Annotated in this window: 57 protein-coding genes, 3 tRNA genes and 1 pseudogene (1 of these 61 only partly in view); 24 read left to right on the top strand and 37 right to left on the bottom strand. The window is 61.8% G+C overall.

Annotated features, from left to right (window positions below):
* The 6 genes from aceE to BSP239C_RS17565 all read left to right on the top strand — a co-directional run.
* Nucleotides 1–1006 carry the 3' portion of a pyruvate dehydrogenase (acetyl-transferring), homodimeric type gene (gene aceE, locus BSP239C_RS17590; protein WP_101574641.1) on the top strand. The gene continues 1757 nt to the left of window position 1, outside the view, so only the last 1006 of its 2763 coding nucleotides appear in the window; the start codon falls outside the window, past its left edge; the stop codon is at nucleotides 1004–1006.
* A gap of 146 nt (nucleotides 1007–1152) precedes the next feature.
* Nucleotides 1153–2352: a CdaR family transcriptional regulator gene (locus BSP239C_RS17585; RefSeq protein WP_101574640.1), complete on the top strand. Its 1200-nt coding sequence runs from the start codon at nucleotides 1153–1155 to the stop codon at nucleotides 2350–2352.
* 55 nt (nucleotides 2353–2407) lie between these two features.
* A complete protein-coding gene (locus tag BSP239C_RS17580) occupies nucleotides 2408–3313 on the top strand; it encodes an ACP S-malonyltransferase (protein ID WP_101574639.1) in 906 nt (301 codons plus the stop codon).
* Between the two features lie 19 nt (nucleotides 3314–3332).
* The gene (locus BSP239C_RS17575; RefSeq protein ID WP_101574638.1) at nucleotides 3333–4334 is read left to right on the top strand and encodes a beta-ketoacyl-ACP synthase III; all 1002 of its coding nucleotides are present in this window, start codon (nucleotides 3333–3335) and stop codon (nucleotides 4332–4334) included.
* Between the two features lie 118 nt (nucleotides 4335–4452).
* Nucleotides 4453–4704, top strand: a complete 252-nt coding sequence (locus BSP239C_RS17570; RefSeq protein ID WP_009882400.1) for an acyl carrier protein — start codon at nucleotides 4453–4455, stop codon at nucleotides 4702–4704.
* 66 nt (nucleotides 4705–4770) lie between these two features.
* Nucleotides 4771–6015, top strand: a complete 1245-nt coding sequence (locus BSP239C_RS17565) for a beta-ketoacyl synthase (protein ID WP_101574637.1) — start codon at nucleotides 4771–4773, stop codon at nucleotides 6013–6015.
* Nucleotides 6016–6283: 268 nt separating this feature from the next.
* On the opposite strand, the gene BSP239C_RS17560 is transcribed toward BSP239C_RS17565, so the two are convergent.
* Entirely contained in the window at nucleotides 6284–6775 is a 492-nt protein-coding gene (locus tag BSP239C_RS17560; RefSeq protein WP_101574659.1) for a DUF3145 domain-containing protein, read from the bottom strand.
* A gap of 230 nt (nucleotides 6776–7005) precedes the next feature.
* On the opposite strand from BSP239C_RS17560, the gene BSP239C_RS17555 reads away from it, so the two are divergent.
* Nucleotides 7006–7518, top strand: a complete 513-nt coding sequence (locus BSP239C_RS17555; RefSeq protein ID WP_145997488.1) for a hypothetical protein — start codon at nucleotides 7006–7008, stop codon at nucleotides 7516–7518.
* Nucleotides 7519–7536: 18 nt separating this feature from the next.
* On the opposite strand, the gene BSP239C_RS17550 is transcribed toward BSP239C_RS17555, so the two are convergent.
* The 7 genes from BSP239C_RS17550 to BSP239C_RS17525 form a co-directional block, all read right to left on the bottom strand.
* Nucleotides 7537–7833 (bottom strand): GNAT family N-acetyltransferase, encoded by a 297-nt coding sequence (locus tag BSP239C_RS17550; RefSeq protein ID WP_219618922.1) that lies wholly within the window; start codon nucleotides 7831–7833, stop codon nucleotides 7537–7539.
* A 5-nt stretch (nucleotides 7834–7838) separates the two neighbouring features.
* The gene (locus tag BSP239C_RS20955) at nucleotides 7839–8042 is read right to left on the bottom strand and encodes a hypothetical protein (RefSeq protein WP_219618921.1); all 204 of its coding nucleotides are present in this window, start codon (nucleotides 8040–8042) and stop codon (nucleotides 7839–7841) included.
* Nucleotides 8043–8063: 21 nt separating this feature from the next.
* Nucleotides 8064–8137, bottom strand: a tRNA-Ile gene (locus BSP239C_RS17545).
* A 153-nt stretch (nucleotides 8138–8290) separates the two neighbouring features.
* Entirely contained in the window at nucleotides 8291–9550 is a 1260-nt protein-coding gene (locus BSP239C_RS17540; RefSeq protein ID WP_101574634.1) for an EAL domain-containing protein, read from the bottom strand.
* A gap of 84 nt (nucleotides 9551–9634) precedes the next feature.
* A complete protein-coding gene (locus BSP239C_RS17535; RefSeq protein WP_180959082.1) occupies nucleotides 9635–11095 on the bottom strand; it encodes an MFS transporter in 1461 nt (486 codons plus the stop codon).
* Nucleotides 11096–11233: 138 nt separating this feature from the next.
* Nucleotides 11234–12286: an LLM class flavin-dependent oxidoreductase gene (locus BSP239C_RS17530; protein WP_101574632.1), complete on the bottom strand. Its 1053-nt coding sequence runs from the start codon at nucleotides 12284–12286 to the stop codon at nucleotides 11234–11236.
* A gap of 101 nt (nucleotides 12287–12387) precedes the next feature.
* Nucleotides 12388–12460, bottom strand: a tRNA-Asn gene (locus BSP239C_RS17525).
* A 224-nt stretch (nucleotides 12461–12684) separates the two neighbouring features.
* Between BSP239C_RS17525 and BSP239C_RS17520 the strand changes: the two genes are divergently transcribed.
* Together BSP239C_RS17520 and BSP239C_RS17515 are read left to right on the top strand one after the other, a co-directional pair.
* Nucleotides 12685–13596, top strand: a complete 912-nt coding sequence (locus BSP239C_RS17520; protein WP_257930271.1) for a DMT family transporter — start codon at nucleotides 12685–12687, stop codon at nucleotides 13594–13596.
* A gap of 3 nt (nucleotides 13597–13599) precedes the next feature.
* Nucleotides 13600–14886 (top strand): glycosyltransferase, encoded by a 1287-nt coding sequence (locus tag BSP239C_RS17515; protein WP_226831292.1) that lies wholly within the window; start codon nucleotides 13600–13602, stop codon nucleotides 14884–14886.
* A gap of 37 nt (nucleotides 14887–14923) precedes the next feature.
* Here the strand turns inward: BSP239C_RS17515 and gluQRS are convergent, their stop codons facing one another.
* From gluQRS to BSP239C_RS17450, 13 genes are all read right to left on the bottom strand, one after another.
* The gene (gene gluQRS / locus BSP239C_RS17510; protein ID WP_101574657.1) at nucleotides 14924–15859 is read right to left on the bottom strand and encodes a tRNA glutamyl-Q(34) synthetase GluQRS; all 936 of its coding nucleotides are present in this window, start codon (nucleotides 15857–15859) and stop codon (nucleotides 14924–14926) included.
* Nucleotides 15860–15900: 41 nt separating this feature from the next.
* Nucleotides 15901–16218: a GNAT family N-acetyltransferase gene (locus tag BSP239C_RS17505; RefSeq protein WP_101574630.1), complete on the bottom strand. Its 318-nt coding sequence runs from the start codon at nucleotides 16216–16218 to the stop codon at nucleotides 15901–15903.
* A gap of 94 nt (nucleotides 16219–16312) precedes the next feature.
* Nucleotides 16313–17155, bottom strand: coding sequence for an amino acid ABC transporter permease (locus BSP239C_RS17500; protein WP_101574629.1), 843 nt, complete (start codon nucleotides 17153–17155; stop codon nucleotides 16313–16315).
* Nucleotides 17152–17814: an amino acid ABC transporter permease gene (locus BSP239C_RS17495; protein WP_101574628.1), complete on the bottom strand. Its 663-nt coding sequence runs from the start codon at nucleotides 17812–17814 to the stop codon at nucleotides 17152–17154. The genes BSP239C_RS17500 and BSP239C_RS17495 overlap by 4 nt, the downstream gene beginning before the upstream one ends.
* A 67-nt stretch (nucleotides 17815–17881) precedes the next feature.
* Complete coding sequence (locus BSP239C_RS17490; protein ID WP_101574627.1) at nucleotides 17882–18781, bottom strand: glutamate ABC transporter substrate-binding protein; 900 nt, start codon at nucleotides 18779–18781, stop codon at nucleotides 17882–17884.
* A gap of 97 nt (nucleotides 18782–18878) precedes the next feature.
* Nucleotides 18879–19628 carry an amino acid ABC transporter ATP-binding protein gene (locus BSP239C_RS17485; protein ID WP_374701047.1) on the bottom strand — a complete coding sequence of 250 codons (750 nt, stop codon included), beginning with the start codon at nucleotides 19626–19628 and terminating at the stop codon, nucleotides 18879–18881.
* A 111-nt stretch (nucleotides 19629–19739) separates the two neighbouring features.
* Entirely contained in the window at nucleotides 19740–21434 is a 1695-nt protein-coding gene (locus BSP239C_RS17480; RefSeq protein ID WP_101574625.1) for an AMP-binding protein, read from the bottom strand.
* A gap of 24 nt (nucleotides 21435–21458) precedes the next feature.
* Nucleotides 21459–23156 carry an ABC transporter permease gene (locus tag BSP239C_RS17475; RefSeq protein ID WP_257930270.1) on the bottom strand — a complete coding sequence of 566 codons (1698 nt, stop codon included), beginning with the start codon at nucleotides 23154–23156 and terminating at the stop codon, nucleotides 21459–21461.
* Nucleotides 23153–23911: a molybdate ABC transporter substrate-binding protein gene (gene modA, locus BSP239C_RS17470; RefSeq protein ID WP_180959081.1), complete on the bottom strand. Its 759-nt coding sequence runs from the start codon at nucleotides 23909–23911 to the stop codon at nucleotides 23153–23155. Before modA ends, BSP239C_RS17475 begins: the two co-directional genes overlap by 4 nt.
* Before the next feature lie 89 nt (nucleotides 23912–24000).
* A complete protein-coding gene (locus tag BSP239C_RS17465; protein ID WP_101574624.1) occupies nucleotides 24001–24402 on the bottom strand; it encodes a molybdopterin-binding protein in 402 nt (133 codons plus the stop codon).
* Nucleotides 24399–24821, bottom strand: coding sequence for a molybdenum cofactor biosynthesis protein MoaE (locus BSP239C_RS17460; protein WP_101574623.1), 423 nt, complete (start codon nucleotides 24819–24821; stop codon nucleotides 24399–24401). The genes BSP239C_RS17465 and BSP239C_RS17460 overlap by 4 nt, the downstream gene beginning before the upstream one ends.
* Nucleotides 24818–25288 carry a cyclic pyranopterin monophosphate synthase MoaC gene (gene moaC, locus BSP239C_RS17455; protein ID WP_101574622.1) on the bottom strand — a complete coding sequence of 157 codons (471 nt, stop codon included), beginning with the start codon at nucleotides 25286–25288 and terminating at the stop codon, nucleotides 24818–24820. Before moaC ends, BSP239C_RS17460 begins: the two co-directional genes overlap by 4 nt.
* On the bottom strand, nucleotides 25285–26571 hold the full coding sequence (locus tag BSP239C_RS17450; RefSeq protein ID WP_226831271.1) for a molybdopterin molybdotransferase MoeA: 1287 nt from the start codon (nucleotides 26569–26571) through the stop codon (nucleotides 25285–25287). Before BSP239C_RS17450 ends, moaC begins: the two co-directional genes overlap by 4 nt.
* 42 nt (nucleotides 26572–26613) lie before the next feature.
* Here BSP239C_RS17450 and moaA point away from each other — a divergent pair, with 42 nt between their 5' ends.
* Nucleotides 26614–27702, top strand: a complete 1089-nt coding sequence (gene moaA / locus BSP239C_RS17445) for a GTP 3',8-cyclase MoaA (RefSeq protein ID WP_101574653.1) — start codon at nucleotides 26614–26616, stop codon at nucleotides 27700–27702.
* Nucleotides 27703–27948: a MoaD/ThiS family protein gene (locus BSP239C_RS17440; protein ID WP_101574621.1), complete on the top strand. Its 246-nt coding sequence runs from the start codon at nucleotides 27703–27705 to the stop codon at nucleotides 27946–27948.
* A gap of 41 nt (nucleotides 27949–27989) precedes the next feature.
* Here BSP239C_RS17440 and BSP239C_RS17435 read toward each other — a convergent pair whose 3' ends face one another.
* Nucleotides 27990–29114: a ThiF family adenylyltransferase gene (locus tag BSP239C_RS17435; RefSeq protein WP_101574620.1), complete on the bottom strand. Its 1125-nt coding sequence runs from the start codon at nucleotides 29112–29114 to the stop codon at nucleotides 27990–27992.
* Nucleotides 29115–29197: 83 nt separating this feature from the next.
* Complete coding sequence (locus BSP239C_RS17430) at nucleotides 29198–30409, bottom strand: molybdopterin molybdotransferase MoeA (protein ID WP_101574619.1); 1212 nt, start codon at nucleotides 30407–30409, stop codon at nucleotides 29198–29200.
* Between the two features lie 87 nt (nucleotides 30410–30496).
* On the opposite strand from BSP239C_RS17430, the gene BSP239C_RS17425 reads away from it, so the two are divergent.
* On the top strand, nucleotides 30497–31345 hold the full coding sequence (locus BSP239C_RS17425; RefSeq protein ID WP_257930269.1) for a CPBP family intramembrane glutamic endopeptidase: 849 nt from the start codon (nucleotides 30497–30499) through the stop codon (nucleotides 31343–31345).
* A gap of 76 nt (nucleotides 31346–31421) precedes the next feature.
* Here BSP239C_RS17425 and BSP239C_RS17420 read toward each other — a convergent pair whose 3' ends face one another.
* Nucleotides 31422–32891, bottom strand: a complete 1470-nt coding sequence (locus BSP239C_RS17420; protein ID WP_101574617.1) for a peptide MFS transporter — start codon at nucleotides 32889–32891, stop codon at nucleotides 31422–31424.
* Nucleotides 32892–33027: 136 nt separating this feature from the next.
* Entirely contained in the window at nucleotides 33028–34290 is a 1263-nt protein-coding gene (locus BSP239C_RS17415) for an MFS transporter (RefSeq protein ID WP_101574616.1), read from the bottom strand.
* Nucleotides 34291–34549: 259 nt separating this feature from the next.
* On the opposite strand from BSP239C_RS17415, the gene BSP239C_RS17410 reads away from it, so the two are divergent.
* Nucleotides 34550–34963, top strand: a complete 414-nt coding sequence (locus BSP239C_RS17410) for a phage holin family protein (protein WP_101574615.1) — start codon at nucleotides 34550–34552, stop codon at nucleotides 34961–34963.
* A 109-nt stretch (nucleotides 34964–35072) separates the two neighbouring features.
* Nucleotides 35073–35303, top strand: a complete 231-nt coding sequence (locus BSP239C_RS17405; protein ID WP_101574614.1) for a hypothetical protein — start codon at nucleotides 35073–35075, stop codon at nucleotides 35301–35303.
* Nucleotides 35304–35408: 105 nt separating this feature from the next.
* On the opposite strand, the gene BSP239C_RS17400 is transcribed toward BSP239C_RS17405, so the two are convergent.
* Nucleotides 35409–36281, bottom strand: coding sequence for an alpha/beta fold hydrolase (locus BSP239C_RS17400; protein WP_101574613.1), 873 nt, complete (start codon nucleotides 36279–36281; stop codon nucleotides 35409–35411).
* Entirely contained in the window at nucleotides 36278–37177 is a 900-nt protein-coding gene (locus BSP239C_RS17395; protein WP_101574612.1) for a universal stress protein, read from the bottom strand. Before BSP239C_RS17395 ends, BSP239C_RS17400 begins: the two co-directional genes overlap by 4 nt.
* A gap of 866 nt (nucleotides 37178–38043) precedes the next feature.
* Between BSP239C_RS17395 and BSP239C_RS17390 the strand changes: the two genes are divergently transcribed.
* Nucleotides 38044–38271 carry a hypothetical protein gene (locus BSP239C_RS17390; protein WP_101574611.1) on the top strand — a complete coding sequence of 76 codons (228 nt, stop codon included), beginning with the start codon at nucleotides 38044–38046 and terminating at the stop codon, nucleotides 38269–38271.
* A 184-nt stretch (nucleotides 38272–38455) separates the two neighbouring features.
* Nucleotides 38456–38528: transfer RNA gene (locus tag BSP239C_RS17385), tRNA-Ala, on the top strand.
* Between the two features lie 118 nt (nucleotides 38529–38646).
* Here BSP239C_RS17385 and BSP239C_RS17380 read toward each other — a convergent pair.
* From BSP239C_RS17380 to BSP239C_RS17360, 5 genes are read right to left on the bottom strand one after another with little or no spacing between them, the layout of a single operon-like run.
* A complete protein-coding gene (locus BSP239C_RS17380; protein WP_101574652.1) occupies nucleotides 38647–39168 on the bottom strand; it encodes a methylated-DNA--[protein]-cysteine S-methyltransferase in 522 nt (173 codons plus the stop codon).
* Nucleotides 39169–39170: 2 nt separating this feature from the next.
* Complete coding sequence (locus BSP239C_RS17375) at nucleotides 39171–40748, bottom strand: DNA-3-methyladenine glycosylase 2 family protein (RefSeq protein ID WP_101574610.1); 1578 nt, start codon at nucleotides 40746–40748, stop codon at nucleotides 39171–39173.
* 32 nt (nucleotides 40749–40780) lie between these two features.
* Nucleotides 40781–41749, bottom strand: coding sequence for an arsenic resistance protein (locus BSP239C_RS17370; protein ID WP_145997487.1), 969 nt, complete (start codon nucleotides 41747–41749; stop codon nucleotides 40781–40783).
* A gap of 10 nt (nucleotides 41750–41759) precedes the next feature.
* The gene (locus BSP239C_RS17365; RefSeq protein ID WP_101574608.1) at nucleotides 41760–42551 is read right to left on the bottom strand and encodes a YggS family pyridoxal phosphate-dependent enzyme; all 792 of its coding nucleotides are present in this window, start codon (nucleotides 42549–42551) and stop codon (nucleotides 41760–41762) included.
* 23 nt (nucleotides 42552–42574) lie between these two features.
* A complete protein-coding gene (locus BSP239C_RS17360; protein WP_257930268.1) occupies nucleotides 42575–44026 on the bottom strand; it encodes a PLP-dependent aminotransferase family protein in 1452 nt (483 codons plus the stop codon).
* A gap of 136 nt (nucleotides 44027–44162) precedes the next feature.
* On the opposite strand from BSP239C_RS17360, the gene BSP239C_RS17355 reads away from it, so the two are divergent.
* Nucleotides 44163–44840 (top strand): YitT family protein, encoded by a 678-nt coding sequence (locus BSP239C_RS17355; protein ID WP_101574607.1) that lies wholly within the window; start codon nucleotides 44163–44165, stop codon nucleotides 44838–44840.
* Between the two features lie 70 nt (nucleotides 44841–44910).
* Here BSP239C_RS17355 and BSP239C_RS17350 read toward each other — a convergent pair whose 3' ends face one another.
* On the bottom strand, nucleotides 44911–46284 hold the full coding sequence (locus tag BSP239C_RS17350) for an aminotransferase class V-fold PLP-dependent enzyme (RefSeq protein WP_101574606.1): 1374 nt from the start codon (nucleotides 46282–46284) through the stop codon (nucleotides 44911–44913).
* Between the two features lie 191 nt (nucleotides 46285–46475).
* On the opposite strand from BSP239C_RS17350, the gene BSP239C_RS17345 reads away from it, so the two are divergent.
* The 4 genes from BSP239C_RS17345 to BSP239C_RS17330 all read left to right on the top strand — a co-directional run bounded on the left by BSP239C_RS17345 (nucleotide 46476) and on the right by BSP239C_RS17330 (nucleotide 50371).
* Nucleotides 46476–47381, top strand: coding sequence for a TetR family transcriptional regulator C-terminal domain-containing protein (locus BSP239C_RS17345; protein WP_101574605.1), 906 nt, complete (start codon nucleotides 46476–46478; stop codon nucleotides 47379–47381).
* Nucleotides 47378–48289, top strand: a complete 912-nt coding sequence (locus BSP239C_RS17340) for a 3-keto-5-aminohexanoate cleavage protein (protein WP_101574604.1) — start codon at nucleotides 47378–47380, stop codon at nucleotides 48287–48289. The genes BSP239C_RS17345 and BSP239C_RS17340 overlap by 4 nt, the downstream gene beginning before the upstream one ends.
* Complete coding sequence (locus BSP239C_RS17335) at nucleotides 48286–49743, top strand: 3-hydroxyacyl-CoA dehydrogenase NAD-binding domain-containing protein (RefSeq protein ID WP_101574603.1); 1458 nt, start codon at nucleotides 48286–48288, stop codon at nucleotides 49741–49743. Before BSP239C_RS17340 ends, BSP239C_RS17335 begins: the two co-directional genes overlap by 4 nt.
* Before the next feature lie 76 nt (nucleotides 49744–49819).
* Nucleotides 49820–50371 carry a YdeI/OmpD-associated family protein gene (locus BSP239C_RS17330; RefSeq protein ID WP_101574602.1) on the top strand — a complete coding sequence of 184 codons (552 nt, stop codon included), beginning with the start codon at nucleotides 49820–49822 and terminating at the stop codon, nucleotides 50369–50371.
* A 92-nt stretch (nucleotides 50372–50463) separates the two neighbouring features.
* On the opposite strand, the gene BSP239C_RS17325 is transcribed toward BSP239C_RS17330, so the two are convergent.
* The 3 genes from BSP239C_RS17325 to BSP239C_RS17315 all read right to left on the bottom strand — a co-directional run bounded on the left by BSP239C_RS17325 (nucleotide 50464) and on the right by BSP239C_RS17315 (nucleotide 53532).
* Nucleotides 50464–51732, bottom strand: a complete 1269-nt coding sequence (locus BSP239C_RS17325) for an MFS transporter (protein WP_257930267.1) — start codon at nucleotides 51730–51732, stop codon at nucleotides 50464–50466.
* Entirely contained in the window at nucleotides 51729–53093 is a 1365-nt protein-coding gene (locus BSP239C_RS17320; RefSeq protein ID WP_101574601.1) for a glycoside hydrolase family 1 protein, read from the bottom strand. Before BSP239C_RS17320 ends, BSP239C_RS17325 begins: the two co-directional genes overlap by 4 nt.
* A gap of 91 nt (nucleotides 53094–53184) precedes the next feature.
* Entirely contained in the window at nucleotides 53185–53532 is a 348-nt protein-coding gene (locus BSP239C_RS17315) for a hypothetical protein (protein ID WP_101574649.1), read from the bottom strand.
* Between the two features lie 172 nt (nucleotides 53533–53704).
* Here BSP239C_RS17315 and BSP239C_RS17310 point away from each other — a divergent pair, with 172 nt between their 5' ends.
* Together BSP239C_RS17310 and BSP239C_RS17305 are read left to right on the top strand one after the other, a co-directional pair.
* Nucleotides 53705–53944 carry a hypothetical protein gene (locus tag BSP239C_RS17310; RefSeq protein ID WP_101574600.1) on the top strand — a complete coding sequence of 80 codons (240 nt, stop codon included), beginning with the start codon at nucleotides 53705–53707 and terminating at the stop codon, nucleotides 53942–53944.
* Between the two features lie 6 nt (nucleotides 53945–53950).
* Nucleotides 53951–54160, top strand: coding sequence for a hypothetical protein (locus BSP239C_RS17305; protein ID WP_101574599.1), 210 nt, complete (start codon nucleotides 53951–53953; stop codon nucleotides 54158–54160).
* Nucleotides 54161–54222: 62 nt separating this feature from the next.
* Here BSP239C_RS17305 and BSP239C_RS17300 read toward each other — a convergent pair whose 3' ends face one another.
* Nucleotides 54223–55395, bottom strand: coding sequence for an NUDIX domain-containing protein (locus tag BSP239C_RS17300; RefSeq protein WP_101574598.1), 1173 nt, complete (start codon nucleotides 55393–55395; stop codon nucleotides 54223–54225).
* Between the two features lie 120 nt (nucleotides 55396–55515).
* Between BSP239C_RS17300 and BSP239C_RS17295 the strand changes: the two are divergent.
* Nucleotides 55516–55920 (top strand): annotated as a pseudogene (locus BSP239C_RS17295) (transposase); the annotation flags it as partial.

Below are 55920 nucleotides of genomic sequence, written 5' to 3'. Positions count from 1 at the left end.
GCTCCATGTGGGCATCAACGAGGCTGGCGCGACTGCCGCACTCACTGCGGCCGGCACCGCGTATGCCACGCACGGCGAACCGATGATTCCGTTCTACATCTTCTATTCGATGTTCGGATTCCAGCGCACCGGAGACTTCTTCTGGGCCGCTGGGGACCAGATGGCGCGTGGTTTCGTTCTCGGTGCCACGGCAGGTCGGACCACGCTGGTGGCCGAGGGTCTGCAGCACGGTGACGGTCATTCGCACCTGCTGGCCTCGACCTACCCGTCGATCGTGTCCTACGATCCCGCCTATTCCTACGAGATCGCCCGGATCGTGCGTGATGGCATCCATCGCATGTACGACCCTGAAGATGAGCGTGACCCCAACGTTCTGTACTACCTGACGTTGTATAACGAGCCGATGGTCCAGCCTCCTGAACCCGAGGATCTCGACGTCGATGGAGTGCTCAAGGGCATGTACCTGCTGTCGAGGGGTCCCGATAACGGTGGCCCGAAGGTCCAGCTCATGGGCTCAGGCGTCAGCGTCCCCTGGGTCCTCGAGGCCCAGGAGCTGCTGGCTGAGGACTGGGGCGTTTCGGCAGACGTATGGTCAGTGACGTCGTGGACAGAGCTGCGTCGCGATGGTCTCAACGCCGAAGACGACCGACTGCTCAAGCCCGACGTCGAGGCACGTGTGCCGTATGTGACACAGAAGATGGCTGAGACCGAGGGCCCTGTTGTGGCGACTTCGGACTACATGCGCGCGGTTCCGGATCAGATCCGTCAATACGTGCCCGGCCACTTCACGTCCCTGGGTACCGACGGCTACGCGATCTCGGACACCCGTCCAGCGGCGCGCCGTTACTACCACGTCGACGGGCCTTCGGTCGTGACACAGGCCCTGATCTCTTTGGCCGACACCGGCGCGATCTCGATCGACAAGGCCGCCGAGGCGGCGCAGAAGTACCAGCTCGACGACGTCTCCGCTGGCACCTCGGGTTCAACCGAGGGAGCCGGCGCCTGATCTCATCGAGCCAGGTGCAGGTGGTGCAATGACACCGCACTGAGTATGGCCGGAGTCGCCAAGACTCCGGCCATACTTGTCTCAACCGACAAACACTTGTGTGTCGCACACAAGCGTATTGTGACAAAGCGTTTAAAGTGGTGCCTATGACAACTGACGCCGAGACGCTCCGGCGCCGTGCAGAGACGGCCCGTCGTCTGCGCGCAGGAGTGGGAGTCCTCTCCACAGTGACCCTGCAGCGACTCGAAGCTCGGCTCCCCTGGTATCGCAGCATGTCCCCATCGGATCGCTCCTGGGTCGGACTGTTGGCCCAGTCGGGCATCACGTCGTTCATCGACTGGTATCGCAAGCCCGACACCGATCTGCGCGTCGTCAGCGAGATCTTCAAGTCCGCTCCGCGCGACCTCATCCGCGCAATCAGCCTCCAGCAGACCCTCCAGCTGCTCAAGATCGTTGTCGAAGTCGTTGAGGAGAGGGTGCCCGACATTGCCCGCCCGGTCGAACAGCCGGCGCTGAGGGAAGCCGTTCTCGTCTACTCCCGTGAGATCGCCTTCGCCGCCGCCGATGTCTATGCCCGCGCGGCCGAGGCCAGAGGCAGCTGGGATGCTCGCTTAGAGGCGATGGTCGTCGACGCCTTGGTCCGCGGTGACTCCGTGGATGAGTTGGCCAGCCGCACCGCTGCCTTCGGCTGGCAGTCCGAGGGCCCCGTCAGCGTCCTCGTGGGACGAGCCCCGCAGAGGTCGGCCAAGCGCGGCCTCGACGTCATTCGCCGCAAGGCTCGCAAATGGGCCGATGACGCACTCGTCGGCATTCACGACAACCGTCTGCTCATCGTCCTCGGCGGTGCCACGGACCTCGATACCGCCGTGGAAGATCTCTCCGAGTGCTTCGGACCTTCCGAGGTCATCGTCGGACCCAGCGTTCCGTCCCTGGCGGAGGCCGCCACCTCGGCGAAGGCTGCGATCATGGCGCTCAAGGCCGCGACGGCTCGTCCCGACTCACCCCGCCCGGTTCGGGCAGAAGAGCTCCTGCCCGAACGGGCCCTGGCCGGAGACAGCGTCGCGCTGGGCGAACTCATCAGCAGGTACTACGAACCACTGACCTCCGGCACGGGACAGCTGCTCAAAACCGTCAGCGCCTACGTCGAATTCGGATCATCCCTAGAGGCCACAGCCAAGGCGCTGTCCGTCCATCCGAATACCGTGAGATACCGGCTCCGAAAGATCACCTCGGCAATCGCACTGGACCCCACGGTCTCCCGCGACGCCTTCGTCATCCACATCGCATTGGTCTACGGGCGACTGTCAGATGCCGGGCTATTGTCGAACAGCGACAAAACACACTGATCCAAAAGATCCATCCACTAGATTGAACAGCGAAGTCGAGCGAAAAGAGAACTGAGTGCTAGCTATCACGTGCCCGGGCCAAGGTGCCCAGAAGTCGGGCTTTCTGAGTTCCTTCCTGGAACTTGAGACCTTCGCCGCACAGATCGATGAACTGTCCGCCGCATCCGGGATCAACCTGCGCCTGCACGGAACAGAATCCGGTGACGAGACCATCAAAGACACCGCACTGGCACAGCCGCTGCTGGTCGCCTCGGCGATCGCGTGCGCCTCGGAACTCGGCGCCACAGCCGAATATGTCGCCGGTCACTCGGTCGGCGAAATCGCCGCCGCACAGATCGCCGGGATCTTCACAGTGTCTGACGCCATGCGATTCGTCGCCGTCCGCGGTGCCGGGATGGCATCCGCCGCCGCCCACACACCAACGGGAATGTCAGCCGTTGTCGGCGGCGACCCCGAGGACGTTTTGGCTGCGATCGAAGCTGCCGGGGCCAGCCCGGCCAATGTCAACGGCGGTGGGCAGACCGTGGCAGCAGGGTCGAAGGAGAACCTCGACAAGCTGGCCGAGAACCCTCCGGCGAAGGCCCGCGTCATCGCCTTGCCTGTTGCCGGTGCCTTCCACACCGAGTTCATGGCTCCGGCGACCGCTGAACTGGCCTCCACCGCCTCGGCGCTGGAGATCGCGGATCCTTCCACTTCCATCCTCAGCAACTCTGACGGCACCGTCGTCGAGGACGGACAGGACTACGTCGGCCGTCTCGTCAAGCAGGTCACGAACCCGGTCCGCTGGGACCTGTGCCAGGAGACCCTACTGAACGCCGGAGTCACCGGGATGATCGAACTCGTCCCCGGCGGCACCCTCACCGGCATCGCTCGACGCGCCATGAAGGGCGTGGAGACCTTCGCCATCAAGTCCGCTGCAGACCTCGACGGCGCACGCGAGTTCGCCGCGGCCCACGCCTGATCACCAAAGGAAGACCATCATGCCAACATTGAAGACCGCAGAACCCGGAACCTTCTCCAAGATCACAGGCATCGGCGCCTACCGTGCCGAGAACCTCGTCAGCAACGATGACATCGCCGGCCCCATCAACTCCTCCGATGAGTGGATTCGCCAGCGCACCGGAATCATCACCCGCCGTCGCGCCAGCAAGGACGTCGGCGTCCTTGACATGTGCGAGGAGGCCGCGCTTGAGGCGATCGCGTCCTCCGGCCTCAAACCCGAGGACATCGGCGGCATCATCATCGCCACGGTCACCTTCGAATACTTCACTCCCTCGGCGGCCGCGGCACTGACCGACCGTCTGGGCACCGGTCACATCCCAGCCTGGGACATCAGCGCAGCCTGTGCCGGCTACTGCTACGGTATCGGACAGGCCGACGCACTGGTGCGTTCAGGAGCGATGGATAACATTCTGGTCATCGGTGCTGAGAAGCTCTCCGAGGTCATCGACCCCGAAGACCGTTCGATCTCCTTCATCCTCGGTGACGGAGCCGGCGCTGTCGTCGTCTCCGCCTCCGACGAACCGGGCATCTCGAAGACCGTCTGGGGTTCGAAGGGCGAGAACTGGTCGACGATCCGCATGACCGAGTCCCTTTACGACGTCCGCGACGACCGCGATACCCCGTTCCCCACCCTGCGACAGGATGGCCCGACCGTCTTCCGCTGGGCTGTCTGGGACGGCGCCGAGGTGGCCAAGGAGGCACTTGCCGAGTCTGGCATCGAAGCCTCCGACCTGGCTGCGTTCATCCCCCACCAGGCGAACATGCGCATCATCGACGAACTCGCCAAACAGCTCAAGCTTCCTGAGCACGTCGTGATCGCTCGCGATATCGCCGACAACGGCAACACTTCGTCGGCGTCCATCCCCTTGGCTACCGAACGTCTGCTGCGTGAACAGCCCGAACTCAGTGGTGGATTGGCTCTGCAGATCGGCTTCGGAGCCGGTTTGGTCTTCGGCGCACAAGTGATCCGCCTCCCTTAAACAGGTTCATTCACGGAAAACTCTCCGTGAATGTCCTAAGATATTCGGCGGGACACTCGTCGAAAAGTTCCTCAACCGGTCGAACAACCCTCGACTGATACTAGAAAGTAGGAAAGTAATGGCATTCACCGAAGCTGAAGTCCTCGCAGGACTGGCAGAGATCGTCAACGAAGAGACCGGTTTGGCTGTGGAAGCAGTCGAGGCCAACAAGTCCTTCACCGATGACCTCGACATCGACTCCATCTCGATGATGACCATCGTCGTCAACGCGGAGAAGAAGTTCGGCGTGAAGATTCCGGATGACGACGTCAAGGACCTCGTCACCGTCCAGGACGCTGTTGACTACATCAACAAGGCTCAAGAGGCCTGAGAAACTCAGCCGAACACGGCCCGTCCACCGACGGGCCGTGTCCACTCTATCGACGAGGTTTGTACCATGACACCTAAAGTTGTCGTCACCGGGATTGGTGCGGTAACCCCATTGGGCGCGACGGCCGATGCCACGTGGCAAGCCATACTGGCCGGTAAGTCCGGCGTCCACACAATGGACAATGACTGGTCTGAGAAGTACGGCCTCGCCGTGGACTTCGCAGCACAGGTCGACCCACAGGTCGTACCCGAGAATCTCAAACGAGTCCAGGCCAAGCGCCTCGACCCCTCCTCCCAGTTCGCTCTGATCTCAGCCCGTGAGGCCATGGCCGATGCCGGACTCGAGGAAACCGATCCTGATCGCACCGCAGTCTCCTGGGCCACCGGAATCGGCGGCGTGTGGACTCTGCTCGATGCATGGGACACTCTCCAGGAAGAGGGTCCGCGCCGGGTCATGCCCCTCACGGTACCGATGCTCATGCCCAACGGACCTGCAGCAGCCATTGGCATGGAGTTCAAGGCCCGCGCAGGTGTTCAGACCATGGTCTCGGCTTGTGCGTCGTCAACCGAGAGCCTGGGCCACGCCTATGACGTTGTGGCCTCCGGTCACGCCGATGTCGTCATCGCCGGCGGCTCAGAAGCTGCGATCCACCCCATCACGATTGCTTCGTTCAACTCGATGCAGGCTCTCTCGCGCCGCACCGACTCCCCAGAGACCGCTTCACGTCCCTACGACGTCGGTCGTGACGGGTTCGTCATGGGCGAGGGTGCTGGCACGCTCATCCTCGAGACTGAGGAACATGCCAAAGCCCGCGGTGCGACGATCTACGCCGAGGTGAGCAGCTGGGGCATCTCCAACGATGCCTACCACATCACCGGTGGAGAGCCCGGCGGACAGTACGCCCTGCGTGCGATGCAGAGCGCGCTGGACAATGCGGAGCTCAGCCCCGCAGATATCAAGCACGTCAATGCACATGCGACCTCGACGCCGGTCGGCGACATCCCGGAATCCCTGGCAATCAGCCAGCTGCTGGGATCTCATGTCGGAGATGCTCTGGTCAGTGCCACCAAGTCGATGACCGGCCACCTGCTGGGTGGAACCGGTGCTGTTGAGTCGATCCTCACCGTCAAGGCGTTGGAGACCCGCACGGCTCCCCCGACGATCAATATCGAAGAAGTCGACCCAGAGGTTGTGGGCATCAACATTGTCCGCGATACACCAGCCGAGCTTCCTGCTGGAGACATCGCAGCGATCTCGAACTCGTTCGGCTTCGGCGGCCACAATGCGGTCGTCGCCTTCAAGTCAGTGTGATGAACTAGTTTCTCTCGCAGTACTGGTACAGCTGCACCGTCCCAGCCTCACTCAGCACGAGGACCAGATCGGGCCCCCAGCATTGGATTGCTGGGGGCCCGATCTGTGTTGGGCCGCCTCTGCGCCGAGGCCTGCCTATGTTGCTATCGAGTTGATGCGTTTGGTCACGACTATGGGCACACCCGAGGTAGGAAGGTGTGCCCATAGTCGTGTGACCACGACCTCGGTGACGTCCTTGGACCGACGCCACAGGTAGTCCGTGTGAGCTTCAGCCGACCTTGGTCAGCCAGCGCACTGGAGCGCCCTCGCCTGCATGGCGGAAAGCGTCGAGTTCCTCGTCCCAGGCTTCGCCCAGGGCCAGAGCCATCTCAGTGGAGAGTTTGATCGGATCACCCGAGACGCGTTCCATGACGGAGCGGATGCGGTCTTCGGGTACCAGGATGTTTCCTGCAGAGTCTGTGACTGCATGATAGATGCCGAGATCTGGAGTGTGACTCCAACGGCCACCGTCGACTCCGACGGATGGCTCCTCGGTCACTTCATAGCGCAGTGAGTCCCATCCGCGAAGTGCGGATGCGATGCGAGCCCCGGACCCTGCTGGCGCACGCCAGCAGACTTCGGCACGCACAAGCCCTGGTGCTGCCGGCTGGGGTGTCCAGTCGAAGCGTGCCTGTGCACCGATTGCCCCGCCCGCTGCCCATTCAATATGCGGGCATAGCGCGCGAGGTGCTGAGTGGACGAATAGTACGCCCTGTGTCATATCCATTTGTGCCTCCTACCTCGGATACGTCTTCCCCTACGATCCGAAAGGAGGTGCTAGAGCCAATGATAGACGAGATTTACCTGCGCGCCAAGCATTGAAATACCTGGTGGCGTCGGGTGTAGCGAAGTTCCGCACGAGGATGCGAAGGGCGCGGGTCCGCCGACTGCCCGCTTCCCGCACACAAAGCGTCGGTGGGGACCAGTCACCTTGTGCTCTACGATGGCGCTATGACAGATAGGGACTGCAAAACGACCACAGTGCGAATGTTCCCGGACTATGGAGACACTGTCCTGTGGCTCGTCTTCCCCATCGACTATGAAGACAGCGGTCTGTCCGCGGAGCTGATTTCTCAGTTGGACGCGTGGGAACGGTCGTACCACCAAGCGTTGGATGCCGACTTCAACTGGAAGTCAGCGGAGCATGCTCGAGTGTTCACGCACACAGGCATCGAACTGGCCGGACAGGTGGCGAACGAACTCGGCGAGGAATACGTTGTCGAATTCGCCTCCTACGAACACGCCGCACCGATGTATACCGTTCAGAGCCGCAGACCAGCAGACAACGAGAGTGCCGCTGCCGCATTTTCCACCCTCGTTGCAGAGCTGGACGCTGAGGATGAGGGGGCGTCGCAGTTGGTGACTGAAGCCGGTCCCAATGGCGAGTGGATGGCATTCGCGCCGCTGTCCGGCGATGTCTTCACCCCGAACAATCTAGGCCCTCAAGCAGAAGAGCGTGACTGAGGCCCAGTTGCACGGTTCCTATTGGGGTGTTCGGATCATGCGGATCTCGATCACACCATCATCCGCGTCTGTGCTGGTGGAGCCGTCGGCGATGAAACCCATTTTGCGATAGAACGCCTGGGCTCGCGGGTTCGGGTCCGCGACCCATAGAGATACTGGCTCTTCCGGAACGAGGACTGCCTCCAGGAGTTTTGCGCCTGCGCCTCTGCCCTGAATCGACTCATAGGTATAGAGAACGAACAGCTCCGCCTTGCCTCGGCGATCTTCGTCGTTTGAGGGCCCGGCCATCGCGATCCCGACGATCTGTCCATCCAACTCAGCTACTGCGACTCTGAATTTATCCTGATTGCCGTCAACGAACAGGGAGTTCCGTTCCACAACTGTTCCCGGCGTTGGAGAAAATCAGGGGCATAGAGAATCTCGTCTGGCATGGTGCCCTGGTACGTTTCCTGCCATGATTCGACATGAACCTTGGCCATCGCCTTGACGTCTTCGATGGCTGGGGAGCGAACGACAATAGTCATAAACAGAGACTACAACAGAGGTGCCCCCGGTCGGACTTGAACCGACGACCAAGGAATTATGAGTTCCCTGCTCTGACCAGCTGAGCTACGGGGGCGAGCAGAAATAAGATTAACACCAACTGACTGCCTGGACCCATTCGGCCCATGCCACGCCCAAGGAAAAGCGAGCACTCACATCTCTCGTCATGGACAGTCCCCACCGCCCCTATCCCCCGGCAAGGACAGCCGTGAGTCAGGGGCAGACGGCATCAGCCTGCCGAGGCGACCGGTGAGATGCGTGTCACTGCGCTGCGTGCGGCGTCGACGCAGGTGTAGCGTTCGGTTGTGATGTAGACGTCGAAGACGGTCTGGCCATCACTGCCGGGATCGTTTCGCTTGGAAGCGGCAACGAGACCAGACCAGTCTGGACCGACCACGACGACGCCGTGCTCATTGCGCATGGGGTCTGAGGCATCGACGACCCCTGTGCGCACGCCCTGGATCGGAGGTGCTGTGAACCCGCCGGAGAACATCGCAGTCAGTCCCACTGTGTCGCGGATGCGTTCATAGCGATCGCGGGTGGCCTGGGAGAAGGTTTCGTCTTCACCGAAGACTCCGAGTGTGATGGTGGCGGCACCGGAGGCCAGGGCGCGTTCCTCGAGGGCAGCGATCTGGGCGATCAGCAGCTCACGATTCATCACCAACGGTTCACGTCGCAGGCCCTGAGCAATCGAATAGGGCGTGCCCAGAGCCGGCAGGTTCCGGGAATAATGATCGACAAGCCCGTCTTCAATCGGCTCGGAGAAGGGTTCGGGCTGCTTGGTTGCGGGACCGAAGAAGGGCCCTGTCATGAAGCGCGCACCCAGAGCCCGGACTCGGTCGAGATCGTCTTCGGTCGTGACCCCCTCGGCGAGGATGACGGCGCCGGTGCGTTCGAGGTGAGCGTGGAGCAGTCGGTTTAGTTCGGCCAGGTGAGATTCGCAGTCGATGCGCAGCACATCGGGGTGGAGACCGACGACTGAGGGGTTGACCAGGGGCACAAAGGAGGTACTGCGCAGATCAGCGCCGACCGAAGACATTCCCACGCCCCAACCCATGGACCTGGCCTGTCGCACGGCGCGAAGGACCGATGCTGGCGAGGATGATACTCGAGAGGCGTCGAGCTGGAGGATGACCGAACGGTCGGGTTCCTCAGTGCGATCTTCGAGGGTGGCGAAGGATTCACCTTCGGCGTGAAGGAAGAGGCGGTTCGATTTGGGCAGTCCAGCTGCCTCGGCGGTCCGCAGTGCTGTGGCCCGAAGCGAGGCATCGATATCGCCGATCATCGCCGAGGCGTGCATCTCCCGGCGAAGGTTTTCGGACTCGGCGTGGCCGAGTGCAGGATCATCGGTAGGAGCTTGGAGGATCTGGTAGCCGACCTTGTCGAATGTATATGCGTCGACGACGGGGGCGAAGTAGGTTTCGATCCCGCCGGAGCGCACCAGCTCTTCGAGTGCCTGGTCCAGATCGTGTATCGCCTCAACCACCATATGTCCTTCCATGGGCAAACGTGCGTTGACAGTCTTCCACATGAGGACAGCAGTAATTGTCTAAATTCCGTAACATTATTGCGCTCAGAGCTGATGGCGTCGGCCTCGCCTGACCTCGATCAGGCCGACGAGTCCAGCGATGACCACGATGACCGCGATCGCTGCGAACGAGCTGATCATCCCTATGTTCCAGTCGCTGACATCGGTCACAGCGAAGGCCAGCGCAGTCATGATGGCCAATCCCATCGATGTCCCGATGCGCTGTCCGGTCTGCAGAACTCCCCCAGCCGAGCCTGCATATTTCAGCGGGACTTCCTGCAGTGTCAGTGTTTGATTTGGGCTGATGACCATGCCCTGTGCGGCGCCGATGAAGCACAGGGTCAGCAGCATCCACCATTCACTGCCGATGCCCTGTGTGAGAAGGAAGACGACGCCGATGGTTGAGACCAGGCCGACCAGGCAGACGATGATCCCCCAGACGACGAGTCGGCGCCCGATCTGGAACACGAAACGTCCGGATACATCTGCCGAAACTGCGGAGAGCAGAGCGGCAGGAAGGCCGATCATGCCCGCCGCCAACGCGGTGTGGCCCAAGCCCTGCTGCATGTACATGGCGATGAGCACCCAGACGCTTGTCACGCCCATGAAGTACAGAGTGATGATGATCGAACCGTTGCTGAAGCTTTTGATGCTGAACAGGTTCAGATCGACCATGGGGGCGTGACCGCGGGCGAAGTATCTGCGCTCCCACCGGGTCCAGAGCCAGATCGTGAAGAGTCCCAGCAGCAGACTGAGCCAGATGAACCATCCGACCGAGGACTCGACGAATGGCAGCAGGACAAGAAGGACACCGACGCCGAGCAAGAGCACACCGACAGGGTCGAGGTCGCGGTCCCTCTTCCGGACGGGGACATTGCTCGCCGAGGTGGCTGTTGGGTTGCCATCGGAGCCATCGTTGGCGGCTATCGGGTGCCAGGCTGATCTCGGCAGCCAGCTTTTGGCGAGGATGAGTGAGATGAGCGCGAATGGCACATTGACCAGGAACGCAGCACGCCAGCCCAGTTCTGGACCGAAGAAGGCGATGAAGACACCGCCTAGCACGGGGCCGGTCGCAACGGAGAGGCCGACGGTGGTTCCCATCAGTCCGAAGGCTCGCCCGCGCTGGGGTCCTTGGAAGTACTGCTGCAGCAGACCGACGACTTGGGGGTTGAGCAGTCCAGATCCGAGTCCCATGAACACGCGGGCGATATTGAGAGTCAGTGCCCCGGGTGCGATACCGGCCACGAATGAGGCCAGGCCGAAGAGGCCCACTCCGATCATGAATAGCTGACCGCGTCCGAAGACGTCACCGGCGCGTCCTGCCGCCACGAGGACGACACCGAAGGAGAGCGCGTAGCCGGTCAGTACCCACTGCAGAGCCGAGGATGATGCCTGAAGATCGGTCTCAATGGCGGGGAGAACAACGTTGATGATCGAAACCGAGAGCAGAGACATGAAGAGCGGGACGAGACCAATAAGTACGATTCGTCGTTGAATCTGGTCCATGCGCTGGCCGTCTCTCACCTGATCACCTCTGCTGGGACCGGAATCCGGACAGAGGTCACTGCACGGAATCTGGTCGATTCGACTGCCCCGGACTGGGGTCTACCTCATCATACGTGTGTGCTCATGTCCCGGGCGGAATCACACATGGCCACCGCTGACCGGCCCAGCAGTATTAGGCTTCCAGCCCAAGGCCGGTGCGACGTGGCTGGCGAATGATTCCAAGATGTGGAGGTTGTAGTCCACGCCCAGCTGGCTCGGGATCGTCAGTAGGACTGTGTCCGCTGCTTCGAACGCAGGGTCGGCCTTCAGCGCTTCAATGAGGTGGTCAGGCTCGCCCGCATAGGTCTTTCCGAAGGTCGAACGGGCACCGTCGATGATTCCGATCTGATCGTCTTCTCCCCTGGAGCGGCGACCGAAGTAGAGGTCGTCGAGATTCGTGATGATCGGGAAGATGCTGCGGCTGACGGACACACGCGGGGCCCAGTCATGACCGGCGGCCTTCCACGCCGCCCGATAGCGATCGATCTGATCACGCTGCAGCTCACCGAAGGACGCACCGGTGGCCTCGGTCAGCAGAGTTGAGCTCATCATATTCACGCCCTGAGCGGCCGCCCATTCGGCGGTCGCCGCTGTACCGGCACCCCACCAGATCCTCTGATCAAGACCGGGTGAATGAGGTTCGACGCGCAGTCTCTTACCTGGTCCGAACTGTTGGGGATCCGCTGGCGCCAGTTCCTCACCCCTGATCGCCGACAGAAAGAGGGCGAACTTCGCACGGGCCATGTGTGCGGCCTTGGCACCATCGTTGTCGCTGTAGCCGAATGCCTCCCAGCCACGATCGGCTGGTTCCGGAGATCCCCGGCTGATACCCAAAGCCACACGCTGATCCGAGAGCAGATCAAGGGCCGCGGCTTCTTCAGCCAGATAGAGAGGGTTCTCATAGCGCATGTCGATGACACCAGTCCCGACCTCGATTCGAGATGTCTTGGCGGCAATCGCAGCCAGCAGGGGCATCGGCGAAGCCGCCTGCTCAGCGAAGTGGTGGACCCGGAAGTAGGCGCCGTTGACACCGATCTCGTCGGCTCCGACACCGATGTCGACTGCTTGCTGCAGCGCCTCTTTCGCTCCGTACTCCTCTGGAGCACTTCCCGACCCATAATGACCGAAACTCAAGAACCCGAATGCTTTCATACCTCGATAACTGGCATTCTCGTTCACCTATTCCCCGTGATTGAGGGATGGGTCGACCGGGCACGACAAAGGCCCCGTCCAAATGGACGGGGCCTAGGCTGCTCCTCCGGCTGGGCTCGAACCAGCGACCCTTCGATTAACAGTCGAATGCTCTGCCAACTGAGCTACGGAGGAATGCCGCAGTTACCTGCGTACGTAATGTCAGCTTAGCAAAGACCCGAGGCTCACGACAAAGCGAGCAACAGTGCTTTAGCTCACAACTCGGGTTTACCCCACCAGCGAACACCGTGCAATCCGTACAGTCAGGACAAACCCAGTCAACAACCACCTCGGCGAGGTGGCTGCACTGTAAAATCAAAGGGATTCCTCACCCCATCCATGCAGCGGAAGAAGTGCACGTGACCATAGTGGCAATCGCCCTCGCCGTCCTTGCGGCAGTGGCACTGGCCTATGGAGCTCTGTACCAACATGACGCGGTCGCAGGTCAGGACAACTCCCACAACGGACTGAGTTGGGCTCACTTCAAGGAGCTGCTGAGCAACAGGAAATGGCTGATCGGACTGATCGTCACCGGCCTGGGCACCGTGGGCAACGTCGTCGCTCTGGCCCTCGCCCCGGTTATGGTCGTCCAGCCAGTCGGCGCCTTCTCCCTCATCGTCTCCGTCCTACTGGGTGTGCGGCACCGGGGACTGAAGGTCAACCGACGACTCGTGCAGGCAGTCGTCTGGTGCACGGTGGCAGTGACGATCTTCGTCGCCCTCTCCGCCACCACGGCACGCACTGAGGTGCATCTGGGCACTGACGCGTTGCCGCTTGTGGTGATCACTGCGGTCATCCTCGCTCTGGGTCTGGCCATCATGCTGTTCTTCCGTGGCGCACCCCAGCTGGTGCTCATCACGGCCGCGGGCCTGCTCTTCGCTTGCGTGGCCACGAATACGCACCTGGTCAGCGTTCAGCTGCTCCGGGCAGGTCTTGACCAGGTCACATGGCTCAACGTCGTCGGTCTCATCGCTGCAACTGCGGTCGGATCCTGGTTCGTCCAGAACGCCTACGCTGCCGGCCCTCCAGAGATGGTCATCGCCGGCCTGACCGTCGTTGATCCGATCGGCGCGGTTATCCTCGGATCGGTCGTCCTCGGGGAGGCAGCATCTGCACCTGTCTGGCTCGTCGTCGTGATCGCAGCCACCGGATTGGTCGCCTGTCTGGGCGTCGTTGTATTGTCGCGGTATCACCCCGATGTCAAAGATCGAGAACACGAGCGTCGAGTTGCCCGTCGCACAGACCAGTTGCCCGACACCGAGGAGAGTTGAATCCTGTCCGCGCATAGCCACACCCCAGCCCGCCGCATTCTCATTCCGACGGAAACCTACGCACCCGAGGTCAATGGCGCCGCCAAGTTCGCAGAACGTCTGGCCGCTGGGCTCGCCGCCCGCGGCAATGATGTTCACGTCGCCTGCCCCTCTGCAACCGGGAAGGCGTCGGTGAGCACTGAGAACGGTGTCACGGTCCACCGGCTGACCTCTCATCGGTGGCCGCTGCACCCGACCTGGACCATCTGCATGCCGTGGGAGACGAAACCTGAGCTGTCTCGCCTCCTCGATTCTCTGCAGCCCGACGTAGTACATACTCAGGCTCACTTCGTCATCGGTCGCTACGCCTTCTCAGAAGCCAGCAAACGCCGGATCCCGGTCGTGGCCACGAACCACTTCATGCCCGATAACGTACGCCCTTATGTGCGCGCACCGAAACCCCTCCTCGACGGGGGCACCTCCATTGCCTGGTGGGATCTGCGCCGTAAGTTCCAGTCCGCAGACTTCATCACGGTTCCGACGCAGCTCGCTGCGGACCTACTCACACAGAACGGCTTCTCCTCCCCCATTCGGGCAGTCTCCTGCGGCATCGACCTGGAACGATTCGCGCACCTACGAGACGATCAGGCCACAGCGTCTGAGACGGAGTCCGCGGGATCCCCGACAACTCCTGCGGGATCGCCGACGGCGGCTGGGCCAAGCGCGACAGCGCCTGACACCGGGGAGACACCACCACGTGTTCTCTTCGTGGGCCGACTCTCCTCAGAGAAGCACGCCGCCGACATCGTCGAAGCGGTCGCGAAGACGGATCCCGCGCTCGGCCTCGAAGCTGACATCGTCGGCGGCGGGGATCAGGAGGAGCCGCTCAAGGACCTTGCTGCAGACCTCGGAATTGCAGACCGCATCCATGTCCTCGGCAAGATCAGCGACAAAGAACTCATGGACGCTTACCAACGCTGCACGTTCTTCTGCATGCCCTCGACCGCTGAGTTGCAGTCGATCGCGACGCTCGAGGCCCTGGCCTCACGGAAACCGGTCGTCCTCGCAGACGCGGTGGCCCTGCCACATCTGGTCAGGGACGGCGTCAACGGTTTCCTGTTCCCACCACGCGATATCGAGGAGTTGGCCTCCAGGTTCACGCGGATCTGCGAGCTTCCCGACGAACAGCTTGACGCCATGTCCAGGGCCTCACTCGATGTGGTGGCCAAACATGACATCGAGTACACGCTCGATACGTTCGAATCCATCTACGGCAAGGTCATCGCTGAGGGCCTCGATACCGCTGCCTGAAGTTACTCAGGAGCTGTTGCTCAGGCGGTGAAGTCTGTCAGCCGTCTGCGCCTGCAGGTGGAACGAACACGGTCTCCTCGGAGACCAGACGATCGAAGTCCACGCCTGCCACCATGTCATCGATGCATGACCACGATCCCTCTGAGCCTGCCAGCCCGAGGGAGTCCCCCATCCAGGCGTAGACGTCCTGACGTGTCCAACCCAGGTTGCGCAGCTGCTGATAGGTGACCGCACCATCGCGTTTGGCCAAGCGCTTGCCGGCCGTGTTCACCACCAATGGGACGTGCAGCCAGGAGGGCTGCGGCAGACCCAGCAGGTGGGCCAGATAAGCTTGACGAGGCGCCGAGGTGACCAGATCGTCACCGCGCACCACCTCGTCGACACCGCTGGCCCCGTCATCGACTATGACGATGAGATTGTAGGCGAAGACTCCATCGCCGCGTTTGAGGACCAGATCATCGACCGGGGCCGTAATGTCTCCCAGCAGACGATCGTGGACTGTGATCTCAGCGTTGTCGGTCCTCAGCCGCAGTGCCGGGCTGCGCCCCTGTTCTTCAAGCCGCTGCCGATGCCGTTCACGGGCGGATTCGGGCAGATCACGACAGGTTCCGGGATACGCACCGGGCGGAGAGTGGGGTGCCGACGGAGCCTGTTGAATGTCCTTACGTGAGCAGTAGCACTCGTAGACCAGTCCCTGCCCATCGAGGCGGTTCAGCGCCTCGTTGTAGACGCCGAGGCGCTCGGATTGGACGAGCGGCGGCTCATCGGGGGTGACGCCCAGGTCGGCGAAGACCTCGAGCTGTGATTGCGCCGCACCGGGCTTAGCCCGGTCGAGGTCTTCGATGCGCCAGAGGAACTGCCTCCCGGTCTGACGCGCACGTACATAGGCCAGCAGCCCTGAGCGGATATTGCCGATGTGCAGGTCGCCGCTGGGACTGGGCGCGAATCGACCCGCACCAGTCTGCGAAGTCATGAGCCTCGCAGCCTGTGGATTCGACTCTGGGCGTGCTTCGCTCAAGCCTTCGTCACGAGATCGGCGTACTGCGGGAATCGTTGCAGATAGTCCTGGACGTAGCTGCACGTCGGGACGATGAGACCGCCCTCGTCCCGGATCTGATCGAGAACGCTGGTCACCAGTGTGCGCGCGAAGCCGCGGCGTGAGAAGCCTTCGGAGATGATGGTGTGTTGGAGTTCGACCTTCTGCTCGTCGATGACGCGATAGGCGAGGAAGCCTGCGAACTGGACGGGATCCTCAGCAGTGAAGATCTCATAGCGTTCGCGACCAGGATTCTTGACCACCGTGACGGGGGTGGAACTGAGTTCAGGCTGCATATGGGACTCCTTGTCAGCGGCATGGTCCTTGATAGGAACATTACAGGGTGGCGCCGGTATCTTCACTCTCCGACGCCACCCTGTTTCAGTCCGTTCAGGCGGTGGTCTTCGCTGACAGCCCTTCCGCCCCGACGGGAGCGGTGGTCTTGCGCTGCAGTCGCTTCTCCAGCCACCGGGCGATGCCGGCGACGATCATGTTGATGATGATGAACAGCACCGCACCGACGAGGAACGTCGGGAGCAGGTTGTTGTACTCACGGCCGATGAGGTTCACCTGGTACAGCAGGTCCTGGTAGGTGACGATGAATCCCAGGGCCGAGTCCTTGAGCAGCACGACGATCTGAGCGATGATCGTGGGCATCATCGCGCGCAGAGCCTGCGGCATCAGCACCAGACTCATCACCTGCCCCGGACGCATACCGATGGCCATGCCGGCTTCCCGTTGTCCCTTCGGAACGGCGAGGATGCCGGCACGGATGATCTCTGCCAGAACCATACCGTTGTAGAGCGTGAGGCCGATGACGACTGACCAGAATGCTCCGATGGTGTTGCCGAAGATGAGGAACATCGCAAAGATCAGCAGCAGAACTGGCACACCGCGGAAGAACTCGAGGATGATGGTCCCCGGCACCGAGATGATCTTCTTGCTTGAGAGTCGCAGCAGCGCGAACACGACGCCGACGACAAGGGCCAGCAGAGAGGCGACGACCGCGACCTTCAGCGTTGCCCCCATTCCTTGAAGCAGCACGAGCTGAATCTGGGAGAACGTGAATGGGTACCATTTCGCAGGGTCCAGCTGCCCGGCGTCTGCGAACTTCCAGATCACGAAGGCGATGAGCCCGGCCAGCACAAGCACGGAGACGATCGAGAGGATGATGTTGTTGCGACGGGCCTTGGGGCCGGGTTCGTCGAACAGGACCTGAGTCGGTGCGCTCATCGCAGGATCACCAGCTTCTTCTCGAGGTAGTCGAAGACGCGACCGAGGATCAGCGCCAGGATCAGGTAGGCAAGAGCGGTCCCGAACAGAAGTGGGACCACCAGGTCGCCTCGAACTTCGATGGCATTGCGCATGGCTGAGATGAGTTCACGGTTGTTGAACGCCGAGGCGATCGAGGTGTTCTTCAACAGCGCGATGATGACGCTGCCCAGAGGCGGGATGACGGTGCGGAATGCCTGGGGCAGAACGACCTGGTTCAGGGTCTGTCCGAACGTGAGTCCGATGGCCCGTGCTGCTTCGGCTTGGCCCACTGGAACCGTCGAGATCCCTGACTTGAGGGTCTCGGCGACGAAACAGGCCGTATAGGCCGTAAGCGCCAGCGTTGCATAGACGAAGGAATTGAAGGAGCTCGTCGCGCCGAAGCGGATGTCGAGGAACGGCAGCCCGAAGGCGCAGAAGAACATCACCAGCGTCAGCGGCGTGTTCCTGACGACGTTGATGTACGTCGAGGCTGCGGTCCGCAGGACCGGCGTCGGTGAGACCCGCATGCCGGCCAGGATCGTACCCAGTATGAGGGCGCCGATCAGGGCGACGGCGAAGAGTTTGATGGTGCCCCAGATGCCGGAGAGGAACATCTCGAGAAGTTGCAGAAAATCCATTCCAGATTCCTTAATCGATGTGAGGGCACCGTTGGGTGCCCTCACATCATGTCAATCTGAAGGCTGGTCAGTAACGGTCGATCTTGGGCATGTCGACATCATCGGTGGAACCGAGGGTGTATTCGAATGCCTTCTTCCAGTCACCGTCGTCCATGCCCTTCTGCAGGGCATCGTTGACGGCGTCACGCATGGCGTCGTCTCCCTTGGGCAGGCCGACACCGTATGGTTCTTCGGTGAACGGTTTGCCGACGACCTTGAACTCGCCTTCGTACTGCTTGGCGTAGCCACGCAGGATCGCGTCATCGGTGGTCACCGCGTCAACGGAACCCGACTGCAGGTCAGTGACACACTTCGAGTAGGTGTCATAGGCCACGAGCTCTGCCTTGGTGTACTTCTCTTCAATGTTCTGTGCCGGAGTCGACCCGTCCACGGAGCAGACCTTCTTGCCGTCGAGATCGTCGGGACCGGCGATGTCGGAGTCCTTCGCCACGAGCAGATCCTGACCGGCGATGTAGTACGGTCCGGCGAAGTCAACGACCTTCTTGCGTTCGTCATTGATCGTGTACGTGGCCACGATCATGTCGACGTTGCCCTGCTGCAGGAAGGGCTCACGGTTGGCAGAGACGGTCTCTGTGTACTTGATCTGGTCTGGGCTGAAGCCCAACTGTGCGGCCACCATCTTCGCGATCTCGATATCGAAGCCCGCAGGCTCCTTCGTACCGGCCTTGACGTTGCCGAGTCCCGGCTGGTCGTACTTGACGCCGATCTTCAGCTTGCCGGCGTCCTTGGCGGCCTTCCAGGTCTTGGAGTCTTTGAAATCGGCGCTGTCGTTGACTGTGTACTCAGGTGCCTTGGCCTGGTCACCGTCGCCCTCGGCCGGTGCATCAGGGGTTCCGCCTTGACCGCAGCCGCTGAGTGCGAGCAGTCCGATGGCAACAGATGCGATTGAGAGTCTGAGCTTCTTCATCGTTTCTCCTTGTGAGTGTGGTGCATGTGACGGGGTGAAGTGGTGCAGAACTGAAAATGGTGCATTGCTGAACGCCGAACAGCTTCGTTCGGCGCGCTCAGCGAGTGAGGATCTTGGACAGGAAGTCCTTGGCGCGTGGAGTCTTCGGGTTGGTGAAGAACTCCTCAGGCTCGGCGATCTCGACGATCTCACCGTCGGCCATGAAGACGACCCGGTGCGCGGCTTTCCTGGCGAAGCCCATCTCGTGGGTCACGACCACCATGGTCATGCCTTCTTCGGCGAGTCCGACCATGACGTCGAGGACCTCGTTGATCATCTCGGGGTCCAGCGCCGAGGTGGGCTCGTCGAAGAGCATCACCTTCGGCTTCATCGCCAACGAACGGGCGATGGCGACTCGCTGCTGCTGTCCACCGGAGAGCTGTGCAGGGTATTTATCTGCTTGGTGGGCGACTCCGACGCGTTCGAGCAGAGCCATTGCCTGCTTTTCGGCTTCGGCTTTGGACAGTTTGCGGACCTTGATCGGCCCGAGGGTGACGTTTTCCAGAATCGTCTTATGGGCGAAGAGGTTGAAGGCCTGGAAGACCATGCCCACGTCGGAGCGCAGCTGTGCCAGGGCGGCACCTTCGGCAGGCAGTTGTTTGCCGTCGATCGTAATCGAGCCTGAGGTGATGGTCTCCAGGCGGTTGATCGTCCGGCACAGAGTGGATTTGCCGGAACCGGACGGGCCGATGACGACGACGACTTCGCGTTCTTTGATATTGAGGTTGATGTGCTTCAGCGCGTGAAAATCACCGTAGTGCTTCTCGACATCTGTGACGGACACCAACGGTGGTGATTCAGCTCTCATGGCTATTGATCTTAGTGAATAACGCTCGCACATGAAAAACGTGGGGTCTTGCCAGAAAAACTGCAACCGACTTGTGACCTGGGTCATTCGTCGGTTGCAGTCTCAGAACCTTCACATGGCAGCGGTGTTCTGGATGATCTTCTCGCCTTCTTCGCGGAGCTCGATCTTGCGGATCTTGCCCGATACCGTCATCGGAAATGATTCCCGGACCTCGACGTAGCGCGGAATTTTGAAGTGAGCCAACCTGCCGGAGCAGAAGTCCTTGACCTCGGTCGCGCTCAGAGCGTCGAAGCCGTCCTTGAGGATAACCCAGGCCATGAGCTCCTCACCGTATTTCTCATCCGGGATCCCGACCACCTGGACATCCTTGATCGATGGGTGGTGGTAGAGGAACTCCTCCACCTCACGGGGGTAGACGTTCTCTCCACCGCGGATGACCATGTCCTTGATCCGTCCGGAGATGTCGACGTAGCCGTCATCATCCATGATTCCAAGGTCTCCGGTGTGGATCCAACGAGACTCATCGATCGCCTCGGCGGTCTTCTCCGGATTTTCCCAATACCCGAGCATGACCGCATAGCCGCGGGTGCACAATTCGCCCTTCTGCCCGCGTGGGACGGCTTGGCCTGTGACCGGGTCGGCGATCTTGATCTCAAGATGCGGCATGACACGACCGACGGTTTGAGTGCGAGCCTCAAGGGAATCATCGACGCGGGTCATCATCGACACCGGCGAGGTCTCAGTCATTCCGTAGCAGATGGCGACCTCCTCCATATTCATGTCGTTGATGACGCGTTTCATGATTTCGACCGGGCAGGGCGAGCCAGCCATGACTCCTGTGCGCAGCGAACCGAGGTCGTAGCTTGCGAAGTCTGGATGCTCGAGTTCTCCGATGAACATCGTCGGTACGCCGTAGAGTGAGGTCGCCTTCTCCTCTGACACTGCCTTCAGTGTCGCCGCAGGATCGAAACCGGGTGCGGGCAGGATGATGGCGGCACCGTGGCTCAGAGCCGCAAGGTTTCCGATGACCATGCCGAAGCAGTGGTAGTACGGCACCGGAAGGACCACGGAGTCCTCCGCGGAGTATGACAGCAGCTCTCCGATGAAGAAGCCGTTGTTGAGGATGTTGTGGTGGCTCAGCGTCACCCCCTTGGGGAAGCCGGTTGTGCCCGAGGTGTATTGGATGTTGATCGGGTCGTCCATCGCCAGCTCGCCGATGAGCTTGTCCAGGCGTACCGAATATTTGGCCGCGTCATCATCGAGCAGGTCTCGACCGCTGCCGATCAGGTGCGCGAAGGACTCGCGTTCGCCGATGACCGCGTCCCCAAGCAGGTCGGAGGGAACGGTGTCGATGAAGACCAGCTCGAGGCCCGGAACCTTCGCCGCGACCTCGGTCGCGATCGCGTGGAAGTCCGAGTGTGGGGGCGCAGTGATCTGGGAGACGAGCATTGTCATCCCGGACTGCTTGGCGACGTATTCGAGCTCATGGCTGCGGTAGGAGGGATTGACGTTGACGAGGATCGCGCCGATCTTGGCGGTAGCGTACTGGATCAGCGCCCATTCGGCGACGTTCTGCGCCCAGATTCCGACCCTGTCACCCTTCTTCACTCCGCGTTCGAGCAGGCCGATCGCCAAGGCGTCGGTATCGCGGTCGAACTCAGCATAGGTCCAACGGCGATCGGAATAGCGATCGACAAGAGCTGGCTCCTGGGCATATGTGGTCGCTGTGGCCTTGAGGTGCGCGGGAATGGTCTGACCCAACAGCGGTGTCTCGGAAGGACCTGAGGAATAGGAAAGTTCTGCCACGTCGTTGTGCTCCTTATTGCAATTTCAATGTGACTGCTGTGACCTAATGCACAGTATTCCCTCTGCGTCGGTGGCGCAAAAGCTGGTCAGGAAATCGTGCCCCAGCATGCCCGATCCCACGTCGGCGATTCGCTGACCCACCTGCCCCACCGGTGACACGGTGGCCACCTGACCGGAGTCGATGTGCACCAGGGTCGCTGCCAAGGTGGTGACATCCTCGGCGTCATGGGTGATGATGATCGCGCTGCGACCGGTGAGAGCCTTGGCCAGCACTCGCCTGGTCTCGACCTTGACGTCGACGTCGAGGGCAGCCAAAGGTTCGTCGAGCAGCAGCAGCTTCGGGTCGACCACGAGAGCCCTGGCCAACGCGATCCTGGCCGCCTGTCCCCCGGACACAGCCTCCGGCGCCCGATCAGAGCAATGGCCGACACCGAGGCTGTTGAGCATGTCCTGCGCAGCCGCACGTGCTTCGCCGGCGGCCTGTCCTTGAGCCTTGAGCCCGAAGGCCACATTGTCGATGACGTTCAGATGCGGGAACAGAAGCGGTGTCTGTGCGAGGTGGACGATTCCACGGGCGTGGATAGGAGGCCACTTATCGCATTCGAGGTCGAAGATGGTGTCCTCGCCGATGCGCAGGGAACCTGATTCGGCGGATATGGCACCGGTCATGAGTTGGAACAGGCTGGACTTGCCTGCCCCATTGCGTCCGATCAGAGCCGTCGTCGCCCCAGAAGGAATCGAGAGGCCGATGTCCAGACCACGCTCGGGTACAGACGCGCAGAGATGGATCGCGGAGGCGCTCGCCGTCCTCGGTTCGATGCCTCTCGCCTGTGACCCGCCCGCCTGAGCCACTCCCATCGATGGTGTCGTCGGCTCGGATACCCGGAGGGTCTGTGCTCGGAGTCTGGGTGTGCGGAGTCGGGGTGCGTGAGGGGAACGATAGGCGAGGACGATTATGATCAGGGCGACGGCGATGAGGAGCAGAGACAACGCAATTGCTGATTGCGGGTCGGTTTCCCGGACCAGATAGATCTGCAGCGGCATCGTGCGGGTGACGCCGGAGAGGGAGCCGGCGAAGGTCAGGGTCGCACCGAACTCCCCCAACGCCCGTGCGAAGCAGAGAACGGCACCGGTCATGATCCCCTGGCGCAGGAGCGGAAGCGTGACGTGGAAGAACACGCGGTTGGGTGTGGCGCCGAGTTCAGCGGCGGCGAGTTCGAAGTCCTGGCCGCGGGCGGCCACAGCCGTCTCGACGGACATGACCATGAATGGCAGTGACACGAAGATCTGTGCGAAGACCACTGCTGCCGACGTGTAGGCCAACCCGAGTCCCATGTCGGCGAGCAGGGATCCGAGAGCCGCGGTTCGTCCCCAGGTGTAGAGAAGGGCCAGACCGCTGACGACCGGTGGCAGGACGAGCGGAAGCAATATGAGCGTACGGATGACGCGTTGTCCGCGGAAGTTCCGGGTTGCCAGCAGGTACCCCAGAGGAAATCCGATGACCACGCAGGTCAAGGCCGCAATAATGGAAGTCAGCAGCGACAGACCCATCGCCAAGCGTGATTCAGGTGCCAGGATGACCTCGCCGAGGTGGCCCGGATCGATTCGTGCGACCAGACCGATGATCGGGACCAAGAGGAAGGCGATGCCGAGCGCAGCGGGAATCCACAGCCACCTCGGCAGCGCCGAGTGATGGTGGCGTGTACGCGTCTTCGTCATCATGGGGAGGAGAATCCAGCGTCTGTCAGCGAACGTGACGCTTCCTTCGACGCTAGGAACTTCACGAAGGCATCGGCGGCGTCCTTATTGTCGCTGGCGTCAACGGTGGCTGCGGGGTATTTGTTGATGACCTTGTCGGCGCCGTCGAGTTCGACCTCTTCGACATCTCCTCCTGCGCGGGCGACATCGGTGACGTATACGATGCCGGCATCGGCCTGACCTGCACTGATTTTGCCCAGCACATCGGTGACGGAATTCTCCTCGCTGACCGGATCGAGCGTGACAGAGTTCTTTTTCGCCCACGTCTGGGTCGCCGCACCGCAGGGCACCTGCGGTGCACAGACGACGAGGTCCTTGCCGGCGAAGTCCTTCGAGGTTTTGATCTTGCCCGGGTTTCCCTCGGGGACAGCCAGAGTCAGGGTGTTCGAGGCGAAGATCGAGGGCTGTCCGGCCAGCAGGTCCTCTCCGGCGAGAGTGTCCATGGTCTTCTCATCGGCGGTGGCGATGACGTCTGCCGGCGCCCCTTCGGAGATCTGTGCGACAAGGTCCGAGGATCCGGCGAAGGAGAATTTCACATCTACATCAGGCTCAGACTTGGAGAACTCTTCGGCGACCTCGCCGAACACCTCAGTCAAGGAGGCCGCGGCGAAGACGGTCAGAGTCGTCTTCTCCCCGGATGGAGAGTCCGAATCTGTGCCGGTGGAGCAGGCGGTCAGTGAGAGCAGTGCGACGATGCAGGCTGCGGACAGAAACTTCATCTCTCCATTAAACCCGCATTTGCACTCAGAACGTTAATCCATCTCCGCAATTGCGGACAATAGATGGTTGAATGAGCGAATTCACTGCCTCAGCGAACACCTGCCGTGTCGATGGAGACCATTGTCGCCTTCACCGAGGCTGTGGCAAGGCTGCCGGGTCCGAGTTCAAGTTGCCTGCATGCTTCTGCTGACATCAGGGATACGACCCGGAACGGACCGCACTGGAGGCTGACCTGGGCCATCACGCCGTCGATGACAACGTCGGTGACCAGTCCAGCGAATCGGTTGCGCGCGGAGCTGACGACTCCTGTCGGATCTTCGAGGGCGGCCGAACTCGACTGAGCCAGGGCCACGAGTTCGCGCCCCTCGACCACAGCACGATTGGAGGTGTCCTTGCGCTGGGTCAGTTTGCCTTCGCTGACCCACCGGCGGATGGTGTCATCACTGACTCCGAGGAAACGGGCCGCGTCGCTGATGCGCAGTTCGGTCATTCGAGGGCACCGACCCATTCGTCGTCACCGTCGGCGAAGAACTGGTGCTTCCAGATCGCCACCCGGGCCTTGACCTCATCGATGAGCTCAGAGCAGGCGGCGAAGGAATCGTGACGATGTGGTGAGGCGACGACCGCGGCCAAGGCCACATCGCCGATCTCGAGGGCACCAACGCGGTGGACGACGGACAGACGCACGGCCGGATGCTTTGCCGCAATCTCAGCGGCCACCTCGGCGATCTGATCACTGGCCACTGGATGGGACTCATACGCCAGCCGGGTGACTCCTCGCCCCCCGTCATGGTCGCGGATGACACCGGAGAAGCTGACCACAGCGCCACAGGTGTCGTCGAGGACATCGGGTTCAAGAGCAGCAGTGCTGATCGGGGTCTCGACGATGCCGGTGTGGATGACGCTCATGCTTCCCGATTCCAATCGCCGCTGCGTCCACCCGACTTCTCGATGACCTTGATGTCACCGATGATCGCCTGGTTGTCGACGGCTTTGATCATGTCGAAGATAGTCAGCGCGGCGATGGACACAGCCGTCAGCGCCTCCATCTCGACCCCGGTCTTCGACACGGTCTTCACCGCACCGGTGATGCGGACGCCTTCATCGAGGAGTTCGAAGTCGACATCGATGCCGGTCAGCGGCAGAGGGTGGCACAGCGGGATGAGCTCGCTGGTGCGTTTGGCGCCCATGACTGCGGCGATACGGGCCACGGGCAGGGCATCGCCCTTGGGCAGACCCGCCTCGGCGATGATATCGATCACCTCGCTTCGGGTGGTGATGAGTGCGGTGGCGACGGCGCGACGTTTGGTGACGTCCTTATCGCCGACGTCGACCATATGGGCGGCACCGGAGTCGTCGATGTGCGTGAGTGTCATGTGATCTTCCACGTCTTCAGCCTATCGTCTGCGCCGTGCTCGGACTCATTCGCCTGCGCCCCGGAAGCTGCTGACCGCGCTCCGGAATCTGTCGGTGGGATGAAGACCAGATGTGTGCTCAGGGCGTAGTTGTGGAGCAGATGCGAACGTGCGCCCCCGACAAGCTTGAGGCCTTCGGCATCCATCACGGCCCGCCGCACCTGCAGCTTTCCACTGGGCGGAGCCTCATCGAGGCCCCCGAGGAGCCGGTGGTATTCGGTCTCGCGAGGTTCCTCATCCACGGCCAGACCCAGCAGTGCAGGCCGAATGAACATCTCGAAGCTGATCAAGGCGCTGACGGGGTTACCGGGCAGAGCCACCCAGGCGGTGTTCGCCAGATGCCCGCATCCCTGCGGCCCGCCGGGCTGCATCGCGATGGGCTCGAAGACCATGCTTGACTCTCCATCGAGGTCAGCGGCGAGTTTGACGACCTCATGGGCGCCCTTCGAGATCCCACCGGTGGAGATGACGAGATCGCAGTCGGCACCGCGAACGGCGTCGAGCAGCGCCTGGGGATCGTCGGGGACGGTGATGATGGATGTGTCGACGCCGAGGCGACGCAGGCTGGCACCCAGGGTGATCGAATTCGCGTCGTGGATGCCGGCAGCGGCTTCGGCCGTGATCTCATCCCCGGTGCTCACGATGAGCACACGCGGCAGACTTTGAACCTCGAGCGCGGTGATTCCGCAGGAGGCCGCGACGCCGAGGTGAGCCGGCGTGAGCATCAGACCAGCATCGAGCACCGTTGTCCCGGCGGTGACGTCGCTGCCACGAGTGCGCACGAAGGTGCCGGGCCGAGGGCCTGTGTCCGTGCTCGGCAGTGCGATAGTGATCTCCGGCGCACCGAATTCCGCCGGGGCTGTGGCCTCGATGGCGATGACGGTGTCCGTGCCCTCCGGCAGCGGCGCCCCTGTCATGATCTCGATGACGGCACCGGGTGCCACTTTCTCACCGATGGCGCCGGCGGCGACCCTTCCGCGAACGGGCAAGGGGCCGTAGACTGTATGGGCATTTCCCTGCGCATCGTGATCAGGTCGTTGTGCTGCGGCATTCAGAGTAGAAGCCGCCACGGCGTATCCGTCCATGCTCGAATTGTCGAAGCCGGGAACGTCGATGGGCGAGGCGACGCTGGTCGCGAGCCTGCGCGGTGCATCGAGGAGGTCACTGATCGACACGGTCTGTGTGTCTAGGAGTGCAGAGATCGTCTCTTGGACACGGTGACGATGCATCATGGCGGTAGTCATGGGACGATGATATCCATAATGTTGATCAAGGAGGATGGCAGAATGCGGAAGATCAGCCTGCCCACACCTGTACTGAGGACTCCAACCGTGGACCCGGGTGAGACGTTCACAGCGCATCAGGAGGATTCGCTCCTGGACACCTTCGGCAGACGAGCCCGAGACCTGCGCATCTCGCTGACCGATTTCTGCAACCTGCGATGCAGCTACTGCATGCCCGAAGAAGGTGTGGAGTTCATGTCTCGCGATGCGGCGATGACGGCCGAGGAGATCATCCGCTTCGTGCGCATCGGGGTGGAGAAGTTCGGCGTCGACCAGGTCAGATTCACCGGCGGGGAACCGTTGACTCGCAAGGACGTCACCGACATCATCGCCGGAGTCGCCGCGCTGGACCCCCGGCCCAATATCGCTCTGACGACGAATGCCATCGGTCTCGATAAGCGCGCGGCGAAGCTGCGGGACGCGGGACTCGACCGCATCAATGTCTCTCTCGACACCGTCGACCCTGAAACCTTCGCCACGATCACTCGCCGCCCGTTCCTCAACCGGGTGCTCGAAGGAATCGAGGGTGCCCAAGCCGCAGGTATGGACCCTGTGAAGATCAATGCTGTTCTGCTGCCCGGTGTCAACGACGGCCAGGCTCCAGAACTGTTGGCATGGTGCCTCGAGCGCGGACTCAAACTGCGCTTCATCGAGCAGATGCCCCTCGACGCCGGACACTCCTGGGAACGCGGCACCATGATCACGGCCGCTGACATCTTCGCTCTGCTTGAGCCCGATTTCGTCCTCACCCCGGATTCGGCCCCTCGGAACGGTGCTCCGGCAGAGAAGTTCCTCGTTGCCAGTAGGGATGACCCGGAGACCATCATCGGCGACGTAGGCATCATCGCCTCGGTGACCCGTCCGTTCTGCGCCGACTGCACCCGCACCCGCCTGACCGCAGAGGGACGGGTGCGCACCTGCCTGTTCTCACACACCGAGGTCGACCTGCTCACCGCCATGCGCGGTGGTGCCGACGATGAAGCCATCGCTAATCTGTGGAAGGGCGCGCACTGGAAGAAGCTGGCGGGTCACGGCATGGATTCCGAGAGCTTCGAACAGCCCCAACGTCCCATGAGCGCCATCGGAGGATAAGTGCCCCAGATCAGAGTCCGGTTCTTCGCAGCCGCACGAGAAGCCTTCGGAACCAAGGAATGCACCGCGACTGCGGCGACCATTGACGAACTGATCGCGACGCTGACGAAGGATGCCGGTGCGGAGGCGACAACAGTCATCTCCCGTTCAAGCTTCCTGGTCAACGCGATCGCGGCCACAGATCCTCGCGCGGCTCTGGGCGAGGGCGATATCGTCGACGTGCTCCCACCCTTCGCCGGCGGCTGAGAGTGTCAGTGCGACTGGGATTCTAAGTACGGCACGGAGTCTCAGCGCGGCAGTGACAGATACGCGAGATAGCCCCCGGAGACCGAGGTGACATCCGCACCCTGCGCACGAAGCTGAGCACAGGCCCGCGAGGAGCGCACGCCCGAACGGCAGTAGAGTGCGACTGGCTCCTGATCGGCGATCTGTCCGGGATCGGCGAGGAGAGCGTCGATGGGGATGTGCTGTGCTCCGGGGACCATTCCTCCCGAGACTTCTTCATCGTCTCTGATGTCGACGAGGTGCGTGCCGGGTGCGATGTTCGCCCACGTCACGCTCGGATCCGTGCCCGCTGAGGTCCCAGACGACAACCCGTTTTCGTGTACACCGTGTTCGCCGTGCTCGGCACCATAGTCGCCGAGGTGGCTCTCCAGGTCCCTGACCGGATCCCGGTGCGGTATCCGACCTACCGGAACGCTCTCCCAGCTGGCGTCGAGGCTGCTGTGGATGGAGACCGCGTTGTAGAGCGGGGAGCCGATGCCGGTGAGAATTTTGATCGTCTCCATCGCCATGGCTGCACCGATGCTTCCACACAGCGCCCCGAGGACTCCGGCAGTCGCACAGTCCGGGACCGACCCGGGTGCGGGGACGACCGGGTAGAGGTCGCGCAGGGTTGACCCCTGGGTGGTGTCGAAGACAGCGACCTGGCCGTCGAATCCGAGGATCGTGCCCCAGACGAGGGGCTTCTCAAGGATCTCGCAGGCGTCGTTGGCTAGGTATCTCGTCGCGAAGTTATCGCTTCCGTCGATGACGATATCGACGTCACCGATGAGGTCGAGGGCGTTGTCCGGTGTCAGCAGCACCGGGTGGGTGATGATGTCGAGGGTCGAGTTCAGCTCGCCCATCCGCTGTTTGGCAGATTCGACCTTCCGATGGCCCACGCGTGCCTCAGAGTGGATGAATTGGCGGTGCAGGTTGCTCAGTTCCACCGTGTCGGGGTCGACGATGCTGATGCGTCCGACACCGGCGGCCGCCAGATACGTCAGGACCGGTGCCCCGAGCCCACCGGCGCCGATGACGAGCACATGGGAGTTGAGGAGCGCGGATTGGGCCTGCGGGCCGAAACCGCTGAGGCGGATCTGGCGTGCATAGCGTGCCGTGTCCGCAGAACTGAGCGCATGTCCTGACATGTGCCTCAGTCTAGTCGGCATCGACACTCAGACACCTCGCCATCGCCGCTCGGGCAGCTTGGCATTCGAACTCATGCTTGGAATCAGCAGTCAAGGACCTTAATGGTGTCCCCGTCGCGAATGGCCCCTGGGCCTTGCGGGACTCGGATGATGACATCGGCGCCGGAGAAGTCTCGCAGTCGTGAACGTTCGAAAGCTGCGATCTCTCCCCCAATGTTGAAGCAGCCAGGCACCAGGCTGAGGGCCTTGCCGTGGCCACTGATTTCGGGGCCAGCGTAGACAGCCTTCTTCCACCGCGCCGCGAGAGGACTGGCCTCGATGACCGATCGTGCGAAGAGGTGGAAGGACAGGAGTGCCCCTGTCGGAGTGCCGGGGAAATGCAGCAGAGGGACATCGTCGCAGCGTCCGTAACCCTGGGGCCCTCCGGGGCGCATCGTCAGGCGCAGGAACGTCGAATGGTCATCGCTCAGGGTCTGTCTGACGACTTCGAAGGCACCGGCACTGATCCCGCCGGTCGTGATGATCAGGTCAACGCAGTCGCGGAGCTCGTCGATGATCTGTCGGAAAACTGTCGGGTCATCCCCGCAGCTGCGTTCGACTGGAATGGCTCCGGCCGCAGTGATCGCGGAGCTGAGCATGGGCAGATTCGAGTTGTGGATGAACGGCTGCGCCGACTCGCCAGGATCGGCGTGCAGCTCTGCCTGCAGCTCGTCCCGGGTGTGCAGTTCATCTCCGGTGACGATGAGGCCGATGGTCAGTGGCCGGTGGACGCTGATGGTCTCGCATCCCATCATGGCCAGTGTGCCCACACCCGCAGAATTGATCACCTCACCGGCGCGGATGACGACGTCCCCACTCAGGGTGTCCTCCCCCACCGTCCTGATGTTCCAGCCAGTTCGCAGCCCCATGGGCAGCGAAGAGACGCGGATCCGGTCGGGAGCCGACCCCGTGCGCTTGGCATCGGTGAGCTCGACGGGGACGACCACCTCGGCGGTGGCGGGCACCTGAGCTCCGGTCATCACTCGCACGGCGGTGCCGGGTTTGATGTCGACCGGCTTGGTGCCGGCGGGGATGTCGCCGCGCACAACCACCTCGGCGCCGGCCCGGGCACTGGCCAACGCCTTCTTATCCAATGCGAATCCGTCCATCGCCGAGGTGGCGAAGCCGGGGATGGGAGCATCGGCGATCACCTCTTCGGCAGCGATTCTGCCGAGCGCTGACTCCGCGGGAATCGACTCCACGGTACGGTCGGGGGCCGATGAGATGATGAGTCGGCAGTATTCCTCTGGTTCCACTGATGTCCTTTCGCCTAAGTGAGATCCTACGAGGACTTCCCGATTCGAGCACTCATGTTCGGACTGTGGTGATTTAGAGTGTCAAGCGTGGACACACAAACGCGATTCGAACCTGATTCCAAACGATTCGACCTCGTTTCCTGGCCAGGACTGGCCGCAGCCCTGTTGGCACTGTCCGCTTTCATCCTGTTCGGGCTCGGAACCACATTTCCCGAGTTGAGAGCCTTCGGGTATCTGCCGATGGTGGCCTCCCTCATCGTCGCATGGATGGCCGATCGAGAATTTGCCCGCGACCTCAGCGTCATCGCCGGCAGCCTGGGGCTGATCTCCTCGATCTCGGTGGCCGCCGACATCTCGTGGACCAACATCGCCCGCATGGGGGTCGTGCTCTCTGCGGTGGTGATCATCCCCTGGCTGATCACTCGTTATGGGTTCAAGGACCGGACAATCGTCTTCCCTCTGCGTCGGGGGCAGAAATGGTCGCGGTTGGAATGGGCCTGGCTGCTGTTCGTCATCGTCGTCGCCTGGCTCATCCTCCCCCAGTACTTCATGCGCACCGGGGTCTACCTCAATTGGCCACCGATGACCCAGTGGGATGAGATAGTGCGTCTCTTCTTCGGCGTCAATGCGGTCGGGATCTGGGACGAGCTGTTCTTCATCTGCACCGTCTTCGCCCTGTTGCGCAAACACTTCGCCTTCTGGACCGCGAACGTCTTCACCACCATCATCTTCGTCTCCTTCCTGTGGGAGCTGGGCTACCGATCGATCGGGCCGGTGCTGACGATCCCGTTCGCACTCGTCCAGGCCTTTATCTTCACTCGGACGAAGTCTCTGCCCTACACCGTGACCGTTCATCTCCTCTTCGACGCGCTCGTCTTTCTCACGATCGTCCATGCCCATCATCCCGATGCGCTGCCCATCTTCATCGGGGTGTGACGAAACGCCCCAGCTCACACGGCGTGAGCAGGGGCGTTTCAGACACTTTTGAGATCGTAAGGGAACCGCCGAGGTGTCAGCGGATTCCGCGCAGTGCCTTCAGCATCGGCTTCGTCAGGGTCAGAGCCAGCAGACCGAGGATGATCGAGGCCGCACCGATCGACGTCCAATACGGCGTCTGGTTATCGGCGGAGTAGTACCCGCCCAGCACACCGGAGAGTGCGGTTCCCACGCCTGAGGCGAGGAAGAACACTGCGATCATCTGTGATTGGAACACCTTCGGTGCCACCTTCGAGGAGAAGGACAGCCCGATCGGCGAGATCATCAGTTCGGCGAAGACGAACAGCAGCAGGATGAATGCCACCCACAGCAGAGGCGTCTCATGCTCTCCGGCATTGGCGTACGGCAGGAACAGCAGGAACGCGATACCGATGATGATGAGTGAGAATCCGGCCTTGACCGGGGTCGAAATCTGTCGTGTGCCCAGCTTGAACCAGATCGCTGAGAATACTGGCGCGAAGGCGATGACGAAGATCGGCGGGATCAGCTGCAGCCAGTTGATCGGCATCTCCCATCCGAAGATCACACGGTTCATCTGCGAATCGGAATAGGCGGTCAGCGTCCCGAAAATCTGCTGATACAGCGACCAGAAGACCACACAGGTGATGAAGAACGGAATGAACGCCAGCACACGTGAGCGCTCGTCGGCGTTGGTCTGCGGGCTGCGGAACATGACGATGAAGTAGCACGCCGCTGCACCGGCCGAGATTCCCGCGATCCACCAGTCCACGTTCTCCGGATTGACGATATGCGACATCCACAGCACGACGATGAGCACGACGACGAGGGCAATGGCTGAGAGGAACAGGTAGAGCTTCGAACTCGGCAGCGGATTGACCGCTCCCCGCGACTCATCGGGCAGGTTCTTTCGACCTGTGGCATAGATGATCAGGCCCAGAGCCATACCGACGGCGGCGGCACCGAAACCGAAGTGGAAGCCGATCTGCTTCTGCAGAAGACCGGTGATGAGCGGTCCCAGGAAAGCGCCCAGGTTGACGCCCATGTAGAAGAGGGTGAAGCCGGCATCTCTGCGCGGATCCTTCTCTGAGTAGAGTTCACCGACGAGGGCAGAGGCATTGGCCTTGAGGCCACCTGAGCCCAGCGCGACAAGAATGAGTCCGGCGGCGACTCCGCCGAAGCCGGGGATGAGCGCCAGGCAGATGTGGCCGACCATGATGATGATGGCCGAGTAGAAGAGGATCTTCTCCGCACCGAGGATTCTGTCCGCCACCCATGCGCCGAGGATCGTGGCAAGGAAGACTGCGCCGCCGTAGGCACCGACGATTCCGATGGCCGTGGGCTGAGGCATACCCAACCCGCCGTCGGTGACCTTGAAGTACAGGTAGATGGCGAGGATGCCGTTCATCCCGTAGTAGGAGAAACGCTCCCACAGTTCGAGGCTGAAGAGCTGCATGAGCGGAAGTGGGTGCCCGAAGAAACGGGTGTCGTTCCGCACGTCCTCAGTCGTTGAGGTGCTTGATGACATATCGTGCTTTCCGTTGTGGCGTGCAAACGCGCACTGTGGTGCGCGATTCACTGTGAACAACCGGCAATGCTACTCCCCGATATTGCTCAGGTCACACGATCTCAATCCTGGGACGCCGCGTCCCAGAAGGCGGAAACTACGAGTGAACCAGGTCTCTTTTTCGCGCTTTTCTGCCGACGAAGACGTTGAGCAGACCGGCGACGAGGACGAGTGCGGAAGCCGCCATCGGAACAGCCATTGCGGCCGAAGTTCCGGCCTCCTCGGCGAGGATTCCGTTGACTGCCGACGCCACCGACTGGCCGACGATGATCGCGGAACCGGCCATGGACATGATTGTCGCCGAACGACCGATGGGACTGCGCTCAGCGGCAAGGCTGAACAGGGTCACCAGCGTCGGTCCGACCGCGCAGCCCATGAGCAGGAGGGCGATGACCACGGTGGCCATTGAGGTCGATGACGCCATGATCACTGCGCCGATGAGCATCAGCGGTGCGAATGACAGCAGCCTGGCCCACAGTGCGTAGCGCGGGGAGAACACCGCGACGGTGATCGCGAGAATGGCGGATCCGATGCCCATGATGCCGTAGATGAGACCCGCTTCCTCGGGGCGTCCGAGGTCGTTCGTCAGTGAGGTCAGCGCCGTCAGCGTCGACCCGAAGACGAGCCCGATGCCGAAGACGCCGAGGATGATGACGAAGACGCCGAAGGTGAACAGCTCCTTGGCCGGGGCCTGGACTCGTGGCTGTGCCGAGGTGCTGACGACGGCCCTGCCCGTGGGGTGGAGGGCGAATGAGGTCACGAATACCAGGGTCATGATCACGGCACCGATGATCGGCGCCACCGGGTGCAGGGTTGTGGCGAGGAGACCGACGATGAAGGGGCCGAAGACGAACACGAACTCATCGGCGGCCGACTCATAGGCCATGGTGCCGTTGAGGGTCTTCTGCTGTCTGGGGCCTGAGAGTTTGGACATGATGATCTCGACGAGGCGAGAGCGTGACATCGGGGCGACCTGCGGGGCAGTGGCACCGATGGCGAAGGCGGCTAGGAGCACCACGGAATCAGGCAGGGGGCTGAAGACGACCCAGGCCATGAAGATCAAAGCGATGCTGTTGAGCAGGCCGATGGTCAGCAGCACGCGTCGTTGACCCCAGCGGTCCGCGGCAGCACCGATGAAGGAGCCGAAGATCGCCGTCCCCAGGCCGACCATGGCTGAGTTGATGCCGCCCAGACTCAGCGACTCACGACCGGCGACGACGAGGGTGAGGACTCCGATGACCACCATCGCATAGGGCAGGCGGGCCACGAAGGCGATCGGGAAATAGCTGCGGCCCACGATGGTCAGCAGCTTCGGTGCTGCGATCGCGTCGGGACGGGTGCGGGTTTCGTTGCCGGGCATATCAATCCAGTTTCTCCCCCATCTCTGCGATGGGGATCGGTGCCGCCGTGGTGACCTGGATCGAATCACTCGGTAGATGCACTCTGTTCACTCTGTCGGCGCAGTTCGGCGCTTCTTCCAGGCTACCGGGATCGGCACGCGCACACGAGGGTGCTTGCGAACTTCAGCGCTTGAGCTTGCTCACCATCGTCGCCGGGCACAGACCCCACTCTCACCCGCGACTCAGTAAGAATGCAGACGAGAATGGGAAGATGGCGACATGAACTTCCTCTCTCGAGTTGTCGTCAACGCATGTGCGATCTGGGTCGCGGCTTGGATCCTGCCTGGCGTCGTCATCGAAGGAAACCCAGTCGTCGAGGACCAGACCGGAGCGATCGCTGCCACGATCATCTCCTACCTCGTGATCGGGCTGATCTTCGGATTGGCGAACGCGTTCATCAAACCGATCCTCAGTTTCGTGTCCGCACCCATCACGTGTCTGACCCTGGGCCTGTTCTCGATCGTCATCAACGCGATCATGCTGGCCCTGACCAGCTGGCTCAGCGGCTTCACCCCATTCGAGTTCACTCTCGACAGCTTCTTCCCCTCGGCCATCCTCGCTGCGATCATCGTCTCGATCGTGTCTGCGCTTCTGGGCTGGCTGGTGCCAGAGAAGAGCTCCGCACGCGACTGATCGATTACCGCCGCAACTCGGGCGATCCTCGGACCCGGAATCTTCTCTACTGCGTGTAGACTTACTGGCAGTGTGTCAGTCTGCACCCCAATGACCGTCGGAGGAGAACATGTCCAACATCGCCACTACGAAGAGAACTCGTAACTCAGCATCGTTCGCTGACGTTATCGTCTTCATCGTCTCGTTTGCCCTCTTCGTGTTCGGTCTCTACCTCTTCGGTGTCGGATTCTACGGTGCCGCTGGTACCGAGTTCTGGCTCTTCTGGGCGGGCCTGCTCGCCTCGTGCTTCGCCTTCCTCATCCCCATGGTCTATCACTGGGCCGTCGACCGTAAGGCCTGACACCCGATAGTCGCCAACAGAAGGGCCGATGCGTTGATTCGCATCGGCCCTTCTACTTGCCTCAGAGGCGCAGCCATCGTTGCCGACGACGTCCTCGCGCTGGGTTCAATCTCGACCGCGGCAGAAATCCATGATCGCCGAGGCGGCTTCGTCGGGACGCTCATAGTGGACCAAGTGCCCCACACCGGAGAGTTCGACGAAGGTGGCATCGCTGAGTCCGGCGACGAACTTCCGTGTCGCTTTGATCGGAGCGATGGCGTCCTTGTCCCCTGCGATGACGAGAGTCGGCATGCTCAGCCGGTCGCTCACCTCGGTGACGGTATGAGCGACAGAGACGTCGAAGGCCGCTGCCAGTGAAGTCCGATCGCTGAAAGTGGAGAAGTGCCGTGCATGCTGGTCGTGGATATAGCGCCGCAGTCCGCGATCTTTTGTCGTGGCCATGACCTCACTCATCGCCCGGACGATGACGGGGTTGGCCAGCAGCTGATGTCCGATCTCCTCCGGCAGCTGGGCGCCGAGGGTGTAGTAGAGGCGAGTCAGCGCTGTCAGCACCTTCGCCGAGCCTTCGAGTGCCGGGCTCGTGATCGGGTTGATAAGGACGAGCTCAGGAGCCGTCGTCGGCTGCCGGGCTGCCATATGAGCAACCAGAATGGATCCGAAGGAGTGGCCGAGAACGATCGGTGCGAGCTGCCAACGCGCGCTCACCTCGGCGATGAGCCCGACCAGATGAGCGTAGTAGCTGTCGAGACTCAGACCTCCTGGAAGAGGAGCGTTCAGCCCGAATCCGGGCAGGTCGGCGACGATGACATCACGGTCGCGGATTGTTCCTGCGATGAGGTCCATCCCGTGGTGGTCACCGCGGAATCCGTGGACCATGAGGACGGGGCGAGTGGCCGTCGAGTCTGAGGAATGCACCCATGCTGCCGTCGGGTGGCCATCGACGATGAAATCGGTGCGAGACGCAGGCGAACGACTCACTGCGCAGGTGCGGTATCCGCTGCCCGACGAGGCACGACGACGACGGGCACCGGCAGCACGCGCAGCAGTCTCCTGGCACGAGCACCGATGAAGACTCGACCGCCTCGGCCGAGCCTGCTGGAACCGATGAACGCGATTTCGCCTGGCTGGAAGTCCACGTTGGCCGCAGCATCCTCGATGTCGGCCCCGGCCTGTGACTTCACGACGGCGCGGCCCGATTCAAACATCGTGGCTGCGCGTCCGGCCAGGACCGCTCCTCCGTACTCCTCGGCGAATTCTCGGATCTCGACAGTGTCGTCGTCGGCGAGTCCGTCGCTCTCGATCAAGGACAGCAGGCGCAGGTCGACGTCGAGGGCTGAAGCGGACTTTATTGCCGCGCCGATGAGGGCTGCCGCTCCGGGCCGTGCTCCGAAGAGTGTGGTGATTCGGGAAACGGGGCCGATGTCCGAATTGCCTGAGGGAGCCAGAACCACGGGGACCTCTGAGGAGTGCAGCAATGAGGTTGCGACCGTCCCGATGCGGAACGAGCGCATCAGCGTCGTGGCACGAGCACCGATGACGATGCCGAGTGCGCCCTCGTCTCTCGCCACCTCCATCAGGCCCTTGGACTCATTGGACGAGGTGTGAATGACGCCGCGAGCAGAGACATCGTCGGGCACAAGGGCCAGAGCCTCATCGAGCCAGTCTTCAAGCTGCTGCGAGACGATCCCGGAACCGTCCTGCGGTATCGAATTGCCTGCAGTGAAGGTCGATGACTCCGGACGCACAATCGTCACGATGAGTTCGATCCCGGCGGAGCGCGCCAGTGAAATGGCCAGAGCGATGGCGTCGCGTCCACGGTCGGTGGCGATGTATCCGACGATCAGTCGTCGAGTGGGGGCAGCTGGCTGTGACATTATCTTCTCCCAAAGAGTCGCGAGTCTGAGAAGATTCTACGTCGCCATGTCACCATTCTTCGACCTCACGTTCCGGTGACTGTGGAAAGGTGATTCTGATGGAGATTGTGATTCTGAAACTTGAGTTGATCGGTGACAGGTCATCGGGCTCGAACAGACCCGATTAGACGATGATTCCCATTAGCCGAAATAAAGTTCAGAAATAATGAACAGAACTCACACAGAGTTCTTCACCTGTGATAAATTCGTCAGTGCAATCACGGATTCGCATAAACTGTAGAATTGCATTTGAACACAATGAGCGCTGACGCCGCTCACACGAGATCCAAGACCAAGAAAGGAGCGCAGGAGCATGTTGAAACTCATCGCATTTCCCCATCCCCAGCACCGCTGGATCGGAATCACTGCCTGCTTGATTGGCGGACAAGGGCTCGTCGGCTGAATTCCAGCCGCCTCTTGCGTCTTTCTCCATCGGTCAGCTGAACACCGGTACGTTTCCTCCCGCAGGGTCATCGTGCTTTCATGCCGCACTCGCGCCACTGTCGGCGCTTGCTCGCAGCATCGATGCATGTCCTGAACTCGCGTAGGACACCGTCGTTCACCAGGTGCGTTCGTTCCCGGACATCACCGACCCTGCGTGTTGTGAAGCCACTCATCCGACTGCATCTGCCCCTGGGCAGGCACCGCTGTGTCGTCTGATCCTCACCGAGTCTCAGACTGTTATGCGGTCATCGATCAGTGCATTCATCTCACAGAAGTCGCTTTCATTCGGCACACTGAGCCTTTCATTCGGCTCATTGAGTTCGAACATTTTCACTAACCCTCATTTGGGCGTTTCCCCTGCCCGAAAACATTAAGGACTCATTTTGTCTACGGCATTTCCATTCACCTATCCACGGCGCATAGCGCTGAGCATCGGGCTCAAGCTGATCCAATGGGCTCGCCGCCCGACAACCACCACCGAGGATCGCCTCCAGGCCGCACGCGAACGTCGCAACGCGCAGATTCGCCAACTTGCTCGAGAGGAGCGGGTGAAGGAGCAGCGCGAACGCGACGTAGCGAAGTACCTCTACTATGTGCGGCCGATGATCTGATGCAGGTGGCCGGGACCGGGGTTCGCCCGGTCCCGGCCGCCGTCGCTGCCCCCACTCTCGTCACAGGTTATGCTCCCTCCACTGATTCAGCTCCAGTCGCCGCTTGCAGGCCCGAGTGTGGTCAGCGTCACTGTCGCCCGATTTGTCGTCCCGCGTGCACCTGAGTAATATTGAACCAGCAAGCGGGGGTATGGCGCAGTTGGTAGCGCGTCTCCATGGCATGGAGAAGGTCAGGGGTTCGAATCCCCTTACCTCCACCGTACGAAGGACCCGGTCTCATCACGATGAGACCGGGTCCTTCTTCACTTCCACGCCGCTGCTGGTGGCCCTCAAAAGCCGCGGCTCTAGGTCAACAGCCGTCTGTGGCTCTCTCAGTCAGCGACCGGCCTCGAGATTGAGCAGGGTCCGTTTCTTCTCTACTCCCCAGGCGTAACCTGTCAACGCCCCGTTCGCGCCGATCACACGGTGGCAGGGAACGATGATGCTGATCGGGTTCCGACCATTGGCCGCTCCGACTGCCCGGGCCGCCGTGGGCCTGTTGATCCACACAGCGAGTTCCCCGTATCCGGCAGTCGTGCCATAGGGAATCGTCGTCAGCGCCTGCCAGACCTCCCGTTGGAATTCTGTGCCCTGTGGTGCCAAGGGGAGGTCAAATGTCTTGAGGGTGCCGGCGAAGTACTCGGCGAGCTGCTCCCCTGCCTCGACGAACACGTTCATCTTCTCGTCGATGACCGGCTCGACACCACCAGTCGTTTCCAGTCGCTGCAGAATTTGGTCGAAGTCATCCAGGTAGAGCCCGGTGAGGTGCTCACCATCCGAGGTGAGAAGGATCTTTCCCACTGTGGACCCTATGACCGTGTAGCTCACTGTGTTCGCCGTGGGGTGGGTCAGTGTCATCGTCATTGTCTTCTTCGCTTCCGATTCGCGGTGCTGTGGGTGGCTGTGTCTGTGGGTGTGTCTGTGGGTGATTCTGCGTCTGTCCCGGTTGGTCGGTGTGATTGCGTTGCGGGCGGTACTGCCGGGGATGCCTGGGGCCGCGCGTGATGGGCCCACATCAAGTGCGTGACGTAGGACCGCCAGGGTCGTACGCGTTCCAGCTGCTGGGCCCAGTCGGTCATGTCCGTGCCAGGACCATTGAGCTCGTCGATCGCCTTCTTGACCCCGAGATCGGAGCTGAGCAGGACATCGGGGTCCCCCAGCGCTCGCATCCGAATATAGCCAAGACTCCAGGGCCCGATTCCGGGGATCGCAAGCAGGCTGTCGTTGACTTCTGTGCGGTCGCACCCTGGCCCCAAATCGATCGAACCGTCTGCCAGGTGTGCGCTAAGCACCCGAAGCGTGTCGATCCTGCGCCGCGGCAGTGACCAATGTTCTTCCGGAATCTCAGCGATTTCGGCGGCTGTGGGAAACACTCGGTCGACGGTGCCGACCCTCAACTCCTCGGGCAGTGACTGCCCGTGGGCGCTTACCAGACGCTTCAGATGGGTCTGTGCGGCGATGACCGAGATCTGCTGTCCCAGGATCGTTCGGATGGCGAGTTCGACTGGATCGCCGGTGCCCGGAGAACGGATGCCCGGGTAGCGGTCGATGAGTTCGGAGAGTCCTGCCTCTTCCAGGGTCGCGCGCACAGCGAGGGGGTCCGCGTCGAGGTCGAGGATTCGTCTGGCTCTGGCGACCGCACTTCCGAGATCCCGGCTATCGGCCAGGCGGAGGTGGCATTCGATATAGTCCCCAGCGCCCGGGGCCAGTGTCAGGACAGCCGGTCCATGCGCCAGGCGCAGTGAACGGGTGTAATGATCACCGGTGACGTCTTCGACCCCAGGGATCGCGCGCACCGCCAGATACCTGAAGAGGTGTGTATGGTCGAGAGGCGCGCGGTACGCCAGGCGAACCGTGATGCTCTGAGTGCCGTGCCGGGCTCCTGCATTGTTGCGCAAATCCCGTGGAGTGGACGAATAGACTGCGCGGAAGGTGTCGTTGAACTGACGGATGCTTGAGAAGCCGGCGGCAAAGGCGACTTCACTCATGGACAGCGTTGTCGATTCGACCAATGTGCGAGCGGTCCTGATACGTTCAGTGCGGGCGATGGCCAGCGGTCCGACCCCGAGTTCGGACTGCAGCACTCGCCCCAGCTGCCGTGGGCTGTATCCCAGCGCCGAGGCGAGCCCGGAGATCCCCGCTCGGTCGACGAGGCCATCTTGGATGAGCCTCATGGCTCGAGCCGTAACATCGGCTCGGGTGTCCCACTCCGGCGAATTCGGGCTGGCATCGGGTCGGCACCGTTTGCAGGCCCGAAAACCTGCCTCAGTCGCTGCCGCTGCGGTCTGGTAGAAGTCGACGTTTTTACGCAGAGGAGTTCTGGCCGGGCAGGACGGCCGACAGAAGATGCCGGTTGACCGAACCGCGGTGAAGAACATTCCGTCGAAGCGCCTGTCCCGCCCGGCCACCGCTTGATAGCACTGATCTGTGGTGAGCATGATGCCATTCTGCTCCCATTCCCAAGACTTTACTAGCGGTTTTCGGACACGACGGTTTCCGGGAGGATGAGCGGTACTGCGCGGACCAGGAGGAGCATGAAGACCAGTTCGATCATCGTCTGCGCAACGACCGCGGCCGGGCCGATGCCGTCTGCGGTGATGGCCCGCACGATCGGGAGCATGACCAGTGAATTGCGGGTCACGCCAGTGAATACGAGGGCTCTGCCCTGCCCCACAGACAGCGGCAGTGTCCGCGCCAGGACCCATCCGAAGCCGGTCATGATGGTTGCGAACACGACGAAGGCCGCGATGGCACCACCCAACTTCGACAGCTGTGGGGCGATCAGCGGGACCTGTGCCGCGGCGATCACGGCCAGAGTCGCCATCATCAGCGGCACCATCGATTCCGAGACGACCCGGACGGAGCGATCTACGATGCTCGATCGGCGAGAGAGCAGGCGCACCCCGATGGAGGCACCCAGCGGCACGATGATGAAGATGACGAGTGCGGCGATGAATGGCCCGGGAGTGATCGCAGCGGCTGCTGTGTCTCCCAGAGTCACCCACAGGTAAACCGGAAGCAGAATGATCTGGACGAGCATAAGCACTGGTGTCAGTGCGAGCAGACGTGTGTAGGCCCCGCCGGCCAGTTTGGTGAAGACGAGGACGTAGTCGATACAGGGGGTGAGGAGAACGATGAGGACGGGCACGACGACCGTCTCATGCAGAGGAATCACGGCATAGAGGCCGGCCACGAAGAGCGGGACGAGAACGAAATTGGTCAGGGCAACGGCGCCCAAGAACTTCATGTCGGAGAAGGAGTCTCGGACCGCATCGAACGGGATGTCGAGGAAGGTCACGAACAGGAGTGCGATGAGGCAAGGGGTGATCGCGGCTGTGGCGATCGTCGGCGCCGTTGGCAGGCAGAGGCCGATGAGGGCGCCCATGAGTATGGCGGTGAAGTACCAGAGAACCTGATGCCTAGCCAGTGACGCGAGCACGGCGGGTTGGTCAGCCGTTCTCGGGCCAGTAGTAGCTGTCAGGCAGTGCCCGCCTGCCGAAGATGGCTTGGCCCACTCGGACGCAGTTCGCTCCTTCTTCGATGGCCACCTCGTAGTCCCCGGACATGCCCATGGAGAGTTTTCCGCTGCCGATCAGCTCCGGGTCGGTCTCCTGCGCCTGATCTCGCAGGGTGCGCAGACGCTGGAAGCAGGTGCGGACACGGTCGATGTCGGAGGAGAACACCGCCAGAGTCATCAGCCCCTGGACCTTCAGGGTCGGGAACTGCGGCAGTTCGCGCAGGAAGCCCAGGAGTTCCTCCGGCGGCATTCCGAACTTCGACTCTTCAGCCGAGGTGTTGACCTGGACATAGACGTCGAGGCTGCGGCCCGCTGCCTCCAGACGCCGATCGAGAGCTGCTGCGACTTTCAGTCTGTCCAGTGCTTGGAATTCGGACGCGAACTTCGCCACGTCCCGGGCTTTGTTTGACTGCAGGTGACCGATGACAGCCCAGTCGATGTCAAGGTCAGCCATCTCATCTGACTTCCGGAAGGCCTCCTGCACCTTGTTTTCGCCAAGCTTGTGACACCCAGCGGCTACGGCCGCCCGGATCCTCTCCTGCGGGACCGTCTTGCTCACGGGCAGCAGTTCGATCTCACCGGGCTCACGGCCTACCCGCTCAGCTGCGGAGGCGATGCGCCGATTCACCTCGGCGATGTTGATCCGGAAGTCCTCAACGTTCTCAGCAGTCGAGTACTCTCCGTTGTGGTCCAGACCCTCGTCCACGCTCATATCCTCGTCCATATCCTCATGGTACCCAGAGTGTTTCAGGCAACGATCCGCGCTCGCCCGGCCGGAATCCGGTCGGTGTATTCCAGGGCATCATCCCAGGCAGCGGCGAGCCGGGGGCCGACCTCGCCCAATTGTGCCTCGGCGACCGTGTACGGCAAGCGGATCCACCTGTCCAGGCCCCCAGCAGGGGCGAAATTGGGTCCCGAGACCAAACCGAGTCCGTGTCGCCTGGCCGCGATGGCCAGCGCCCCCGAGCGGTCCTCGGGCAGTCGACACCACAGCGCCATACCTCCGCTGGGGACAATGACCTGCCACGAGGGAAGATGAGCGCGCACCTTTGCTGCGAGACTGTCCCGGGCCGCGCGCAGTTTGTCTCTGCAGTCGGCAACGATTCTGTCATGGTCGCGCATGAGTTCGACGGCGACCAGCTGCTCGAGCACAGGAGCGCCGAGGTCGAGACTCAGTCGGGTGGATGCCATCCCCTCGATGCGGTGGGCAGGAATTCGCATCCATCCGACTCGGAGTCCACCCCAGGAGATCTTACTGGCGCTTCCTGCCGTGATGGAGTCGGGCACGAAGGCCGCCATCGGGGTTGGAGTCGGTTCGCCATCAAGGCCCAGCTCGACCAGAGACTCGTCGAAGATGGGCACCACTGAATTGCGTCTGAGCATGGCCCCGAGTTCGGGTCGTTGCGCTTCGGGCAGGAGTGCACCGGTGGGATTGTGGAAGTCGGGGATGAGGTAGGCCGACCGGACCCGCGTCTGGCGGGCGATATGGTCCATAGCCTCGATGTCCCAGTGGTGCCCGGCCGAACCTCTCTCGAGAGGGTAGGGAATCAGGGAGACACCTGCGCCTTCCAGGGTTGCGATTGCGTTCGGGTAGGTCGGGCTTTCGATGAGCACCCGGCCCCGGCCCTCGTTGAGACCACGCACTGCGATGGACACGGCGCCGAAGGCCCCCGAGGTGATGAGTATCTGATCGGGATCGGTGCGGACCCCGCGCGCCGTGTAGCGTTCGGCGATGAGCTCTCTGAGCACGGGCAGTCCCGAGGGGTAGTAGCCCGTACCGGGCAGATAGGCGTGAATCTGCGAGACCGCACGTTCGTAGGCTGCCAGCAGCCAGGGCGGTGCCACAGCGGCGGTGCAGGTGAGGTCAATCTCGGCCTCGTCGGCTCCAGCAGGGGTCAGGAGGTGATCGATTCGCCCACCCGGGACTTCCGGGAGTTGGACCACGCTTCCCGAGCCGCGCCGCGTGATGACGAAATCCTGTTCACGCAGCTTCGCAAAGGCACGGGTGACCGTCGTCCGAGACAGCCCCGTCGCGGCGGCGACCTCGCGTTCGCTGGGCAGTCTGGCCCCGACCGGAATGCGTCCGTCACCGATGGCGCGCGAGATCGCGGCAGTCAGCGAATCATAGGCCGGACTGGGCCACGGCCCTATGCCGATGATGTCTGTCAACCTGGGTCCGCTCATGATCGGCGTGCTCATAGCATCCTCGCTGTGTCGATGACTCATCCACCGTGGCGGTGTCGATATGACCACTTTCTTCCAATTGGCTATTTTTTACAAGGCCAGTTCGGGAGATGATGGTGATATCAGTTGGAACGACCCGGAAAGACCTACGATGCCATCGACACCTGTACCGAAGCGCGAACTCGCGAATATCGGTCCCATCCAGCAGCTTAAAAGCGGCCGACTCCCCCGTCGATTGCCGCAGCTGCTCTTCGGCCTCTATCTCTATGGCGCCTCGATGGCCATGATTGTGACTTCCGGGCTGGGCATGATGCCCTGGGACGTCCTCCACTCGGGCATCATCAAGCACCTGCCGCTGACGTTCGGCACCATCGTCACGATCACCTCGTTCCTCGTCCTCCTCATCTGGATCCCTCTCAAGCAGCAGCCCGGACTCGGGACGGTGCTCAACGCCCTCCTGATCGGTCCCGCCCTCGACCTCACACGCCTGTTCCTGCCCCAACCCGAGGAGCTGTGGTGGAACATCGGACTCCTCGCTGGTGGCATCATCCTCAATGGGGTCGCCTCGGCGATGTACATCGGCTCACAGTTCGGCCCCGGCCCTCGCGATGGCCTGATGACTGGGCTGTCGCGGGTCACCGGAAGGTCCATCCGACTGGTGCGCACCCTCATCGAAGTCACCGTGGTCATCGTCGGCTGGCTGCTCGGCGGCGTCTTCGGCATCGGCACCGCGCTCTATGCGGTGGGCATCGGACCGATCACGCAGTTCCTCCTGCCCACGTTCACTGTCGAACTCAAACCACGTCCCCAGCCCCAGGCCCGGGACTGAGGCTCAAACAGAACTCACACGCTTCGGCGTCCGTCTCCGCGTGAGCGTCGAAGAGCTCCAGCGAAGTGGATCACTCCATCGTGTCGAGGATGTCGACAAGGTCCTCAAAGGTCGTGAGCGGGTTGACGATGGCGAACCTGGCGTTGGGTCGCCCCTGGTGCGAGCTGGGTACGACGAAGGCTCGCTGATCTTCGAGCAGCCGATCCGACCACTGCTGGTAGTCCTCACGGGTCCAACCATCACGTTCGAAGACGACGACCGAGAGCTCGGGTTCACGCACCAGTCTGAGGGTCGGCCGCTTTTTGATCTCAGTTCCGATCTGCATCGCAAGTTCGATCGAATGACCGATGGCTTCACGGTAGGTCTCGGCGCCGTAGCTGGCCAACGAATACCACAGCGGCAACCCACGAGGCCGCCTGGTGAGCTGGATGGCATAGTCAGAGGGACTCCACTCATCAGCCTCGGTCAGAGTGTCGAGATACTCGGCCCGCTGAGTGTGCGCTCGCCGCCCCAAGGTGGGATCGCGGTAGATGAGTGCGCAGGCGTCGAAGGGAGCGAAGAGCCACTTGTGCGGATCGACGATGACGGAATCGGCTGCTTCGACTCCGGCGAACTTGTGCCGGGCTAGAGGTGAGAGCATCGCCGCCAGCCCATAGGCGCCGTCGATGTGGAGCCAGAAGTCGAAGTCGTCCTTGAGCGCTGCGATTCCGGCGATGTCATCTATAGTGCCGAAGTTCGTCGTCCCCGAAGTTGCGACGACGGCAATGACGGCCTCCCCGTGTTCTTTGAGGGCGGCGCGGACGCCCTCTGGACGCAGGATTCCGTCCTCACCGGTAGGAACGGGAGCCACATCGACGTCCATCACAGCTGCCGCCGACGCGACGGAGGAGTGCGCTTCGGCACTGCACACGATGACCCAGCGCCCTGGCAGCTCATCGCCGAGCGAAGCCTTGCGCGCATCACGCGCCGCGACGAGGGCCGACAGGTTGCCGATCGTACCGCCTTGGACGAAGACGCCGCCGGCTGTCGTCGGCAACCCGAATTCGCCGGCCAGCCACGACAGAACTTCGTTCTCGGCGTGGACGACGCCTGCGCCTTCGAGCCACGAGCCTCCGTAGAGCGCGCTGGCGGAGACCACCAGGTCGAACGCCACAGCAGCCTTCGTCGGCGCACTCGGAATGAAGGACAGGTACTTCGGATGGTCCGTCGTAATGCAGGCGGGAGCGAAGATGTGCTCGAAGATCGCGAGTGCACGAGAAGACCCGACGCCATCCTCGGTGATGGTCGGCCCGGCCAGACGCTTGAGCTCGGTCTCGGTCGTCGGGTGATCGAGCGGAGTATCGACGGCCAAGGTGCGCCGGCGAGAATAGTCGAGGACGAGGTTAACGAGGTTCCGAGTCTCATCAGATACGACGTGCATACGCGAATGGAGATTGTCGTTCATGGGCCCCTCCAGGGGTAGGAATGGTGTCAGCAGGCGAGCATTTCGTTCCTTCGAGAATATCCGCTCCCCTCCGGTGATGAGGGACTCCCGCTCACGTAAATGCCTCCACAAGGCCGAATCTTCAATCGCAAGTCCTGATTGCATCTCAGTATTGCTTGCGCTTTGCGCATGTAAAAGATAGATTGGCCGCTATGAAGGATCGCAGCGATACCGATGCCAGCGACACCGGAAGCACCGCCGCCGATGCCACAGCACGGCGAGCCAAAGAGGCACTGCGCACCAGCGAACTGTCCCAGCGGCATGTAGCCGCGAGCATCGGAATCGATGAGACCAAGCTGTCGAAGTCCCTGTCGGGTCGGCGCCGATTCGCCACCGAGGAACTTCTCGGCCTGGCCACTGCGACCGGTGTGACGGTCAGATGGCTGCTCGGCGACGAGTCCCAAGTCTCAGCGACTCCGCTGCACTTCCAACCCAGTCACGATCGGGCCTCAGCCCCACTCCCGGATTCTTCTCCGCGCAGGCTCATCGTCGAAACTGCCTGGGATCTGTTCGCCAGCGCCGGCTACGAGACCGTGCGAATCGCGGACATCGCAGAGGCCGCAGGGGTCTCGAACGCGAGCATCCACTACTACTTCGATGGCAAGTCCGATCTCTTCGACGCAACCCTGGAATATTCTGTGAAACTCGCCTTCGATCGGCAGACTGCCTGGCTCGACGAGATCCCCAACCCACGTCGACGACTCGAGCGTCTGCTCGAACTCCAGTCACCGATTGGCCGCACCACCCGCAGCGAGTGGTCGATCTGGCTCCAGACCTGGGCCAGGCTCGGTCTCGAGGAGTCCCATACCTCTGACTACCCGGCCCATTACGAACGCTGGTCGCACACGGTGCGCTCCACCATTGAAGCCGGTCAGTCCTCTGGTCACTTCTTACCCGGTGACAGCGAGGCCATGGCCGACGAACTCACCTCGCTGCTCGACGGCCTCGGAGTCAAGGTCCTCACGGGAATCATGGATGTCGCGACGTTCCGGCGCCGACTCTCCACCTACCTCAAACGCGCAATCATCAACCCCAACCCTGATGAGGAGTCATCATGAATCGCAAGGTCATTCTCACCTGTGCCGTCACCGGCGCCGGCGATACGGCGAACAAGAGCGAGCACGTCCCCGTCACCCCGCAGGAGATCGCCGATGACGCGATCGCCGCGGCTCGTGCCGGCGCATCGGTCGTGCACATCCACGTTCGCGATCTCGACACCAAACAGGGGTCTCGCGAGGTCGCCCACTACAGAGAGGTCGTGCGCCTCATTCGCGCCTCCGACGTTGATCCGGTCATCAACCTGACTGCAGGAATGGGAGGAGATCTCGTCGTCGATCCTCAGGACCCGACCACTCATATGCCGGGCACGGACCTGGTCAATGCCCTCGATCGCCTCCCCCACGTCGAAGAGCTGCTGCCCGAGATCTGCACACTCGACTGCGGTTCCCTGAACTTCGGCGACGGCTCGAACATCTATGTCTCCACCCCTGACATGCTGCGTGAGGGCTCGAAGAAGATTCAGACCCTCGGCGTTCGACCCGAGCTCGAGATCTTCGACACCGGGAACCTCTGGTTCGCCAATGTACTCGTCGAAGAGGGACTCATTGATCCCCCACCGCTTTACCAACTGTGTATGGGGGTCCCCTACGGCGCACCGGTCGATGCCGGGTTGCTGACTGCGATGGTGAACATGTTGCCCGCGGGTGCACAGTTCACCTCCTTCGCCATCGGCCGCAATCAGCTGCCCTGGGTTGCTCAGTCCATTCTCGCCGGAGGCCATGCCCGGGTCGGGCTCGAGGACAACCTGTACCTGGCCAAAGGGGTCAAGGCCACCAACGCCTCGTTGACCGAACGTGCCGTCGACATCATCGAGAACCTCGGTGCCGAGGTGGCCACGCCTGACGAGGCCCGTCAGATCCTCGACCTGCGAGTGCAGACACCGATCGTGACGGGAGCCGACCTGTGAGCGCGACTGACACTGCTGCCTCCTATCCCGAATTCGAGTCGATCACCACGGTCACCTGCATCGGAGCCGGCACCATCGGCGGCGGCTGGGCCGCATACTTCCTGGCCCAGGGCTTCACCGTCAGGGTCTGGGATCCCGCACCGGATGCCGCCGAGAAGCTGAGTCGGCTCATCGACGCAGCCTGGCCCGCGCTGGCCGAACTCGACATGGTCACCGGAGCGGACAGAAACGCGTGGACTGTGCACACGGACCTCGCCGAGGCTGTGGCGGGCACCGGTTTCGTCCAGGAGTCCGCCCCCGAGGACCTTGACCTCAAACGCAAACTCCTGGCCAGCATTGATGCCGTCTGTGATGAACATGTGGTCATCGGTTCCTCCACCTCGGGTTACAGCATGACCGAGATGGCAGTGGATGCCCGCCATCCCGAACGCCTCGTCGTCGGACATCCGTTCAACCCTCCCTATCTCATCCCCCTCGTCGAGGTCGTCGGTGGTGAGTCCACCGACGTCACAGCAATCGACTGGGCGGCCGAGTTCTATACACGCATCGGCAAGTCCGTCATCAGAATGGCCCATGAGGTCCCTGGGTTCATCGCCAACCGGCTCCAAGAAGCGCAGTGGCGAGAGGCCCTGCACATGATCGACCAGGGTGAGGCGACGGTGGAACAGATCGACCGGTCGATCACCGACGGTCCCGGTCTGCGCTGGCCGTTCCAAGGACCGATGCTCACCTTCCATCTGGCCGGTGGCGAGGGCGGAATGGCCCACATGCTCGACCACTTCGGTCCCTCGCTGAAGTCCCCCTGGACCCGCCTCGATGCTCCCGAACTCACCCAGAAGCTGCGGGACGACGTTGTGGCCGGCTGCGATATCGCCGCCGGAGAAAAGACGATTCCCGATCTCATCGCTACGCGAGACGCGGGCATCATCGCATTGCGCAGACTCACGGCCGGACTCGATGCGGGACAAGAATCGATACCACGAGTCACCTCGGCGGATGAGGGAGCGGGAGAACCGGGAAGCCTCGGAACTTATCGGACCCAGGTCATCTCTGACTGGATTGACTACAACGGCCACATGTCCGAAGCCTTCTACGTTTTGGTCTTCGGTTTCGCCACAGATCAGGTGATGGATCAGATCGGTCTCGATCGGGCACATCGCGAGGCACATTCCACCTCGCTGTACACCGTCGAATCACACATCCGCTACCTCGACGAGGTCGGCCTCGGCGCGCAGCTCGAAGTTACCCCCACTCTCGTATCAGCAGGGGGAAAGAAGCTGCACCTGGCCTATGAGATGCGAGTCGACGGACAGCTCGCCGCGACCGAAGAGATCATCGCTTTGCATGTGGACCAGACAACTGGGGCCACAGCACCGTTTCCCAACCAGGTGAGGGAACGCGTCGAGAGGATTCGAACCGGGTCCCCAGACTGGGTCGGTCGACAGCTGAAATGAGTTCAAGCCGGCCCCAGTCCCCCACACATCAGGAATCCAGAAGTCAGGCACGTGCGGGGAAGCTATTCTGGTGACCATGAGCACACGTAAGAGCACACCGACGGCCATTGAGTTCTCCACACAGCTGGAAGTCATCAACGACAGGCCGATCCTGCGCCTGCCTGCCGATTCCAGCGCGAAGCTGCCCTCTCGCGGTCAGGTCGCCGCGAACGGGCAGATGGGCGGGGTCGATTTCACGACAGTGATAGAACCCGACGGCATGCGCGGGCATTGGATCAACGTCACCGACGAATTGTCGGTACAGCTGGACACGGACAATGCCGACAGCGTGGACGTGTCACTGACTCCGACGAAGGAGTGGCCGGAGACCTCGATTCCTGATGACTTCGATGCGGCGCTTTCCGACTCACCCGAACTCACCGAGGTGTGGGCGGGCCTGACACCGATGGCGCGATGGGAATGGGTGAGGTGGATCCAGGCGACTAAGAATGCCGACACCCGCGCCCGTCGCGTTGAGGTGGCGATCTCAAAGCTGGAATCCGGGAAACGTCGGCCCTGCTGCTTCGACCTGGCCTCATGCACCGACCCAGAACTGGCGAAGAGCGGGAAGCTCCTCGGCATCTCCTGATATCTGTGCCAATCAGTCACGTCCAGGTGCACCTGCAGGTGCACGTGCACGTGACGGGTGCAGGCCCAGGTGCACAATCGTGGCGGTCGGGGTCAGCGCGGGGTCAGAGACTTCGGGCGCACAGTCAGCGTCATCACCGCACCGAGGATCGAGACCAGGGATGCGGCCGCGAAGAGAAGCCAGAACCCACCGACGAGAGCAACGAGTCCCGCCCCGAGCAGGGGTCCGACGAGTTGTCCCAGTGCGGCGGAATTGTTGACCATGCTCAGGTCGCGGGCATGGTCATCGGGATCGAGCAGCAGGTCGGTGGCGAAGGCCAGGCTCACGGCCATGTACGCACCGTAGCCGGTGCCCATGATGGCAGCAGCGATCGTGGTGGTGACGAACTCGGGGCTGATGAGGATGATGACTCCCGAACAGGCCTGCACCAGCGCCGAGGTGATCGTCCAGAATCGACGATTGCCCGAGCGGTCCGATATGGCGCCCAGCACGATGGACGCGATGACGACGAAGACCGTGTAAATGACGATCAGGACGAGCAGCTTGTCTTCGGCAGTGTCGGCCGGAACCCCGATTCCGTAGATGAGGAAGAAGAGGAGCAGCGAGGTTCCGAAGGCGTTGCCCACGTTGACGACGAACCTCGACACGAGCAGCCATTTGAAATTGTGGTCGAGCAGCGACGATATCCGAGCCCGAGTGATCGGTTCTCGACCGGCGTGCAGGGTGAGAATCCTCGGATGTTCGGGAGCCGGGTCGGGCAGCAGAATCGCAGTGGCGACTCCGACGGCGGTGATGATTCCGGCCAGTAGCGCATAGGAGGCACCGAGTCCGAGTCCCAAGAGCACGACCGCTCCGACTCCGACGACGATGCCGACGGCCTGGGCGGAGCTCGCCGCTGCCGATGCTGTTCCCCTCTGTGAGTCGAGCTGATCGGCGATGAGTGCGGTCAGCGCCGCTGAGGCGATGGCCACTGAAACGGAGACGACGATCCAGGCAGCACCGACGAACAGTGGTCCATGTGCCCATCCGGTGAGCAGGAGGCCGATGGCGGCTCCCACCGATCCGCCGATGGCCCAAGGGCGACGGCGGCCCCACCGTGAGCGAGTGCGGTCTGAGAGGCTCCCGGCGATCGGGGCGGCGATGATACCGGCGAGTCCACCTGCTGAGAGGACGACTCCGGACCAGACGACTCCGTGCAGCCAGTGTCCGCTTTGGGTGTCGAGCTGCAATGGCAGAAGCAGCTGGATGGGAGTCAGCTGGATCGTCCAGATGGCCAGCCAGGCGAGGGTGAACCACACCATCCAGAGGGGCCCGACCTTCTTACTCGGCCACTGGCCGGATCCCGGCTGGATTGCGCTCATGCCCGAACCGCGGCGATGAGATTCCGATACCACTCATACGACGACTTAGGTGTTCGCTGACCGGTCGTCATATTCACATGCACCAAACCGAAGCGTTGGGTGTATCCGTCCGCCCATTCGAAGTTGTCCAGCAGTGACCACACCGTGTACCCGTCGACGGGGACACCGGCCGCCATTGCCTCGGTGAGCGCCAGAAGGTGATCATGCAGGTAGGCGATGCGCTCGTCATCGCGAATCGGTTCGGTGCATTCATCGGGTTCGGGAAAGGACGCGCCGTTTTCAGAGATCACGATGGGAGGCAGGGACGAGCCGTAGCGAGTGCGCATATCGATGAGGAGATCTAGGAGTGTGTCGGGTCGGATCGGCCAGAGTGGTCCGAACCCGGTGGTCGCAGCACCCGGTGTGGGCACTATGTCGAAGGGCAACGGCCCTTCGTCGACACTGCGCACCGTGGTCGGGTTGTAGTAGTTGACCCCATAGACGTCGCAGGGCGTTGAGATCAGTTCCATGTCTCCGTCGCGGATCGGCATCTGGACTCCGAGTGCCTCGAGGTCCGGATACTCTCCGAGGAGCAGTGGGTCGGCGAAGAGACGATTGAAGATGAGGTCGAGAGTCGTCGCAGCGCGGTGATCGGCCTCCTCATCAGTCTCGGGGAGGATGAGGCTGTGATTGATTGCCGGTGCCACCTGCTGGGCTCCGTGTTCACGCAGGATCGTCGCTGCGGTGCCATGGGCCATGAGTTGGTGATGGACCGTGGGCAGCGCGTCGAAGAGCATGGTGTGTCCTGGTGCCAGCTCCCCGAGCGCGTACCCCTGCAATGAGGTCGAGGCGGGTTCGTTGATGGTGTACCAATGGCGGACTCGATCGCCGAGGCGGTTCGCCACGGCTTCGACATATTCGCCGAAGCGAAGAACAGTGTCCCTGTTCAGCCAGCCGCCCGCTACCTCGAGGTCGGTGGGAAGGTCCCAATGGTAGAGAGTGGGTTCCGGTGTGACCCCGGCAGCCAGAAGTTCGTCCACGACGCGGTCGTAATAGTCCAGGCCCGCTGCGTTGGGCTTCGTGCTTCGCTGCCCGTCTGGGATGATGCGGACCCACGAGATCGAGAATCGGTAGCGGTCGGCGCCGAGACCGGCCAGCAACACTGCATCTTCGGCACTGCGGTGATAACTGTCGGGGCCGGGATCGGCGGCGCTGGAGTCGAGGACATTGCCGGGAACGTCGACGAAGTCGTCCCAGATGGATCGCCCACGGCCATCCAGTGTCCGTGCGCCCTCGATCTGGAAGGCAGCAGTGGCCGTTGAGAAGCGCAGACCATTCAATGCCTGCAATGCCTGAGGCGCAAACTCCGGTGTCCCTGCCATTCTCAGAATATGTCATGGAAGAAGTCCTGCCGCAAGGCCGTGGTCAGGGTGAATACTGAGTTCACTCAGCTCTCAGTCCGAGATACAGATCTCAGTGTGAGGCGTTGGTCCGATCCTTCGCGATGTTCCATGACATCCATACGAGGGGAACCTGAAGGGGCAGACGGGCGAGGGCGATCGCACGTCCACGAGGGTTGTGCCAGTGCTTCTTCACCGTATAGATGTTGGCAGGATAGACCGCGACCATGAGTGCAGCGGATGCTAGTCCGCCCAGCCTTCGAGTGGGTGGCAGTGCCAGGAGAGTCGCACATCCGAGTTCGGCGACACCGCTGGCATAGGTGATGAAGCGCGGATCGCCCAGACCGGGCGGAACGATCGAATCGAAGGTCTCGGGCTTGAGGAAGTGTGTGATGCCGGCAAGTCCGAGAATGCTGGTCATGGTCTCTGTCTGCAGCTTCAACTTGTGATCACCTCTGCACGTCTGTGCGACAAATCTGTGGAGCTTAGGGGAATTTCCCTAACAAGCTTGCCACCTGGAACGATAGTAGAACTCAATTTTTGAGGACTACCTGGGGACTAGGTGAACACCACTCACAGAGGAATGGATCACCATGAACACCAGCACGAAAAGCATACTCGAAACACAGGCCGACATGATCGTCAACATCAGCCGCCGAATCCAGACACTCGAATCACAAATGGCCTTCACAGCCAAGACCATTGCCACCCTCGCCGCTGGGGATGAAATGGATAACGAGTTCTTCACCAACTCCGTGGCACAGTACAAAGCACTGACTGTCGAGCTAGGCACCGAGAAACAGGAATACACCGACGTACTCAAAGGAGAGTGAACTGAAATGACCACCATCACCGGAATCATGACCACAATCCGCGAATGCATGGACGATCACGGCATCACAGTAGCTCAGGCCGCTGAATGGGCAGGAATGAGCGAAGACGATATGAGGCAAGGCCTGAACACTGGCGAGATGGGCATAGACCGCCTCACACCCATCTATGACCGCACTGGCGACATGCGTGCTTACGGGTGCACGCCCAGAACATAGCCGTGAATGCAAAAAACGCCCCGTGCGCAGCCAATCAAGGCCACGCACGGGGCAACAATCATTTACGGGGTCGTAATCCGGTCCCACGTCTCCAACAAATCCGGGTGCATACCAACGGGCGGGTCAGCGAACCAACCCCAATCCGAAACCTCAGCATCAGCCACCGGGAAAACACCAGCAGGCGCATCCACCACCACAGTCGTATAAGACCAACCAGCAGCATCAGACCGCGCGAACGCAGACCTCACCGGCACACCAACCAAATCCACACCCGTTTCCTCAGCAACCTCACGGACCACGCACTCACCCACAGACTCACCACCCATACGGGCACCACCAGGCAACTGCCACCGGGAGTTCGACCACACCAGCAACACCTTCCCGTCGCTAATGACAGCAGCACCAGCGGCACCGAACTCACCAAACCGGCCCGCCTCCGTCCACCCATCACCAGACACGGTTGCGTCACCCTCACGAAGCACCACACCCTCAACACCAACGGGCGGCATCAGCCTCCAAATCGTGTACACCTCGCCGCGAGCATCACAATCCCCAGGCCCATGAACCCCCGTCACAGAAGGCACCACAACCACCTCAGCACCCCAACTACGCAAAGCGTCAATCACAGGGTCACCCTCACTGGCAATGAACTGCCCCAGAGAAGCGAAATATTCCACCCGCAACGTCTCGTCAGGGTCTTGATAGTTCTCGAATCGTGCACCCGCAACCTGACCACACCCCAGCACCGGCAACAACACGACAGACTGAGAAACAGTGTCCCCAAGCGGCTCCACCAGTACCCGCAGGTCCTCCGGCAACTCCGACACAGGGAAGTCGGCAAGCTGCCCCTCAGCCCATTGCAGATACTTCGTCAACTCAGTCACAGACCGAACCACCCTGTAACCACATTCGCATTCAGGGTCAGGTGAACGGCCATGATCCAACAGTCGCCGGGCAACGTCTCCAAGGTTTCTTGGCCCGAGCGCGACCACATCACATTCGGCTTGCGGTGCAGCAAGCGTGCTATTCCAGAACGTCGGGTTATCTCCGTCCAGACCATCAGCACGAATCACTGTCCCGGCCACATGAGCCACAACCATGTACCGCCACCCAACGACCGGCGTATCAGGCTGAACCAGGCGCGTGGCCCTACTCGTGATGCCCCAGGCGTTCGCGTCGGGAAGACCCGCATGCTCAATGTCGAAGTCGTGGCAGTTGCCGTCGTGAAGTTTCATGTTTGTTGTCTTTCATCAGAAATGCCCCGGGTGGCGTTAGAAACAACCACTTGAGGTTAGCCTGGTTTTGTGGACACCCGAGCTAGCGGGATTCGTGATCCTGGTGGAAGGATGTCCAGCATGTCAGAGAGCAAGAAACAGCGTCGCACGTTCACGCCCGAGTACCGGCGGGAGGCCGCGACTTTGGTCATCGACACTGGTCGCTCGATCGCGGCAGTGGCCAAGGAGATCGGAGTCGGGGAACAGTCCCTGGGCACCTGGGTCAAAGCCGAAAAGCAGCGCCGACAAGGCGAGGGGGCATCGACGGGGCCGTTGGGCGAGGACGAGCGAGCAGAGCTGGCCCGGTTGCAACGGGAGAACTTCGAACTCAAACAGGACAACGAGTTTCTGGGAAAAGCGGCATCCTTCTTCGCGTCGAAGCAACACCGTCGGAACGGTTCGAACTGATGCACGCGGAGAAGGACAACTACGCGATCACCCGAATGGCTAGACTCCTGAAAGTGGCCCGGGCTGGCTATTACGCGT

The sequence above is a fragment of the Brevibacterium sp. 239c genome, from assembly GCF_900169365.1.
Classification (GTDB): Bacteria; Actinomycetota; Actinomycetes; order Actinomycetales; family Brevibacteriaceae; genus Brevibacterium.
Note: the sequence above shows the minus strand (reverse complement) of the source record. Positions and strands in the feature narration are given on the sequence as shown.

What these genes read in the sequence shown, in the direction of transcription:
- BSP239C_RS17310 (WP_101574600.1), top strand. Translation starts at nt 53,705, where the DNA reads ATGAACACCAGCACGAAAAGCATACTCGAAACACAGGCCGACATGATC.
- BSP239C_RS17555 (WP_145997488.1), top strand. Translation starts at nt 7,006, where the DNA reads ATGACAGATAGGGACTGCAAAACGACCACAGTGCGAATGTTCCCGGAC.
- BSP239C_RS17380 (WP_101574652.1), bottom strand. Translation starts at nt 39,168, where the DNA reads ATGACACTGACCCACCCCACGGCGAACACAGTGAGCTACACGGTCATA.
- BSP239C_RS17435 (WP_101574620.1), bottom strand. Translation starts at nt 29,114, where the DNA reads ATGTCAGGACATGCGCTCAGTTCTGCGGACACGGCACGCTATGCACGC.
- BSP239C_RS17315 (WP_101574649.1), bottom strand. Translation starts at nt 53,532, where the DNA reads ATGACCAGCATTCTCGGACTTGCCGGCATCACACACTTCCTCAAGCCC.
- BSP239C_RS17330 (WP_101574602.1), top strand. Translation starts at nt 49,820, where the DNA reads ATGAGCACACGTAAGAGCACACCGACGGCCATTGAGTTCTCCACACAG.
- BSP239C_RS17410 (WP_101574615.1), top strand. Translation starts at nt 34,550, where the DNA reads ATGAACTTCCTCTCTCGAGTTGTCGTCAACGCATGTGCGATCTGGGTC.
- BSP239C_RS17585 (WP_101574640.1), top strand. Translation starts at nt 1,153, where the DNA reads ATGACAACTGACGCCGAGACGCTCCGGCGCCGTGCAGAGACGGCCCGT.
- BSP239C_RS17465 (WP_101574624.1), bottom strand. Translation starts at nt 24,402, where the DNA reads ATGACCGAACTGCGCATCAGCGACGCGGCCCGTTTCCTCGGAGTCAGT.
- BSP239C_RS17560 (WP_101574659.1), bottom strand. Translation starts at nt 6,775, where the DNA reads ATGACACAGGGCGTACTATTCGTCCACTCAGCACCTCGCGCGCTATGC.
- gluQRS (WP_101574657.1), bottom strand. Translation starts at nt 15,859, where the DNA reads ATGACTTCGCAGACTGGTGCGGGTCGATTCGCGCCCAGTCCCAGCGGC.
- BSP239C_RS20955 (WP_219618921.1), bottom strand. Translation starts at nt 8,042, where the DNA reads ATGACTATTGTCGTTCGCTCCCCAGCCATCGAAGACGTCAAGGCGATG.
- BSP239C_RS17415 (WP_101574616.1), bottom strand. Translation starts at nt 34,290, where the DNA reads ATGCCCGGCAACGAAACCCGCACCCGTCCCGACGCGATCGCAGCACCG.
- BSP239C_RS17320 (WP_101574601.1), bottom strand. Translation starts at nt 53,093, where the DNA reads ATGGCAGGGACACCGGAGTTTGCGCCTCAGGCATTGCAGGCATTGAAT.
- BSP239C_RS17300 (WP_101574598.1), bottom strand. Translation starts at nt 55,395, where the DNA reads ATGAAACTTCACGACGGCAACTGCCACGACTTCGACATTGAGCATGCG.
- BSP239C_RS17375 (WP_101574610.1), bottom strand. Translation starts at nt 40,748, where the DNA reads ATGCTCACCACAGATCAGTGCTATCAAGCGGTGGCCGGGCGGGACAGG.
- moaA (WP_101574653.1), top strand. Translation starts at nt 26,614, where the DNA reads ATGCGGAAGATCAGCCTGCCCACACCTGTACTGAGGACTCCAACCGTG.
- BSP239C_RS17340 (WP_101574604.1), top strand. Translation starts at nt 47,378, where the DNA reads ATGAATCGCAAGGTCATTCTCACCTGTGCCGTCACCGGCGCCGGCGAT.
- BSP239C_RS17345 (WP_101574605.1), top strand. Translation starts at nt 46,476, where the DNA reads ATGAAGGATCGCAGCGATACCGATGCCAGCGACACCGGAAGCACCGCC.
- BSP239C_RS17485 (WP_374701047.1), bottom strand. Translation starts at nt 19,628, where the DNA reads ATGAGAGCTGAATCACCACCGTTGGTGTCCGTCACAGATGTCGAGAAG.
- BSP239C_RS17395 (WP_101574612.1), bottom strand. Translation starts at nt 37,177, where the DNA reads ATGTCACAGCCAGCTGCCCCCACTCGACGACTGATCGTCGGATACATC.
- BSP239C_RS17360 (WP_257930268.1), bottom strand. Translation starts at nt 44,026, where the DNA reads ATGAGCACGCCGATCATGAGCGGACCCAGGTTGACAGACATCATCGGC.
- BSP239C_RS17365 (WP_101574608.1), bottom strand. Translation starts at nt 42,551, where the DNA reads ATGGACGAGGATATGAGCGTGGACGAGGGTCTGGACCACAACGGAGAG.
- modA (WP_180959081.1), bottom strand. Translation starts at nt 23,911, where the DNA reads ATGAAGTTTCTGTCCGCAGCCTGCATCGTCGCACTGCTCTCACTGACC.
- BSP239C_RS17450 (WP_226831271.1), bottom strand. Translation starts at nt 26,571, where the DNA reads ATGACTACCGCCATGATGCATCGTCACCGTGTCCAAGAGACGATCTCT.
- BSP239C_RS17405 (WP_101574614.1), top strand. Translation starts at nt 35,073, where the DNA reads ATGTCCAACATCGCCACTACGAAGAGAACTCGTAACTCAGCATCGTTC.
- BSP239C_RS17530 (WP_101574632.1), bottom strand. Translation starts at nt 12,286, where the DNA reads ATGAAAGCATTCGGGTTCTTGAGTTTCGGTCATTATGGGTCGGGAAGT.
- BSP239C_RS17495 (WP_101574628.1), bottom strand. Translation starts at nt 17,814, where the DNA reads ATGGATTTTCTGCAACTTCTCGAGATGTTCCTCTCCGGCATCTGGGGC.
- BSP239C_RS17460 (WP_101574623.1), bottom strand. Translation starts at nt 24,821, where the DNA reads ATGAGCGTCATCCACACCGGCATCGTCGAGACCCCGATCAGCACTGCT.
- BSP239C_RS17490 (WP_101574627.1), bottom strand. Translation starts at nt 18,781, where the DNA reads ATGAAGAAGCTCAGACTCTCAATCGCATCTGTTGCCATCGGACTGCTC.
- BSP239C_RS17565 (WP_101574637.1), top strand. Translation starts at nt 4,771, where the DNA reads ATGACACCTAAAGTTGTCGTCACCGGGATTGGTGCGGTAACCCCATTG.
- BSP239C_RS17325 (WP_257930267.1), bottom strand. Translation starts at nt 51,732, where the DNA reads ATGAGCGCAATCCAGCCGGGATCCGGCCAGTGGCCGAGTAAGAAGGTC.
- BSP239C_RS17570 (WP_009882400.1), top strand. Translation starts at nt 4,453, where the DNA reads ATGGCATTCACCGAAGCTGAAGTCCTCGCAGGACTGGCAGAGATCGTC.
- BSP239C_RS17540 (WP_101574634.1), bottom strand. Translation starts at nt 9,550, where the DNA reads ATGGTGGTTGAGGCGATACACGATCTGGACCAGGCACTCGAAGAGCTG.
- moaC (WP_101574622.1), bottom strand. Translation starts at nt 25,288, where the DNA reads ATGACACTCACGCACATCGACGACTCCGGTGCCGCCCATATGGTCGAC.
- BSP239C_RS17475 (WP_257930270.1), bottom strand. Translation starts at nt 23,156, where the DNA reads ATGATGACGAAGACGCGTACACGCCACCATCACTCGGCGCTGCCGAGG.
- BSP239C_RS17505 (WP_101574630.1), bottom strand. Translation starts at nt 16,218, where the DNA reads ATGCAGCCTGAACTCAGTTCCACCCCCGTCACGGTGGTCAAGAATCCT.
- BSP239C_RS17535 (WP_180959082.1), bottom strand. Translation starts at nt 11,095, where the DNA reads ATGGACCAGATTCAACGACGAATCGTACTTATTGGTCTCGTCCCGCTC.
- BSP239C_RS17420 (WP_101574617.1), bottom strand. Translation starts at nt 32,891, where the DNA reads ATGTCATCAAGCACCTCAACGACTGAGGACGTGCGGAACGACACCCGT.
- BSP239C_RS17500 (WP_101574629.1), bottom strand. Translation starts at nt 17,155, where the DNA reads ATGAGCGCACCGACTCAGGTCCTGTTCGACGAACCCGGCCCCAAGGCC.
- BSP239C_RS17575 (WP_101574638.1), top strand. Translation starts at nt 3,333, where the DNA reads ATGCCAACATTGAAGACCGCAGAACCCGGAACCTTCTCCAAGATCACA.
- BSP239C_RS17305 (WP_101574599.1), top strand. Translation starts at nt 53,951, where the DNA reads ATGACCACCATCACCGGAATCATGACCACAATCCGCGAATGCATGGAC.
- BSP239C_RS17350 (WP_101574606.1), bottom strand. Translation starts at nt 46,284, where the DNA reads ATGAACGACAATCTCCATTCGCGTATGCACGTCGTATCTGATGAGACT.
- BSP239C_RS17355 (WP_101574607.1), top strand. Translation starts at nt 44,163, where the DNA reads ATGCCATCGACACCTGTACCGAAGCGCGAACTCGCGAATATCGGTCCC.